The sequence below is a fragment of the Armatimonadota bacterium genome (genome assembly GCA_029907255.1).
Taxonomy (GTDB): domain Bacteria; phylum Armatimonadota; class UBA5829; order DTJY01; family DTJY01; genus JAIMAU01.
Map to the genome: position 1 here is coordinate 1 of JARYMF010000017.1, position 50270 is coordinate 50270.

Annotated in this window: 44 protein-coding genes and 2 rRNA genes; 31 read left to right on the top strand and 15 right to left on the bottom strand. The window is 47.5% G+C overall.

Translation table 11 applies throughout. From position 1 onward, the window contains the following. The 7 genes from QHH26_12515 to QHH26_12545 form a co-directional block, all read left to right on the top strand. Positions 1–1344: ribosomal RNA gene (locus QHH26_12515) — 16S ribosomal RNA — on the top strand; the annotation flags it as partial. 71 nt (positions 1345–1415) lie between these two features. Next, positions 1416–4520 (top strand): 23S ribosomal RNA (locus QHH26_12520). A 212-nt stretch (positions 4521–4732) separates the two neighbouring features. Beyond that, complete coding sequence (locus QHH26_12525) at positions 4733–5497, top strand: peptidase MA family metallohydrolase (GenBank protein ID MDH7482781.1); 765 nt, start codon at positions 4733–4735, stop codon at positions 5495–5497. 544 nt (positions 5498–6041) lie between these two features. Continuing rightward, positions 6042–7271: a hypothetical protein gene (locus tag QHH26_12530; protein ID MDH7482782.1), complete on the top strand. Its 1230-nt coding sequence runs from the start codon at positions 6042–6044 to the stop codon at positions 7269–7271. 14 nt (positions 7272–7285) lie between these two features. Next, positions 7286–8188, top strand: coding sequence for a metal ABC transporter substrate-binding protein (locus QHH26_12535; GenBank protein MDH7482783.1), 903 nt, complete (start codon positions 7286–7288; stop codon positions 8186–8188). An 8-nt stretch (positions 8189–8196) separates the two neighbouring features. Further along, entirely contained in the window at positions 8197–8931 is a 735-nt protein-coding gene (locus QHH26_12540) for a metal ABC transporter ATP-binding protein (protein ID MDH7482784.1), read from the top strand. Between the two features lie 53 nt (positions 8932–8984). Then, positions 8985–9809, top strand: a complete 825-nt coding sequence (locus QHH26_12545; protein ID MDH7482785.1) for a metal ABC transporter permease — start codon at positions 8985–8987, stop codon at positions 9807–9809. Positions 9810–10027: 218 nt separating this feature from the next. On the opposite strand, the gene QHH26_12550 is transcribed toward QHH26_12545, so the two are convergent. Beyond that, a complete protein-coding gene (locus QHH26_12550) occupies positions 10028–10816 on the bottom strand; it encodes an amidohydrolase family protein (GenBank protein MDH7482786.1) in 789 nt (262 codons plus the stop codon). Positions 10817–11213: 397 nt separating this feature from the next. Here QHH26_12550 and QHH26_12555 point away from each other — a divergent pair, with 397 nt between their 5' ends. The 6 genes from QHH26_12555 (at position 11214) to QHH26_12580 (ending at position 17021) form a co-directional block, all read left to right on the top strand. Continuing rightward, entirely contained in the window at positions 11214–12104 is an 891-nt protein-coding gene (locus tag QHH26_12555) for a metallophosphoesterase (GenBank protein MDH7482787.1), read from the top strand. A gap of 292 nt (positions 12105–12396) precedes the next feature. Further along, complete coding sequence (locus tag QHH26_12560; protein MDH7482788.1) at positions 12397–14250, top strand: N-acetylmuramoyl-L-alanine amidase; 1854 nt, start codon at positions 12397–12399, stop codon at positions 14248–14250. Next, the gene (locus QHH26_12565) at positions 14251–14820 is read left to right on the top strand and encodes a GerMN domain-containing protein (GenBank protein ID MDH7482789.1); all 570 of its coding nucleotides are present in this window, start codon (positions 14251–14253) and stop codon (positions 14818–14820) included. It begins immediately after the preceding gene. Beyond that, positions 14810–15679: a glutamate racemase gene (gene murI, locus QHH26_12570; GenBank protein MDH7482790.1), complete on the top strand. Its 870-nt coding sequence runs from the start codon at positions 14810–14812 to the stop codon at positions 15677–15679. The genes QHH26_12565 and murI overlap by 11 nt, the downstream gene beginning before the upstream one ends. Then, positions 15634–16359, top strand: a complete 726-nt coding sequence (rph, locus tag QHH26_12575; protein MDH7482791.1) for a ribonuclease PH — start codon at positions 15634–15636, stop codon at positions 16357–16359. Before murI ends, rph begins: the two co-directional genes overlap by 46 nt. Before the next feature lie 56 nt (positions 16360–16415). Beyond that, on the top strand, positions 16416–17021 hold the full coding sequence (locus QHH26_12580) for an XTP/dITP diphosphatase (GenBank protein ID MDH7482792.1): 606 nt from the start codon (positions 16416–16418) through the stop codon (positions 17019–17021). Positions 17022–17054: 33 nt separating this feature from the next. Here QHH26_12580 and QHH26_12585 read toward each other — a convergent pair whose 3' ends face one another. After that, the gene (locus QHH26_12585) at positions 17055–17468 is read right to left on the bottom strand and encodes an NUDIX hydrolase (GenBank protein MDH7482793.1); all 414 of its coding nucleotides are present in this window, start codon (positions 17466–17468) and stop codon (positions 17055–17057) included. Positions 17469–17653: 185 nt separating this feature from the next. Here QHH26_12585 and trpE point away from each other — a divergent pair, with 185 nt between their 5' ends. The 9 genes from trpE to recO all read left to right on the top strand — a co-directional run bounded on the left by trpE (position 17654) and on the right by recO (position 25903). Then, positions 17654–19135, top strand: coding sequence for an anthranilate synthase component I (trpE, locus tag QHH26_12590; GenBank protein MDH7482794.1), 1482 nt, complete (start codon positions 17654–17656; stop codon positions 19133–19135). An 89-nt stretch (positions 19136–19224) separates the two neighbouring features. Beyond that, a complete protein-coding gene (gene pabA, locus QHH26_12595) occupies positions 19225–19794 on the top strand; it encodes an aminodeoxychorismate/anthranilate synthase component II (protein MDH7482795.1) in 570 nt (189 codons plus the stop codon). A gap of 143 nt (positions 19795–19937) precedes the next feature. Beyond that, entirely contained in the window at positions 19938–20963 is a 1026-nt protein-coding gene (gene trpD, locus QHH26_12600; GenBank protein MDH7482796.1) for an anthranilate phosphoribosyltransferase, read from the top strand. Then, the gene (gene trpC / locus QHH26_12605) at positions 20960–21766 is read left to right on the top strand and encodes an indole-3-glycerol phosphate synthase TrpC (protein MDH7482797.1); all 807 of its coding nucleotides are present in this window, start codon (positions 20960–20962) and stop codon (positions 21764–21766) included. The genes trpD and trpC overlap by 4 nt, the downstream gene beginning before the upstream one ends. Before the next feature lie 19 nt (positions 21767–21785). Then, positions 21786–22400, top strand: coding sequence for a phosphoribosylanthranilate isomerase (locus QHH26_12610; protein MDH7482798.1), 615 nt, complete (start codon positions 21786–21788; stop codon positions 22398–22400). Further along, positions 22381–23610, top strand: a complete 1230-nt coding sequence (gene trpB, locus QHH26_12615) for a tryptophan synthase subunit beta (protein MDH7482799.1) — start codon at positions 22381–22383, stop codon at positions 23608–23610. The genes QHH26_12610 and trpB overlap by 20 nt, the downstream gene beginning before the upstream one ends. Continuing rightward, entirely contained in the window at positions 23607–24407 is an 801-nt protein-coding gene (trpA, locus tag QHH26_12620) for a tryptophan synthase subunit alpha (protein MDH7482800.1), read from the top strand. Before trpB ends, trpA begins: the two co-directional genes overlap by 4 nt. Before the next feature lie 18 nt (positions 24408–24425). Continuing rightward, complete coding sequence (gene deoC / locus QHH26_12625; protein MDH7482801.1) at positions 24426–25139, top strand: deoxyribose-phosphate aldolase; 714 nt, start codon at positions 24426–24428, stop codon at positions 25137–25139. Between the two features lie 5 nt (positions 25140–25144). Next, positions 25145–25903: a DNA repair protein RecO gene (gene recO, locus QHH26_12630; protein ID MDH7482802.1), complete on the top strand. Its 759-nt coding sequence runs from the start codon at positions 25145–25147 to the stop codon at positions 25901–25903. Here the strand turns inward: recO and QHH26_12635 are convergent, their stop codons facing one another. The 10 genes from QHH26_12635 to QHH26_12680 are packed head-to-tail and all read right to left on the bottom strand — an operon-like array spanning position 25904 to position 33252. Further along, positions 25904–26599 (bottom strand): cytochrome c biogenesis protein CcdA, encoded by a 696-nt coding sequence (locus QHH26_12635; protein ID MDH7482803.1) that lies wholly within the window; start codon positions 26597–26599, stop codon positions 25904–25906. Positions 26600–26601: 2 nt separating this feature from the next. Beyond that, a complete protein-coding gene (locus tag QHH26_12640; GenBank protein MDH7482804.1) occupies positions 26602–27528 on the bottom strand; it encodes a thioredoxin family protein in 927 nt (308 codons plus the stop codon). Positions 27529–27541: 13 nt separating this feature from the next. After that, positions 27542–28192: a thioredoxin family protein gene (locus QHH26_12645; protein MDH7482805.1), complete on the bottom strand. Its 651-nt coding sequence runs from the start codon at positions 28190–28192 to the stop codon at positions 27542–27544. 33 nt (positions 28193–28225) lie between these two features. After that, the gene (locus QHH26_12650) at positions 28226–28459 is read right to left on the bottom strand and encodes a thioredoxin family protein (protein ID MDH7482806.1); all 234 of its coding nucleotides are present in this window, start codon (positions 28457–28459) and stop codon (positions 28226–28228) included. 27 nt (positions 28460–28486) lie between these two features. Further along, positions 28487–29659 (bottom strand): permease, encoded by a 1173-nt coding sequence (locus tag QHH26_12655; GenBank protein MDH7482807.1) that lies wholly within the window; start codon positions 29657–29659, stop codon positions 28487–28489. Then, on the bottom strand, positions 29656–30513 hold the full coding sequence (locus QHH26_12660; GenBank protein MDH7482808.1) for an arsenite methyltransferase: 858 nt from the start codon (positions 30511–30513) through the stop codon (positions 29656–29658). The genes QHH26_12655 and QHH26_12660 overlap by 4 nt, the downstream gene beginning before the upstream one ends. 14 nt (positions 30514–30527) lie before the next feature. Then, the gene (locus QHH26_12665; protein MDH7482809.1) at positions 30528–31130 is read right to left on the bottom strand and encodes a TlpA disulfide reductase family protein; all 603 of its coding nucleotides are present in this window, start codon (positions 31128–31130) and stop codon (positions 30528–30530) included. After that, on the bottom strand, positions 31127–32209 hold the full coding sequence (gene arsB, locus QHH26_12670; GenBank protein ID MDH7482810.1) for an ACR3 family arsenite efflux transporter: 1083 nt from the start codon (positions 32207–32209) through the stop codon (positions 31127–31129). The genes QHH26_12665 and arsB overlap by 4 nt, the downstream gene beginning before the upstream one ends. Next, positions 32196–32927, bottom strand: a complete 732-nt coding sequence (locus tag QHH26_12675) for a tetrahydromethanopterin S-methyltransferase subunit A (GenBank protein ID MDH7482811.1) — start codon at positions 32925–32927, stop codon at positions 32196–32198. The genes arsB and QHH26_12675 overlap by 14 nt, the downstream gene beginning before the upstream one ends. Next, the gene (locus QHH26_12680; GenBank protein MDH7482812.1) at positions 32911–33252 is read right to left on the bottom strand and encodes a metalloregulator ArsR/SmtB family transcription factor; all 342 of its coding nucleotides are present in this window, start codon (positions 33250–33252) and stop codon (positions 32911–32913) included. The genes QHH26_12675 and QHH26_12680 overlap by 17 nt, the downstream gene beginning before the upstream one ends. Before the next feature lie 140 nt (positions 33253–33392). Here QHH26_12680 and QHH26_12685 point away from each other — a divergent pair, with 140 nt between their 5' ends. Beyond that, positions 33393–35258 carry a glycoside hydrolase family 127 protein gene (locus QHH26_12685; GenBank protein ID MDH7482813.1) on the top strand — a complete coding sequence of 622 codons (1866 nt, stop codon included), beginning with the start codon at positions 33393–33395 and terminating at the stop codon, positions 35256–35258. 399 nt (positions 35259–35657) lie between these two features. Here QHH26_12685 and murA read toward each other — a convergent pair whose 3' ends face one another. Further along, complete coding sequence (gene murA / locus QHH26_12690) at positions 35658–36938, bottom strand: UDP-N-acetylglucosamine 1-carboxyvinyltransferase (protein ID MDH7482814.1); 1281 nt, start codon at positions 36936–36938, stop codon at positions 35658–35660. Positions 36939–37291: 353 nt separating this feature from the next. Continuing rightward, positions 37292–38380, bottom strand: coding sequence for a dipeptide epimerase (locus tag QHH26_12695; GenBank protein MDH7482815.1), 1089 nt, complete (start codon positions 38378–38380; stop codon positions 37292–37294). An 85-nt stretch (positions 38381–38465) separates the two neighbouring features. Between QHH26_12695 and dacB the strand changes: the two genes are divergently transcribed. The 4 genes from dacB (at position 38466) to QHH26_12715 (ending at position 45211) form a co-directional block, all read left to right on the top strand. Beyond that, complete coding sequence (gene dacB, locus QHH26_12700; protein MDH7482816.1) at positions 38466–39926, top strand: D-alanyl-D-alanine carboxypeptidase/D-alanyl-D-alanine-endopeptidase; 1461 nt, start codon at positions 38466–38468, stop codon at positions 39924–39926. Continuing rightward, positions 39923–42025, top strand: coding sequence for a hypothetical protein (locus tag QHH26_12705; protein ID MDH7482817.1), 2103 nt, complete (start codon positions 39923–39925; stop codon positions 42023–42025). The genes dacB and QHH26_12705 overlap by 4 nt, the downstream gene beginning before the upstream one ends. Positions 42026–42235: 210 nt before the next feature. Continuing rightward, positions 42236–44974 (top strand): UPF0182 family protein, encoded by a 2739-nt coding sequence (locus QHH26_12710; GenBank protein MDH7482818.1) that lies wholly within the window; start codon positions 42236–42238, stop codon positions 44972–44974. 51 nt (positions 44975–45025) lie between these two features. Further along, positions 45026–45211: a hypothetical protein gene (locus tag QHH26_12715; GenBank protein MDH7482819.1), complete on the top strand. Its 186-nt coding sequence runs from the start codon at positions 45026–45028 to the stop codon at positions 45209–45211. Positions 45212–45227: 16 nt separating this feature from the next. Here QHH26_12715 and murJ read toward each other — a convergent pair whose 3' ends face one another. After that, complete coding sequence (murJ, locus tag QHH26_12720) at positions 45228–46796, bottom strand: murein biosynthesis integral membrane protein MurJ (protein ID MDH7482820.1); 1569 nt, start codon at positions 46794–46796, stop codon at positions 45228–45230. Between the two features lie 371 nt (positions 46797–47167). Between murJ and QHH26_12725 the strand changes: the two genes are divergently transcribed. The 4 genes from QHH26_12725 to QHH26_12740 form a co-directional block, all read left to right on the top strand. After that, the gene (locus tag QHH26_12725) at positions 47168–47923 is read left to right on the top strand and encodes a glycosyltransferase family 2 protein (GenBank protein ID MDH7482821.1); all 756 of its coding nucleotides are present in this window, start codon (positions 47168–47170) and stop codon (positions 47921–47923) included. Continuing rightward, entirely contained in the window at positions 47913–48656 is a 744-nt protein-coding gene (locus QHH26_12730; GenBank protein MDH7482822.1) for a methyltransferase domain-containing protein, read from the top strand. Before QHH26_12725 ends, QHH26_12730 begins: the two co-directional genes overlap by 11 nt. After that, positions 48657–49523: a metallophosphoesterase gene (locus QHH26_12735; protein ID MDH7482823.1), complete on the top strand. Its 867-nt coding sequence runs from the start codon at positions 48657–48659 to the stop codon at positions 49521–49523. A gap of 561 nt (positions 49524–50084) precedes the next feature. Then, a partial coding sequence (locus QHH26_12740) for a hypothetical protein (protein ID MDH7482824.1) occupies positions 50085–50270 on the top strand: 186 nt, incomplete at its 3' end.

A 50270-nucleotide genomic window follows, 5' to 3' on the forward strand; every position in this document is an offset into this window, starting at 1 on the left:
ATTCAATTTCTGCGGTTGTAAACCTCTGTCGGGCAGGCACGTAGCCTGCCAGAGGAAGCACCGACCAACTACGTGCCAGCAGTCGCGGTTCAGACGTAGGGTGCGAGCGTTGGCCAGTATCACTGGGCGTAAAGGGCGCCTAGGCGGCCAGGCAAGTCGGGCGTGAAATCCCCCAGCCCAACTGGGGAAGTGCGCTCGATACTGCTTGGCTTGAGGGCAGTAGAGGAGAGTGGAATTCCCGGTGTAGCGGTGAAATGCGTTGATATCGGGAGGAACACCAATGGCGAAGGCAGCTCTCTAGGCTGTTCCTGACGTTGAAGGCGCGAAAGCCAGGGGAGCGAACCGGTCTGGCCCCCGGGTAGTCCTGGCCCTAAACGATGGACACTTGTCCTGGGGGAGCTAGTTGGCAATTTAGTTCACTGGCTCAGAGCTATCTGAGTGATGAGCTAGTAAACTAAATAGCTTCGAACTCTCCCGGGGCGGAGCTTACGCGTTAAGTGTCCCGCCTGTGGAGTACGGCCGCAAGGCTGAAAATCATGGGAATTGGGGACGCCTGCACAAGCGGCTGAGCATGTGGCTTAATTGGACCCTGACCCAAGAACCTTACCAGGGCTGTCCGCATGCCTGAGGTTTCGGCCCAGCCGTTGGAAACAACGGCCGGTCGCCGACCTCCAGCCGTAGCAATGAATATTGTTTCGGTTTGCAAGCGGCGTGCGGACAAGGTGCTGAGTGGCTGTTGTCAGTCCGCGTCGTGAGATGTCCGGTTCACTCCGGGAGCGGACGAAACCCCACACCCCCTGTTGCTCCATTACCCGGGCAGAAAGCAATTTAAGGTTGTGAAAATCTAGTTTTCTCGGCCTCAAAATCGCAACTGCCCGGGGAGTTGAGCACTCTGGGGGAACCGCCGCCCTGCCCTTGGGGCGGGGTTGGAGGAAGGAGGGGACGACAGCGAGTCCGTGCGGCCCGCAAGCCCTGGGCCGCACACATGCTACAGTGGCCCGTACAATCGGCGACCCCGCGAGGGGGAGGCAATCCAAAAAGCGGGCCGTGGTTCGGATTGCAGTCTGCAACTCGACTGCATGAAGGTGGCCCATTGTGGGCGTCGCTAGTAACTGCCGGTCAGCGATACGGCGGTGAATACGTTCCCAGGCGTCCTTCATACCGCTAACCGCGTTCCGGCCGCGCGGGCCCGACCGAAGCCCTGTGTAGATGTGCTAGAAGGAAAGGCGGGGAAACTCTTCTCTTTCATCTTTTGCATGCTGACGGGGTTAGGCGGGCCCAACCGGCTGGACGTTGGAGTAGCAAGGCAACCGTACCGGAAGGTGCGGTTGGACTTTCTTAAAAGAAAAATAGGCCGGCTTGCCGGACCAAAGTAATTGCCTGCACCTTGACAATTGATTTTTGAGCGAGTGCCTGCAGAATGCAGACGAGGGCATACGGTGGATTCCTTGGTGGCCAGAGCCGATGAAGGACGTGGCAGACTGCGAAAAGCCTCGGGGAGCCGTCTGCAGGCTGTGATCCGGGGATTTCCGAATGGGGAAACCTGGCGCGGGTAATGCCGCGTCATCCCGGGCAAACCGGGAGGGGAACCGGGCGAACTGAAACATCTCAGTAACCCGAGGAAAAGAAAGCAAACGCGATTCCCTGAGTAGTGGCGAGCGAAACGGGAACAGCCTAAACCAAGCTATATCAAATGGAGGAATAATTTGCAGTTTGGAAAACCTTCCAACCTGCAAACCAAAGTTCCTAAATTTGAAATAGCTTGGGGTTGTGGGGCGGCGCAAGGAAGAGGGAAGCAAAGATTTCATTGTTTCCCTCCCTCTTCATCTTATAAAGGAGTTACAAATCCGGCTCTTAGCAGAAGAGACTTGGAACGGTCCGCCATAGAGGGTGATAGCCCCGTACGCGAAAAGAGTCGGACTCCTGCGCGCCGCCCCAAGTAACGCGGGACACGAGGAACCCTGCGTGAATCTGGGAGGACCACCTCCTAAGGCTAAATACTCCTGGCGACCGATAGTGAACCAGTACCGTGAGGGAAAGGTGAAAAGAACCCCGGAAGGGGAGTGAAATAGAACCTGAAACCGTATGCCCACAGCCGGTGGGAGCGGAAAAGTTGTCTGGGCATACCCAATGTTCGATAACTTTTCCGTGACCGCGTGCATTTTGGATAATGAGCCGGCGAGTTGCTGTCGGTGGCGAGGTTAATCCCGTTAATCACGGGAGGAGCCGTAGCGAAAGCGAGTCTGAATAGGGCGTATAGTCGCCGGCAGCAGACCCGAGGCCGGGCGATCTACCCATGGACAGGGCGAGGCCCCCCTTTTGGGGGCTCAGGCCCGAACCCGTTGGTGCTGCAATACCATGGGATGAGCTGTGGGTAGGGGTGAAATGCCAATCGAGCCCGGATCTAGCTGGTTCTCCGCGAAATGCATTTAGGTGCAGCCTCGGATGGTCGACTACGCAGGTAGAGCACTGGAGGGGGTAAGTTCGACGCCTCGAACCCAACCCAACCAAACTCCGAATGGCGTAGCCAAAAGTCCGGGAGTGGGGTTGCGGGATTTGCGACTCCGCAACCGAGAGGGGAACAACCCAGATCGCCAGCTAAGGTCCCAAAGTGCGAGCTAAGTGTTTGCAAAGGTGTGGGAAGGCATTGACGACCGGGATGTAGGCTTAGAAGCAGCCATCATCTAAGGAGTGCGTAATAGCTCACCGGTGGAGCCAACCTGCGCCGAAAATTAACGGGGCTAAGCTCGCCACCGAAGCTGTGGGGTTAGCTTCAGCTGAATAAATCTTGTATTGCAAAAGCTGATAGCTAACCGGTAGCGGAGCGTTCCCTGTGGGTTGAAGTTCGAGCGTAAGCTCGGGTGGACTGCAGGGAAGTGAGAATGCCGGCACGAGTAGCGCTAAGAAGGGTGAGAATCCCTTCCGCCGAAAGCCTAAGGTTTCCGAAGCAACGTTCGTCAGCTTCGGGTTAGCCGACCCTAAACCGAGGCCGAAAGGCGTAGGCGATGGATGGTCCGGTTAATATTCCGGCGCCACCGGGAAAACCTTGAGTGAATATTGTTCTCAACTTGTTTTGTTGTCGGAGGGACGCGGGTAGGCCAACTCGGGGCACGCTTGGAAGTGCACCCGGGAAGGCCGAACCGCCAAGAAAAGCTCCGACAGCCTTACCCGGTGACCGTACCGCAAACCGACACTGGTAGGTGAGGAGAGAATCCTCAGGCGTTCGGGAGAACTCTCGTCAAGGAATTCGGCAAACTGGCCCCGTAACTTCGGGAGAAGGGGTGCCCGGTTTGCCCTCACCCTTTCCTACGATGGCGTTCTTTAAGGGAATGACCGTTGGATGATTGGGTGAGGGCATTCACGGGCCGCAGTGGCCAGGTCTGGGCGACTGTTTACTAAAAACACAGGTGCCTGCCAAGGAGTAATCCGATGTATAGGTGCCGATGCCTGCCCAGTACCGGAGTACTAAGGAATCCTGTCCCGAAAGGGGCGGGAGACCGAACAACCGGCAAACGGCGGTCCGCGCCACATTAAATGGTGCGGACCCGAAGGTAGCGAAACTCCTCAGCGGATAATTTCCGCCATGCCGAACGGCGCAACGACCCAGACGCTGTCTCGACGAGGGACCCGGTGAAACTGAAGTGTCTGTTAGTATGCAGGCAACCCGCGGCGGGACGGGGAGTCCCCGGGAGCTTTACTGCAGCCTACTATTGGGTGTGCGCATCTATGAAAAGTAGGAGGAAAAGTTGATGTGGCCAATTCATTAAAATTGGTCATATTAACTTTTCCCTAAGGTTTGATACTGCCTTCAAGGTGCGCACACCCTAACCTCGCACCGGGCCTGAAGCCCGAGGGACAGTGGTAGGTGGGCAGTTTCGCTTGGTCGGCACCCTCCTAAAAGGTAACGGAGGGATCCAAAGGTCTCCTCAGCACGCTTGGAAACCGTGCGTTGAGCGCAAGGGTATAGAGGGGGCCTGACTGTGCGAGCCGCAACTCAAGCAGGGACGAAAGTCGGGCCTAGTGACGTGGTACTACCGTGTGGAAGGGGTACCGCGGCAACGGATAATGAGTTCCCCGGGAAAACAGGGCCGATCTCCCCCGATAGGCCACATTGACGGGGAGGCTTGGTGCCTCGTTTCCGGCTCATCGCATCCTGGGGCTGAAGGAGGTCCCAAGGGTTGGGTTAACAGCCCATTAAAGCGGTTTGTGAGCTAGAATTAGATCATCGCAAGATAGTTCAAGTCCTATCCGCCGTGGGCGCTGGAGACTTGAGGGGAGCTGCCCCTAGTACGAAAGGAACGGGGCGGGCCAACCTCTGGCGTACCGGTTGTCTCGCCAGGGGCATCGCCGGGTAGCTAAAGTTGGCTCGCGATAAGCGCTGAAAGCATCTAAGCGCGAAGCGCACCCCAAGACGAGGTCTCCTCAATAGGCCCCGGGTAGACTACCCGGTGATAGGCCGGAGGTGTAAGGACGGCAACGTCCTCAGCTTACCGGTACTAATAGGCCGAATGCATTCGCAGGCACTCGTTCTTAAGTCTTTTGTCACAACCTGCCAATTGACACCCTTAATTCCCAATGCTAGACTGCCTATAGAATGGCACGAATTTTCTTTGTCAGTCTTGCGATTTTTATTTTCGCCTGTTCGCTGTCTGCCCAGGAACAATGGCAGACTTTGAGGACCAGACACTTCCTCATTTACTACTCGCCCGGCGCAAGGTCCAAAGGGATAAGAGTGGCGAAAATTGGGGAACAATGGCATTCGGTGCTGTCCAAAAAGCTTGATTTTGACCCAGGTGGCGTAATACCTGTGTATCTTTATCCAAACCGCCGTGCATTCGCAGATGCAATTGGCGCAAAGCCAGATGAGAGCGTTGTCGGAATGGCTCACACCCGGACTTTGAAGGTTCGAATTGATGCCTCCAATACTTTAGCACGAATCGAGAGCATTGTACCTCATGAATTAGTACATGTTTTCCTTTCTCGGCGACTTAAGGCATTCACGCCGAGAATGCCTCTATGGATGCATGAAGGTCTGGCAAAATACTTAACCGGTGATTGGTCACCCGGCGATGCTGAACTTCTTAGAGAAATTGGCACCTCAGGTAGGATTATTCCTCTAAATAGGATCTCCCATGTATTCCCGCAGGATGAAAAACAGCGTGCAATTGCATACGTCGAAAGCTACTCAATAGTTAGTTTTATGGCAAAGAAATACGGTCCGGAATGCATTCCTGATTTCCTTGCCGAGCTTTCGGCGGGTAATCCTTTTCCTACAGCTCTCGAGTACAGCATCGGTGTCCGACCGGAAAAGCTGGAAGAAGAATGGCGGCAGTATCTTTGGGATGAGTATGGCCTTGACCGGTGGATTCGATTTGGGAGCGCAACCGTCTCGTTCTTGATGGCATTCTTTGCTATCCTTGCGTTCCGTGCTCGGCGGCTAATGAAGCGCCGAAAAGTAGCCGAATTGGAGGAGGAATTTCACGAGGAATATAAGTAAGTTTGAGGTTGGGAACCTATAGGTTTGTTTGTGCGTATTTCAGAAAGGCAATAATTGTAGTGGACCCACATCAAGAAGGAACGTCAGGGATGAAGACTCCTGAGTTGTGTGTGTGGAAAGCTAAATCTATTAAAAGAACAGTAGCAGTATTATTAGTATCGGCATTTCTTTCGACTTGGTCGTGGGCGCTATTTTCCCACATCCAATTAGATTGCTGTTCTCATAATGATCAATCATTCTGCGCAAGAGTAGATTCCAAACAATCGGTAATCTTACCCCAAGACAAGACGGCTCACGGACATGACCCGAGTTCCTGCCCGGCATGCTTGTTTCTGATGGCGGCAGGTTCTTATTGCTTATTTGCGGTCGGTTCGGTTGAATTTCCTGAATATGTCTCGCAAGCTTTCACTCATGGTTGGCAAGTATCGTTAGCGTTCAATATTTCCCCAACTAACCCCAGGGCTCCTCCTGCGTAGTCTTCCGATTTCAACTCGTATAAGTTGGCAAGCTAATTGGGAAGACTATTTTTAAGGAGGGACATTAATTGAATAGTTGCAAGCTCCTACTGTGCCTTTTCTTTCAATTCGTAGTTTTCCTGCCCGCTTTGGCTGCTAATTCTGACGTTAGCCAAGCATATGAGCAACGAATTCAGAGCCTTGAACAAAGAATTGAGGAGCTGGAGAATCAAATCAAGGGTGTTGGAGAGGACAAATCTGAGGTTACTGAACTAGCTCCAGAGGAAATCAGTCCTCAGCCAATCCAACCCACCGGCAACGAAAAGCTTTTGCCTGATATAAGTATCATTGTTGATACTCTGGGAATTACTAGCACAACGAACTTAGAGCCCAACCGCGACCAAATCCAAATTCGCGGAATTGAGCTCGGAATTCAGGGCTATCTTTACCCCCAAATTAGAGGTGACGTATTCATTACCGCTGAGGGAGAAGAACTCTCGGTTGGTGTGGAAGAAGCTTATGCGTCGTTCCTGCAAATTGGAAATACCGACCTCTCCTTGAATATCGGCAAAAAGTTCATTAATTTTGGAAAAAATAATCCTGTCCACCGTGAGAAATGGCCTTTCGTGACTCAGCCTTTTGCCATTAGAAATCTCCTAAATCCAGAGGAAGGACTCACGGGGCAGGGAGCGCAAGTAAACTACCTGCTTCCTCTTAAAGGTAATCTCTTTTGCCAGGCTGAGGTTGGCATTTGGAAGCCATCGGTGCATCATCATGAGCACGCTGAAGGCGTTGAGCACCATGAGTTAGGCATTAGAGTGCACAATCGGCTCTACACAGGCAGGCTGTGGCTTTCAAAGCCAGTGCGCGATTTTGCTGAGTTGGAAGTCGGCATGAGCATAGCAGGTGGGAAGGGTGAGGAATCCTTGGGCAACCCCAAGACCAGGCTTTATGGTATAGACCTCACTTACCGTGCATGGCCGGCTGCGCACAAACAAATACTATTACAAGCTGAGGTAGTGCGCCAGAAGAGATGGTTGCCAGAAAGGGATGGAGCACGCAATGGCTATTATTTACTTTATTCGTATAAGCTTAATAAATACAATGAAGCTGGCATTCGGTATGACTGGGCTTCACTTCCTGCTCCTGAAATAGGACACGATTCGGGTCTTTCTGCAATTTACACCAGGCGGCTTACGGAGACTAGCTACATGCGTCTTCAAGTTACGAGAGGAAGCTCAAGTAATTCAGACGACTATATATCCACATTTCTTCAATTTGTTTGGGGCCTTGGCCCACATTCTCACGATCTGCAATAGAGGAGGGATTCGATATGAAAATAAGGGTAATTTCTTTGCTCCTTTTAACAATCATGCTTGTGGTACCTTCATATGCGAAGATAAAAGTTGTTACATCTGCGTCAAACCTGGCTGATATAACTCGCAATATCGGTGGTGACTTGGTGAGCGTTACCAGCCTTGCGAGGCCTACCGAGGATATTCATTTTGTAGAACCTAGACCCAGTTTCGTTGCTAAACTAAAAGATGCCGATGTTGTCGTGGTCTACGGAATGGGTTTCGACCAGTGGATGCGGCCGTTGATTGACAACGCACGCAATAAGAAAATTGTTCAGGGAGGTCCTGGTTATGTAGATGCTTCTGTCGGCATAAAGAAGCGTGAGGTGCCAGCTGGGAAAATAGATATGTCCATGGGGGAAATTCATCCGCTAGGGAATCCTCATTATCTTCTTGACCCAGAGAATGCGAAAATTGTGGCAAGGAACATTTTAGGTGGCCTTATTCGAGTATCGCCAAAAGATGAGAACAAATTTCGAAGTAACTATAGCCGTTTTCTTAGCGAACTTGACTCGGCGATAAATAAATGGGAAGGCATTCTTCAGCCATTTAAAGGCCAACCTGTTGTAACCTATCACAAGAGTTGGATTTATTTTACCGGCCGTTTTGGCCTCGAAGATGCTGGCACAATTGAACCAAAGCCAGGAATCCCTCCTTCGCCTTCGCACGTTAGCAAGCTTATCCAGGCAATGAAACGCGAGAAAGTAAAGGTCATCATGATGGAGACATTCTATCCTCAGAAGTTTCCAAAGTTAATCGCAAAGGAGACTGGTGCTGAGATATGTGTGCTACCCTACGAGGTAGGCGCGGTCAAGGGCGCAGATTCCTATATCAAAATGATTGATTATATCGTGCACAAAATCGCCGCTGCACTAAAGTAGAGGTTCTTATGAAAGAGATAATCCGATTCAAAGATGTTGACCTTGGTTATGATGGGATACCAATACTTATCGGGCTAGACTTCGCCATAAAGGAAGGCGATTTTGTGGGCATAATAGGCCCAAACGGGGTTGGGAAAACCACACTTCTAAAGGGAATGCTAGGGATGCTTTCTCCCATTAAAGGCCAGATTATTTACAGCAAGAACATCAAGTTCGGATACGTACCCCAGCGCCAGTCTCCCGATGATGCCTTTCCACTTTCTGTCCTGGATGTTGTGCTCATGGGAAGATGGCGTCTGATTGGGTTCGGGCGTCGTGCAAAGCCCAGAGATTGGCAAGCAGCTTTGACTGCACTAGAGCAGGCTGGAGTGGGCTCCCTAGCAGATTCCCTCTTTCGAGATCTTTCAGGTGGACAAAAGCAAAGAGTTCTCATCGCTAGAGCATTGGCGAGCGAACCAAATGTTCTGATTTTGGATGAGCCAACCACTGACTTGGACGTGGCTGGACAGAGAAGCATAATGGATCTCCTAAAACGGCTACATGATGAACGAAATTTGACAGTGGTCGTAGCAAGCCATCTGCTTCATCATGTGGTTAACTATGTGGAAACTATCGGTTTTGTTGAGGAAAGCACATTTAAGCTCGAACCCATCGAAGCGGCTGTTACAGCTGAGAACCTAAGCCGTCTTTATGGTATTAAGGTGCAGGTAGGTGAAATTAACGGACACAGGTTTGTGTTTTAGCATTTTCAGTTTTCTTAAGCGGCGAGCTCGGTTTGATGTAGGAGGAAAAGCAGGTGGAAATTTTCACAGACAATATTCTTAGAATGCCGTTAATTGCTCTGGTATTGACAGGCCTTATGTGCGGCTACCTTGGAATATTTGTTATTCTGAAAAGGGTGGTGTTCCTAGGGGCCGCATTAGCAGAAGTAAGTTCTGCGGGAATTGCTGCTGCTTTGCTTTTAGGACTAAATCCGGTTATTGGCTCATTGGCTTTTGTGCTTGGCGGAGTAGGAATATTTAGCATAAGGGCGAGGCGTGGTGTTCCCCAGGAGGCGGGTGTTGGTATAGGTTATGCACTAGCCGGCGCACTTGGGGTTTTGCTTATTCATTTAGGTTCGGGCGAGGCGCACATGCTAGATATTTTGACTGGATGCATTATTGGTGTTGATGTTGCGGATGTGTGGTTAATGCTTGGAGTATTCCTTGCCATTGGAGTAATCCATTGGCTATGTTTTAAGGAGTTCATTTTCACCTCGTTTGACCCAGAAACAGCTGCGTCGCAGGGTATCAAGGTGAGATTATTTGATGTGATTATATTCTTAACCCTTGGCGTGGCTGTGGCAGTTAGCCTAAGGTCAGTAGGCACGTTGGTAACTTTTGCTTTTCTGGTAATCCCAGGGGCGGCCGCGCTTGCTTTGGCTAGGAGAATGAAAACGGCCATCCTTATAGCGCCAATCCACGCTTTTATTCCAGCTGTACTTGGATATTACTTGTCTTACCGGTTTGATTTGCCTACCGGTGCAACCGTAACCGCAGTCATGATTGTTTTGCTGCTAATACCTGCTTTATTGGTGAAGTCAAAGCAATATTTGCCCCTTCTTGGAGCAAGTTCAAGTTAATGTTTTGAAGTCGTTTTTGGAGGAGAACCTAGCTTTTTAGAAAAGGAGGCATAGAAAAACAAGACTTAAAGTTAAAACGCAATTAATTACAATATGTCGCAATTGAAAGCGTCAAACTTGCTATTTCCCAATCTGTGCCGAGTTCCATTGTCTGTTTGTCGGCGGTTTCCGCGCCAGCTTTAAGCGCTTAAGTGAACCTTTTGAGGTTATTAAAGTATTTAAGAAAGCAACTGTACTGCATTCTTCCAAGCAATAAGCTCTTTTTCTTCATCAGTGATAGGGAGCGACAGAAGTCTATCCATTTGGGGCTTCGGGTGGCCGCAAGGAGAGTCACTGCCGAAGAGTATCTTCTCTGCGCCATGCATGCGGATATATTTAACCATCTGGTCGTCCGGCATATCCTTGGGGAAGCAATATGACACATCGAAGTAGACATCGGTTCCAAGAAGGTGTTTCTCAACTTCATTCCACATTTTGTATCCGCCCATGTGAGCGCAAACCATCCTGAGTCTGGGAAACATCCGCCGAACATGACCAAGTGCTTCAGGGGTGGCAAGCACCTCCAAGCTATCCACGATTTCGCCACCGGCATGGAAATACATTATGAAATTCTCCTGAGCGGCCTGGTAGATTGGAATCATGCGTTTGTCATCCGGTCGAAACCCCTGCCAGTTTCCATGCAGTTTGATTCCTTTAATTCCAAGCTTGCGCATCCGGCAGAGTTCGGCTTCGGGATTTGGGAAGTCAGGGTGTATTGCGCCGAATGGAACCAGCCGTTCGCTTTTAACCTCTGCCAGCCAGTTATTGATTGATGGCACCTGTGACGGCTTTGTTGCGACGCATTGGATGAACGAGGCTTGTATTCCCATTTCATCCATTTGGCGGATTAAGCCGGCTATTGTGCCATTGAAGGACGGTTGGAGTTTATAGGCTTCTGCAAGGTTTGCAACGGCCTTTTCAGCAAGAGAATCTGGAAAACAGTGAACGTGACAGTCTATAAATTTCATTCCGTAATCCTTCTTTCCGAAACGGCAAGCTGTTGGCGCGAGTGCATTTCGATTTTAAGGATATTCGAAGTTCGTTTTACAATCCGATGGTTACATTCCTTAGCTGGAGACCAAAGCCAATTAGCGGCTAAGTAAGACTTGTGAAATGGCTCGGCCATTGTTTTTCATCTGAAAGAAGCCGTTTTACCCCAGGAGGTTGCAATAATCATAATGATTACTTCGGTATTTTTCGAACTTTTCCCTTTATACCTCCGAACCGCATATTTAGTAGAAGAAAACTGTTAAAACTTTTGCTAAAAGAGAAATCTAACATCAACATGAGTTACTGCATCTGCTATAATTGGATAAAAATGCTCGACAGTTGATTCAACTGCCGAAGTAGAAAGGAACGCTTAGAATGCAGCGCAGAGTTCTCTTTACCCCAATCATCATCTTTTTATTGATTGTTCTTCCAATTTCATCTTATGCTTGGAAGTTCGTCTCCATGGCGGATAGTCGGGGTGGCGATAATGGTGTAAACATGAAAGTGTTTTCGGCAATAATTGACCGGGTTAATGCTGAAAACCCTGATTTAGTCATTTTCCAAGGCGATGCGGTTAGCGGTTCAAAAAATCCAAAGGTGCTAAGTTCCCAGATGGATACATGGCTTTCTGTTATGAAAAAGCTAAAATGCCGCTGGTACTACGTCCCCGGCAACCATGAAATCCGCTCAGCCGCCTGTGAAGATGTTCTGCGAAAGAAAATTGACCAGCCGCTCAATGGCCCGCCAGGGCACAAGGAATTGGTTTTTTCATTTGACCACAAGAATGCCCATTTCGTTGGACTGAACAGCTATCATCCTGGGGAAACCCACCGCGTTCAGATTGAATGGCTTGCGCAGGACCTAAAGTCGACAAATAAACCTCATATTTTTGTAATGGCGCACGACCCAGCATACCCAGTAGGTCCGCATGTCAAAAGCTCACTAGATGCACATCCTGATGAGCGCGATGCATTCTGGAAGCTGATGGAAAAGGCGGGCGTTAGGATATATTTCTGTGGCCATGAGCACCTGTATAAGCGATCGCGCCATGGAAACATCTTTCAAGTGATAAATGGCACGTGCGGAGCGCCAATTTATAAAGGTAGGGATGCCATTAGCAAGTATCATTATGTGGTAGTTGAGGTTGATGGCGCAAAGGTTCGATGTGAGGCGAAGGATATGGGAGGTAAAACATTTGATTCGTGGGAGTATTCCGTGGCAATTGCAAGCGGCTCGGAAGCTAGCGGATCTTCGTGCCAGCCCTAAGTAATTTTTCTGAAGTAAGGCTAGCGAAATATACAAGCCCCACTGGACGAGCGTCTAAGTGTATGATATAGTGTTTGCACAAACATTCAGCCGCAGGTAAAAATATACTTAACTCTATTGGCTGGTTTATTCTAAGCCAAAATTTATAATGCGGGGAGCCCACAGCCCCGTCACCATTGGCGAGGTTCATGCTGCTATCGGAAACGGAGCATGAGCAGTTGAACGGAAAAAAATGGGAAAAAGGGAAAATAACCATTTTTCTTTTTCCACTTTATCCCATGGGGTGAAGGCATTGCAATACAAAGTGCAGAGCGCACTGCTTCTGTTAATAATTCTCATTTTGGCAGCCCAAGGGTTTCTCCTCGCAGAGCCAATAAAACTTGTAATCGCTGGGCGTAATACTCACTTTGCAATCCAACCAATCCGCGAAGAGAGTAGTGTTTATGTCCCCCTTGCCGCTCTAATCGCCATCGGTGCAAGGGGTTCTTTGGTCGGCGAACCGCAGGATGGGCGTCAGGAAATCGAGATAACCTCTGCAAGCGGCCGGAATTTCACGTGCAAGGCGAAGATTTTCAATGGCAGCCCTATGATTCAAATACAAGATATCGCTGAGGAGCTAGGTGCAATAACCTTCTGGGACGAAAAATCGAAAAGCCTAAGCATACGCGCACGCATTGAATGCGTCGAATTTGATGGCTCACGCTTGGTTGTGAATACAAGCTATCCGGTAACTTACAAGGCACTACGATGGGCCTCCGAGAAAAAGTTGATTCTCGATATATCCGGGGTTCATATGCCATCAAATATAGAGCATCTGACTAGAAACTCGACTTCTGTCAGCATCCGAACGGGTACTCGCGAGGATGGCGAAACCGGCCGGATAGTACTCGACCTTCCGCACGCATTCCAGCACAAGACGTTGAGTGCGCCAAAGTCAATGAAAATTGTGATTTCTGTAACGCCTCCCGTTGCCACTTTAAAAACAGAAGGGGATTCTAATGTCATTCCTGCAGGTAGGGTTGCAACGTTAGGTGGAGAACAGGAAAATAATAATTTCAAGCAAAATCAAGCTGATGGCAAGGTCGAAGTGGAGATTACTCCTTCTCCGCCAGTTATGAAGTCCGATGCATCTGTGGGCACAACCAAGGTTGCAGTAAAACCTCTACCTCCTCCAGCTGAGATAATCTCGATTATTTGTCATAATCGAAGCCCAAAGAGCATTGAGTTGGAGGTTCGTGCTAGCAAGCAAATTCAATACGAGACTTCATTGCTTAGGCATCCAGACCGAGTGTACCTAGATATAAAGAACGCGGTTCTTGCGTGCAATTTTGATGGATGGGCGGAAGAACACCAGTTGGTTAGGAGTGTTCAAGCTGGACAGCAGAATGGTAATTTAGTAAGAATATCGCTTGAGTTAACCCGAGTTGCCGCTCCTGAAGTTAGATTGGATAAGGCTTCAAACAGGCTACTCATGAAACTTGAGCCCCCCAAATCATCGGGCGGAACGCTTGCATCAAAGGTGATAGTAGTAGATCCTGGTCACGGCGGGCCAGGTCAGGCTGGAAGGGGGGCACTAGGATGCAACGGAAGCCTAGAAAAAACCATTAACCTTGAAATTGCCAAACGTGTCCACCACTTGCTGAAAAGTGAAGGCGCCTGCTCGTTGCTTACGCGGGATGATAATGATACCTTTTTGGAAGTTTCCGCAAGACCTGAGTTTGCCAGGCGACATTCTGCCGACATTTTTATTAGCATTCACAATAACTCATGTGGTAAGATGAATTCAGTCTCCGGGACGGAAACCTACTTTCATAAATGGGATCCGGATTCTCGGGCGCTTGCAACATGCATTCACACAGAGGTTGTAGCGGTTACGGGTCTACCAGATAGAAAAGTGAAAAGCGACCTTTGGCTCTATCAGAATGGACTTGGAGTATTACGCGGAGCAACTGCTTATGGAATTCCTGCGGCTCTAATAGAGGTCGCCTATATGAACCATGCGGGCGACGAAAAACTACTAAACGACCCGGACTTCCAACAAAGAGTGGCAGAGGCGATTGTCCGTGGGTTGAAAGTATACGTCGAAGGAAGTACCCAAGGATCACAAACGGCGAAAAGAACCGGTACTGGTAACCGAGGAGGCTAGGTGAAAAGTAAATCCTTTGCAATTCTAGCAATTTTAACTTTTTTGGTTGCGGTGGCTTTCGGAGTCTATATGGCAAGCCAGCAGAAAGAATCCTCTACTCCTACTGCCCCTCCTACAGCTAATACACAGCCAGAGCAGCCTAAGACGGTTAAAATTTTCCATGTAAAAATAGAAGACAGCCGACCAAAACTCAGGCCTGTAAGTAAGCAAATATCTGCCAAAGAAGACCCAATTGAAGCCGCACTAAGACTTCTTGTCGAGCAGGGAAACGGTAAAGATCCGTCGAACCCAATTCCGGAAGGAACAAAGCTGTTGGGAGTTGAAGTGAAAGATGGGCTGGCGATTGTCAACTTCAGCCATGAATTTCGCGATAACTTCCAAGGTGGTTCTACGGGAGAGGCTCTTCTTATTGGTGCAATCTTGCGCACGTTGGGCCAATTCTCGGAGATACGCCAGGTCAGTATTCTAGTCGAAGGAAAGCCTATAAGTAGCCTAGGTCACCTAGACCTATCTGGCCGGCTTGACGTAAACTCTTCAGGAATGGGGTTCAACAACGAGATTGAAAAGTAAAGGCTCGATTGGGGTTTTCGATTCGGGAGTTGGTGGGCTAACAGTCGTTAAACAGATTTCACAAAAGCTTCCTCGTGAAAGCGTTATATATTTTGCCGATGAAGCACATGTTCCTTATGGCGAACGTCATCCCTATGAGATAATCAGCTTTGCACTTGGAATTACTAGATTTCTCATAGAACGCGGCGCCAAGTTAATCGTAATGGGCTGTAATATGTCTTCTGCGCTCGCACTTGCTCCTGCGCGTCAACTATTTCCCGATACGCCGGTTATTGGAGTAATTGAAGCGGGAGTTCGTGCTGCACTCCGAGTGTCCCGTGATGGCAAAATCGGAGTTTTAGCGACGACAGGCACAGTGAATACGCATGCATATAGGAATGCCATTCTACGCCTTAACCCGTCTGCTATGGTTGTTGAGCAGGCGTGCCCAAAATTTGTGCCCCTTGTCGAAGCAGGCATGGCAGATTCCGAAGAAGCGGAGTCGGCGGCGCATGAATATATGAAACCGTTGCTATCCGCGGATTGTAGCACTATAATACTTGGATGTACACATTATCCGTTTTTAGCCGGTGCCATCAGCCGAGTTGCTGGCGAGCATATAACGCTTATCGACCCAGCCGAAGAAACCGCAGCAGAGGCGGCAAACCTGCTAAGTGGCAATAAGTTGCTGGACTTTTCAGGGGACGAACCTTCCTATACTTTTTTTACTACGGCAAGAACGGAAAAGTTTGCCGACTTGGGAAGTAAATTTCTCAATAGGGAAATTCAAAACTTGGTCGAGGTAAGCTGGGGAAAAGAATTGGGAGCAGTCGAATGGCGAGAGAAGACGGTCGAGCAAACGACGAAATCCGCCCTGTGAAAATTACCAGGGGATATATACAATATGCTGAAGGGTCGTGCCTCATTGAGATTGGCAACACACGCGTCATTTGCACGGCTTCTGTGGAGGAAAAGGTCCCGCCATTCCTGAAGGGTTCAGGAACTGGGTGGGTTACCGCCGAGTATGGCATGCTGCCGCGTTCGTGCCGAACTCGGAATGTTCGCGATATATCGCGGGGCCAACTTGCAGGTCGAACAATGGAGATACAGCGCCTTGTTGGCCGCGCCCTGCGCTCTGTGGTTGATTTAAAAGGGCTAGGTGAGCGTACCGTTTGGATGGATTGTGACGTCATTCAGGCGGATGGCGGTACTCGAACAGCTTCGGTTACAGGAGCATATGTGGCTCTCGTGGAAGCAGTTGACTGGCTAAAAAGGGAACAATTGATTAAAACATCAATTATAACAGACCAGCTTGCGGCAATAAGCGTTGGAATCGTTGGCGGTGAAGAGCTCCTCGATTTGAACTATTCCGAAGATTCGATTGCAGCGGTAGATTTAAACCTCGCAATGACAGCAAGCGGCAAGATTGTCGAAGTACAAGGTACTGCAGAAGGTATGCCTTTCTCGCGCCAAAAGCTTGGTAAACTGCTCGATTTGGCAGAGAAGGGCATAAAGGAACTCTTTGAGATTCAAAAATCGGTGCTTGGTAATCTCATTTAAGGCGAAAAGGATACAGTTTTTCTATAAATTTTAATTTTTACTAGCAAAAAGTTCTCATGCGCGAAATCGTTCTCGCAACAAGAAATCCGAAAAAGGTCGAGGAAATCTGTGCTATGCTTGCCGACCTTCCGATTCGGATACTCTCCCTTGCTGATTTTCCTGGAATACCAGAACCCCAAGAAACAGGCGCAACTTTCGCTGAAAATGCCACAATTAAGGCGCTTGCAGCAGCAAAAGCCACTGGAAAAGTTGCTCTCGCGGATGACTCAGGCCTAGAGGTTGACGCACTCGGTGGTCGACCGGGCGTGCTTTCGAACAGGTTTGCTGGGCAGGGAGCGAGCGACCGTGATAAATATATGCTTGTCCTTCGGTTAATGGATGGCGTGCCGGAGGACAAGAGGACTGCAAGGTTCCGCGCGGCAATAGCGATTGCCAAGCCAGACGGACACACAGTTGTCGTTGAGGGCACTTGCGAGGGGCGTATTGCACACGAGCCCAGGGGTGAGTATGGCTTTGGGTATGATCCTATCTTCTACCTTCCAGATATTGGCAAAACCATGGCCGAGCTTCCTCCCGAGGAGAAAAACAAAATAAGCCATCGGGCGAAAGCAATCCAGGCAGCCAAGCAATTGTTAATCGAGATGATGAAGAAAAATGGTTAGGTTGCGTTGATATCTCAGCACACCAATATAATTTTAAATGACTTTCATTTGCTTCAGCCGAGACATTAAGAACGTCGAAAGCTCATACTCGCCAACTTGCTCAATTGGCACCCATCGTACCTGCACAGCGTCATCTCCGGGGATTAGCTTCCCACCTACAGGCTTTGCAAAAAAGTCAATAATGACATAGTGATATGCTACGTTGCCTGCCTCGTCACGAACAATGAGGTCGAAAACTCCTGCAATTTTACCTACCTCTACATCCAAACCGGTTTCCTCTCGTACTTCTCGCTTAACGGCTTCTTTGAGTGGTTCACCCCATTGAACACTGCCGCCAGGAATCGACCATTTGTCTTTGTTTGGTTCGGCTCCGCGTCTTATAAGTAGCAACTTTCCTTCTTCCAGGATGATGGCAGCTACTGCAGGTATGGGCTGTTTGCCTTCCATTTTTGCACTCAGATTAGCGTCCTCCATGTCCTATTTTGGCAATTATACCACACTTGTGCTTGGATTTTTAGAAGCAATGCCCTATGGACATTGACCAGCATACATTATTTCTGCTACAATACGGAAACAACATGATGGTTGAAAAGCTTAAGCTAAACCAACCTCATGAAATTGGAGAGCCGGGCATGTATTACCCTACTAAAGAGGAATTTATTCGCCGGTCTGAGTTCGGGAATCTAGTTCCCGTTTACCGCGATATAATCGCCGATATGGAAACGCCAGTTTCTGCCTATCGGAAGATCGCTCGTGGAAAGTATTCATTCCTTCTTGAAAGCGTGGAAGGCGGCGAGCGTCTTGCAAGGTACTCTTTTCTCGGCACAGACCCTTTCCTAGTTTTTAAAAGCAAAGGCCGTGATGTGCAAATTATCCAGCGCATGAGGGCAGATAAAGTTGCGCTGGAGCAAGGCCAAGACCCACTCCATGTTCTTAAGAACTTGCTTTCAAAGTACAAGTGGGTGGATGATCCAACACTTCCTAGGTTTTGCGGTGGTGCTGTTGGATATATCGGCTATGATATGGTCCGGTTCTTCGAGGAACTGCCAGACGATACTGTTGATGATTTAAACATCCCAGATTGCTTCTTTATATTCACCGACATATTTGTCGTTTTTGACCACCTAAAGCATAGGTTGAAAGTTATCTGCAATCCTGAGGTTGGTTCGGACCCGGCAACAAATTATGACTTAGCTGTGGAGAAAATTGAGGAAATAGTCCAGCGGTTGCGCCAGCCTCTATCATTGTCAGAAAAGCCAGCAGGGGTTTCCTATGATTTGAAGCCGTCGGCGAACATGACGCAGGAGGAATATGAGAAAGCAGTTGAAATAGCAAAGGAGTACATCAGAGCTGGCGACGTCATTCAAGTTGTGCTTTCACAGAGACTATCAACACCGCTCAGCGCGGATCCTTTCGATGTATATCGTGCGCTACGTTCAGTAAACCCGTCTCCTTATATGTACTATCTCTCCTATGATGACATAAAGCTGATTGGTTCGTCACCCGAAATTCTAGTGACCGAAGACAGGGGAGTGGTTACTACACGCCCAATTGCGGGAACGCGGCCCAGGGGCAAGAACGATGAAGAAGATAAGGCATTGGAGAAAGAACTTCTTGCCGATGAAAAAGAACGAGCTGAGCATATCATGTTAGTGGACTTAGGTCGCAATGACATTGGCCGCGTCTGCAAATACGGAACGGTGACCGTTGACGAGCTAATGGTTATTGAACGCTACTCACATGTTATGCATATAGTCTCGAACGTCCGGGGCCAACTTGCCGATGGCTTAGACCAGTTTGATGTGCTCAGAGCGACGTTCCCGGCGGGCACTGTCTCCGGAGCGCCGAAAATTCGGGCAATGGAAATAATCGAAGAGCTTGAACCAACTAAGCGCGGAACATATGCTGGCGCAATCGGCTACTTTAGTTTCTCTGGAAATATGGATACGTGCATCACCATCCGCACAATTCTTGTTAAAGATGGAATCGCCTACATGCAGGCTGGGGCTGGAATTGTTGCCGATTCTGTCCCGGAGCTAGAATACCGCGAGTGCATGAATAAAGCTGGGGCGTTAATGAAAGCCATTGAACTTGCTGAAAAAGGGTTAGATTAGACTGGCTAAGAGGTTTGAAACAAGGAAAGTGGTATTATTTCAAAAGCTAGGTAATTGGTTGTTGGGTATTTTTATTTGGAGTTTTGCCGATGATTCTAATGATTGATAACTACGATAGCTTTACTTACAATTTAGTGCAATATCTAGGCGAGATGGGCGAAGAGCTCAAAGTTTTCCGAAACGATAAAATAACAATTGAGGAGATTGAACACCTTAAGCCAGATAAAATCGTGATTTCGCCCGGGCCATGTAGCCCTAAAGAAGCAGGTATTTCCGTGGAGACAATCAAGCACTTTGCTGGAAAGGTTCCCATCTTGGGCGTATGCCTTGGCCATCAAAGCATCGGGTATGCATTTGGCGGTGATATAGTTAGGGCTGAGCGACTAATGCATGGAAAAACTTCGATGATTTACCATGATGGCAAGGGCATCTTCAAAGACGTGCCAAGTCCATTTCGAGCAACTAGATACCATTCCCTCATTATCAAACGCGAAACTCTTCCATCTTGCTTGGAAATCAGCGCAGAGACCGACATCGGCGAGATTATGGGCGTTCGGCATCGGGAGTTTATAATCGAAGGGGTACAATTCCATCCTGAATCAATCCTCACTGAGCACGGAAAAGAATTGCTCAGAAACTTCATAGCAATGAAAGTGTAGCTCTAAAGACATTTGATGAGGAAAGGGCAAAAGAAGCTTCAGTGCAAATTGTATGACCACCCTAAAGGAAAAATACACGCAGTATTTAATCAAGCAATAAAAGTAACATCGTGAAAATTTCTATCCCGGGTGAGGGGGATTGCATGATTAAGGAAGCTATAAAGAAGGTCGTTGAAGGGATTGATTTAACAGAGGAAGAAGCCGCTGCTGTCATGGAAGAGATTATGGACGGCGTTGCAACACCGTCCCAAATCGCAAGCCTAATCACCGCACTGCGAATGAAGGGAGAAACGGTTGATGAAGTAACTGGCTTTGCGAGGGTAATGCGGGAGAAAAGTGTTAAGATACCCACGAAGTGTGAGCCAGACAGCTTGGTTGATACGTGTGGAACAGGGGGCGACCATCTGAACACTTTCAACATCTCCACGACCGCCGCCTTCGTAGTTGCAGGCGCTGGAGTTGCAGTTGCCAAACATGGAAACCGCGCCATGTCAAGCAAATGTGGAAGCGCAGACGTCCTGGAAGCACTTGGGGTAAATATTAACCTCTCTCCCGATAAAGTGGCAATGTGCATAGATAAAGTCGGCATTGGCTTTATGTTCGCACCAGCGCACCATCCTTCGATGAAGCATGCGGTCGTCCCGCGTAGAGAGATTGGCATACGCACAGTGTTTAATATTTTAGGGCCTTTAACGAATCCAGCCGGCGCGAAGAGGCAGCTCATCGGGGTCTCGGAGCCACGTCTTACCGAGCTGATGGCAGCAGCACTCCAGAGGCTAGGTAGTGAACGTGCAATAGTAGTGCATGGCTTGGATGGTATTGACGAACTATCAACGCTGGGGAAAACCAAGGTCACTGAGCTTAGAGATGGTGTAGTAGAAACGTTTGAAATATCCCCAAATGACTTCGGCTTAAGCAGCACGACCGTTGAAAATCTAACTCAAGGTGAGGAAGCCTCTCAGAGTGCGAAGATTGTTGAAGATGTCTTAAGAGGAGTGCCAGGGCCCAGGTTAGACATTGTTGCTCTAAACGCCGGCGCTGCTCTAATGGTCTCGAACAAAGTATCAACAATACAGGACGGAATAGCACTTGCTCTAGAATCCATTCACTCAGGCAGGGCATTTGCGGCGTTGGAAGGACTTAGGAGGCTAAGTCAGGAGCTGGCATAGGGTTGATCCTCGATAAAATCCTCGCAGACAAACGTATTGAAGTTGATTCCCGGAAGTCCCAATGGCGGATAGATGAACTTAAAACAAAGGAAATTTCTCCACCAAGGGATTTTCGTGCCGCTCTTGCTATACGAAAATCATCCGCCGGCCGTGGGGCTTCTTCGATTATTAGGTTAATCGCAGAGGTAAAGAAGGCATCGCCTTCGAAAGGCTTGATTAGGCCGGATTTCGATCCAGTAGCAATTGCACGAGCATATGAGGAAGCTGGCGCATCTGCAATATCGGTTTTAACCGACGAGAAGTATTTTCAAGGGCGGCTTGAATATCTCACAGCAGTGCGCAATGCTGTAAATCTTCCGGTGCTAAGGAAGGACTTCATTATTGATGCTTTTCAAGTATATGAAGCGCGAATGGCACAAGCAGACGCAATATTGCTTATAGTGGCCGCACTCTCGAAAAGCCAGCTTGCAGAACTTATGGCGTTGGCGTCTGACCTTGGAATGGCTTGTCTTGTCGAAGTTCATACTGCAGAGGAATTGGAAGTGGCACTGGACTCTGGAGCTGAAATTATTGGCGTTAACAATCGAAACCTTCAAACCTTTGAGACGAAGTTGGAAACTACGGTTGAGCTTGCAAAGATGGTTCCGGGAGACCGAATATTAGTGAGCGAGAGCGGCATATTTACTCGCTCCGATGTTGAGCGGTTAATGGAAGCTGGTGTGGACGCCATCCTGGTTGGAGAGTCTCTTATGCGCGAGCCGGACCCAAGGGTAAAGGTAAGGGAGTTGCTGGCTTCGGCGTGAGTAGTGGGCAAGTTAGCGGATGAAAGTAAAAATTTGCGGAATAACAAATATTGAAGATGCAGTAGTGGCTGTGGAGTCCGGAGCGGATGCTATTGGTTTTGTCTTCGCTGAGAGTCCAAGAAAGGTTGGCATAGAAGAAGTTTGCCAAATTAAGGAAGCAATCCCATCATCAATAATCACCGTGGGCGTTTTTGCAAATCAAACTGCGGATGAAATATTGCAAATAATGAAAGAGACTAGACTTTCTAGCGCTCAAATTCATGGCAGTTTGAATTTATTAGAGCCTAGGTTTGGAATTATTCGTGCGCTGAGAATCAAATCTGCTGATGATATAAACCAAGCCGCTGAGGACCCCATCCTAAGCATTTGCTGGGCTATTCTACTTGACACACATGTAGAAGGTAAAATGGGAGGGACGGGCAAGACATTCGATTGGAATCTTGCCAAAGAAGCTAGAAAACTTGGTAAAGATATAATTCTTGCTGGCGGGCTCAACCCTGGCAATGTCTCAGATGCTATTAGAATAGCTTGCCCCGACTGGGTTGATGTCTCCACAGGGGTGGAAGCATACCCCGGCAAGAAGAGTCATGAGAAAGTCAAGGAGTTTATTAGAAATGCAAAGAAATGCGTTTAACGTTCCCGATAGTCTGGGGCACTTCGGTGAGTTTGGCGGAAGATTTGTCCCTGAAACCTTGATTCCGGCTTTAGATGAGCTGACAAAAGTATATGAGGAGGCAAGATGCGACCCCTCCTTCCAAGAAGAGCTTGATTACTATTTAAGGAATTATATTGGAAGACCGACGCCGCTCTACTTCGCCGAGAGGATGACTCGTGAGTTGGGTGGTGCGAAAATATACATAAAGCGAGAGGACCTCTGCCACACCGGCGCCCACAAAATGAATAACACGATGGGCCAAATACTTCTCGCCAAACGAATGGGAAAGCCAAGAATTATCGCCGAAACCGGCGCTGGTCAGCATGGAGTAGCCACAGCTACAGCTTGCGCTTTGTTCGGCTTTAAGTGCGAAATATATATGGGCGAGGAAGATGTACATAGACAGGCTTTGAATGTGTTTAGAATGCAACTGCTTGGGGCTAAAGTAATTCCAGTAAAGTCGGGAACTCGCACTTTGAAAGACGCAATGAGCGAAGCGCTTCGAGATTGGGTAACAAATGTTAGGAACACACACTATATAATTGGGAGCGTTGCAGGCCCACATCCTTATCCAATGCTAGTGCGCAACTTTCAGTCGGTTATTGGAAGGGAAGCCAGGCAACAGATTCTTGAATGCGAGGGTCGGCTTCCAGATTATATTATTGCCTGCGTGGGTGGGGGTAGCAATGCGATGGGTATATTCCACCCATTTGTTGCCGATTTGGAAGTTAAGTTTATTGGTGTCGAGGCGGCTGGACGCGGACTGGATACTGGCCAGCATGCCGCTACTCTAGTGGCCGGGTCAAAAGGAGTCCTCCACGGGGCTAGAAGTTACTTGCTTCAAGATGAGGATGGTCAGGTTTGCACGACCCACTCTATTTCCGCTGGCTTAGACTATCCTGGGGTGGGTCCTGAACATAGCTATTTTAAAGAAATCGGCCGTGCCGAGTATGTCGCCGTTCCTGACCATGAGGCATTGGAGGCTTTTGAGTGGCTGGCGAAGACTGAGGGCATTATCCCGGCGCTTGAGCCAGCGCATGCTTTTGCCTATGCACGCAAGTTTGTTCCGACTCTGGGCAAAGACAAAATCGTGATAATAAATTTATCTGGGCGAGGTGACAAGGACGTCGAGACAGCCTCGCAGTACCTGACGCACATCAAGCCTCCAATAGAGGAGGTGGCAAGATGACGCGTCTTGTGAAACGACTTGCTGAGTTGCGAACCGCTGGCGAAGGAGCACTGGTGTGCTTTGTAACGGCGGGCGACCCAGATTTGCAGACTTCGACCAAGATAGTCCTAGCACTTGCTCAAGCAGGAGCAGATGTTATCGAATTGGGTATACCTTTTAGTGATCCAATTGCGGATGGCCCAAGTATTCAGGCGTCTTCAATGCGCGCGCTTTTAGCTGGAACCACAGTGCGTGGCGTGCTTGGTCTCGTGCGTGAGGTGCGCAAGACTTCAGACGTCCCGCTTGTTCTAATGACATATTACAATCCTGTGCAACGATATGGTTTGGAGCAGTTTGCCTGCGATGCAGCTAATACAGGTGCAGATGGCGTGATATTGACCGATCTTACTGTTGAGGAATCCGGAGAATGGAAGAAGGTTGCTGAGCGCCATGGCTTAAATACTATATTCTTGTTAGCGCCGACAAGTACCGATATAAGAATTAGGAAAGTTGCCAAAGTCGCCTCCGGTTTTGTATACTGTGTGTCTAGAACTGGCGTTACGGGGGAGCGAACTGAGCTAGCATCTGGCGTTAGCGAACTTGTTGCCCGAATAAAAGCCAGCACGGACCTTCCGGTTCTTGTGGGATTTGGTGTATCAAAGCCGGAACACGTTCGCGAGGTGTGTAGCTATGCCGATGGTGCTGTCGTTGGCAGCGCACTGGTTAACCTAATTGCGGAGTACGGAAGTTCCGCTGAACTTTTTAGTCGTTTATCTAAAATGGTAGCGGAGCTGAAGGCTGCGACAAAAGTAAAGTAATTTTTTGGAGGTTTACGGTTGTATACAAAAGAGCAGTTTTCAAAGCTCATCGACAACACCTTTCTAAAACCCGCAGCAACCCGGGAAGAGATTATTAAGTTTTGCGAAGAAGCAAAGCGTTATCACTTTGCAGCTGTCGTTGTTTTTCCTTTCTGGGTTCCTTTAGCTGTACGGCAGTTGGAAGGTTCGGATGTTAAGGTTTGCACCCCAATTGGTTTTCCATTTGGTGCTAACACAAGGTCTACGAAGGTCTACGAGGCTAGGAATGCTGTCACAAATGGTGCAGAAGAACTCGATGTTGTGATGAATATTGGAGCCTTCAAGTCAGGCGATTATGATTTTGTTCAAAGAGAACTTGCGGATATAGTCGGAGCTGCAAGGCTTTCTGGTATAACTGAAGATGCCAAGCGAACGTTGGTAAAAGTTATCATCGAAACCGCATACCTTACCCGCGAGGAGAAAATTAAGGCTTGTGAAATAATCCGCGATGTAGGAGCTGATTTCGTTAAGACCTCGACTGGCATGGCTCCAGGTGGGGCTACCGTAGAGGATATCCAACTTATCCGAGAAATTGTTGGCCCTTCGATAGGTGTGAAGGCTTCGGGCGGAATTAGGACTGTAGAGTTTGCGATGGATTTACTAGATGCAGGTGCCAGCCGACTTGGCACGAGCACTGGAGTTGCGCTTGTGGAAGCCTACGATCCGGAGGAGCTACTGAAGGCGAGCAAATAGCAAAGGTGCCTTTATATACCGCTAATGCAATTGTTCTGCGACGGATTGATTTTGGGGAGACCGACCGTATAACCACGCTCTATACCCGAGAGCTTGGGAAGATATCCGCCATTGCTAAGGGCGCTCGCAAGCCCATCAGCCGCCTTGCAGGTGCCACCGAAACGCTTACCTATGGAAAGTTTCAGCTTGCAACCGGTAAAACGCTCGACGTAATTACTCAGGTGGAGGTTCGTCATTCTTTTCCTCGGATACGAAGCAACCTGAGGCAATTGGCTTATGCTACTTATCTGGCCGAGCTTGTTGAGCGATTTGTCGAAGAGCGAGAGCCAAATGTTGACATGTTCGACCTGCTTCTTTCTAGCCTTTACTTGCTGGAAAGACTAAACGATCCTGAGAAGATCGCCCACATGTTCGAGCTTCAATTTATGAAACTCCTGGGTTACGAACCAACGCTCGATAAGTGTGTTCGCTGTCGCAAGCCGCTGTCCGAAGGAGAGGTGTTTTTCAGTCCATCGCTAGGTGGCATTGTATGTCGAATGTGCGGTCCTTTACCAGAGGATGCCATCCAAATCTCTTATCATGCGGTTGAAATTATGCGAAAACTTCTCCAGGCAGAGGCGCCAGAGGTAGAAAAAATGGAAATTTCACCGAACATCATGGAGCAAATTGGCCGCGTGATGCAATGGTATATACGATATCGCTCGCCTGCTGAAATAAAAAGCTTAAGATTCTTTCAGATGTTAAAATCTAACTCGAGCGAATAATCAAACTGTTTTGTAAATCATGTAAACACCTGCCAAAAGTATTAGTGCGCCGCAAATTCGCTTTAGTATCTGCGTGCCCTTCGATTCCTCGCTCCAATTAAGATATCCTTCAACTAGTTCAGTCGAAGTGCCAATCAGCACGATAACCGAACAGTGGCCGATGCCATATGCTAGTAGAAGTAGTATTCCATATGCCAAATTAGCAGTGGCTACCTTGAAGGTTACGCCAAGCATTGGCGCAATATAGGCGAACGTGCATGGGCCGACTGCAATCCCAAATACCAAACCCAATAAAAACGCTGCAAAGAAACCTTTACTCTTTACGGAGATTGTGGGTCCCGACCAAGGAATCGAGATTACGTCAAGCAAATAGAGGCCTACGATAAAAAAGATGGCTGCTACTATATAGTTCCCAATTGGTCCGACGTCGCCCATTAGGCGACCAGCGGATGCAGTTATGACGCCTATGAGTGCAATCGTTAATAATATTCCAACAGCAAAAAACAGAGCTATCACAAATGCTTTACTTGGCGTTGTTTTTCCTTGCTTGCTGATAAATCCCACAATAAGAGGGATGCTTGACAGATGGCAGGGGCTCAGCACGATGCTGAGCACACCCCAGATGAATGCAGCTGTTAGTGCAACAGCCGGGGTTCCTTCAACAGCTTGCGTGAGTGTTGTAAATAATTCTCTCATATTCAAATGAACCCTAGTTCTTTGAATTTCTTAATAATTGAACCTTTGTCAAAATAGCCTACGTGCCTAAAACGTTCCTTACCAGTTTTATCATAGAACACCTGGACAGGAATTGCAGAAATTCCATAAACCGCACCAAGTACTTGCTCTTTTCCTACGTGGACGAATACTATGTTTACCTTGCCTTGATATTCTTTCTGAAGCCCAGCTATGATTGGCTTCATCATTTCGCAAGGGCGGCAATTTTCTGAACCAAAGTTTACCATGGACGGTTTGCCAGAACGCCGAACTTTCTCGACGGGATTTCTAATCCAGTTTTGATACTGTTGGCCGGCCCACAGGATAGAAATCTGAATTTTATGGCGCTCGCTGATTGAATTGATAAAGTCGTCTACAGCTTTAGCTCGCTTTTCATTTTCGAGATAGCTTTTTATGCTTGTTTTAGCTTGTTCAAAGGTGGAATCGCCAAAGAAACTGCGGTTTTCGTTAAAAAAGTTTATCGCTTCATCGTCGGATACTTTTATATCACCCAAATAGCTATTTATGTATTTCTCAATTAGGTCGCTATCTGAGTTGGAAGTTATTCCTTTACTGGAAGCCCACTTTTTTGCTTCATTTGTTATCAACTTGCGGATAGCGATTTGTTCGAGCATGAAGAAGGGGTACTTTGAAAGCTGGCTTTGTGTTTCCTTGGGAGCTTTGGCAATTTCATTCGAAATGTCCTTTGCAGTTATACTTATGCCATCAGCAACAAGTATAGCGCCTCCTTTTAAAGAGGCGACGGTGGCTTTGCTTAAAGGACCGCTTGACAAACCTGGAAACCTAGATTCGATAGTTGTCGTGTTTTTGTTGCTCTGCCCAAATGCTGTGCCCAATATCAATGCAACTGCAACAAGCATGAGGCTTAGAGCCTTTAGACGTAAAATCATCAGTTGGACTCCTTTACAGTTTGGTACCATGCTCTTTAAATCTAGCGATAATCTCTTCTTTTGGATAGAAACCTGTGTGTCGGAAGAATTCCTTGCCTTTTTCGTCATAAAACACTTGGGTTGGGATAAGCTTCACGCCGAACTTCTCCGCCGCCTCGGGATTCTTTTGCAAGTCTATAAAAACAATCTCAAGTTTGCCTTTGTATTCCTTGCTAAGCTCATCTAGGACAGAAATCATCATCTTGCATGGAACGCATTGTTCAGAACCAATGTCCACGAGCTTAGGAAGACGCTTTGCGGGTGGTTGGTTAGGCTTTGATTGCGTTGAGGATTTTGTTTGAGCAATTGTTTGTGCTTGCTTTGTCTGTTCTGACTTCTCACTTGTTTTTGCTTGAATGTTTGCCTTTGAAGACTCAGCAAGCTTTGCATTGTTTTTCTCAGCAGATACATCAACCCTAGGCTTGGTTTGACTTGGTTGATTCGCGGCTTCTAGTTTGGGCTTAGGTAGTTGTGGCTCTGGGGAACTGTCAGAGTTTATTTTTACGGCAGTGGTTTCTTTGTTTGGTGCGCCAACTTTTTCACTGTGGCGCGACTTGATTGCAACTGCTCCTACAACAAGAGCAATAAGGACGATGACGATGAAGATACGCCATTTGTTGCTCATCGTTTGCTGACCTCTTTTCTTAGAATGCGGGGTTTAGGCTTTTAGAAGTTTTACAATTTCGTCCGGGCTCAATACTTTGCCAGCTGAAACAACTTTGCCGTCAATAGCAAGTCCTGGGGTCATCATTATACCGAATTTGGCGATTTCTGTAATTTGGGTAACTTTTTCGATTTCTGCGTCAATTCCGGCTTGTTTGACGGCTTTTTCTACATTTTCGGTAAGTGCTTTGCATTTCGGGCACCCAACGCCTAGAATTTGAATTTTCATTTTATCCTCCTCCTTTAAATAAATTGGTTATGCTATGCTGCTAAAAATCAGCCCAGCCACCGTAGCCATTACTACAACTATTGATACGTAGGCAATCGTCTTTTTCGTTCCAAGAATGCTGTTAATTACGAGCATGCTTGGAAGACTGAGCGCAGGCCCTGCCAGTAAGAGCGCCAATGCTGGCCCCTTGCCCATGCCCGCACCAAGGAGTCCTTGCAAAATGGGTACTTCAGTAAGAGTTGCAAAATACATAAACGCTCCCGAGACAGCAGCGAAGAAGTTGGCAAAAAGGGAATTTCCCCCTACAAGTGATGCTACCCACGCCGAAGGTATCAAGCCTTCATGGCCTGGTCTTCCAAGCAAAAAACCGGCAGCCAATACGCCGGCAAATAATAACGGTAGGATTTGTAAGGCAAAGCCCCATGTAACAGATGTCCACTCTTTAAGTTCTTCCTTCTTAAACCATTTCTTTAAGATAACGGCAAGCAGTATGAGCAACACACCTGAAATTTCCCACTTCAACTGATATATTGTTGCCCATGCGCCCCTTTTAACAGTAGGACGTCCCCAGTTTGCAAATACCAGAATTCCAATCATTGTCGCAAAATAGATAGCAGTCTTCCATAGTGGTCGTGCCTCTTTAACTTTGCCTATCAGGAATTCCTCAGCTTCAGCCGCTCTTGTTTGCTCCTCTTTTATAAAGAGAAGATGCATTAAAATTCCAACTATGAAAGCGAATCCGACGGCGCCAATTGCACGCGCAGCACCCATTTCAAATCCAAGAACCCGCGCCGTCAGTATAATGGCAAGTACGTTGATTGCCGGTCCACTGTAGAGGAATGCGGTTGCCGGACCGAGACCTGCACCACGCATGTATATCCCTGCAAACAGAGGCAGAACTGTGCATGAGCACACGGCTAGAATTGTGCCTGATACAGACGCAACAGAATAAGAAAGTAGTTTGTTAGCCTTGGGACCAAAGTATTTCATTACTGAAGCTTGACTTACAAATACTGCAATCGCTCCAGCAATAAAGAAGGCAGGGATTAAACAAAACAATACGTGCTCCCGGGCATAATCGTGAAGTAACGCAAATGCTTCGATGAATGCTCCCCTTACACGTGGTGAGTCAATCGGCAGGAAATATGCAGCCAGGAAAACTCCGGCTAGCCATATAAATTTCTTAAGATTTGAGCTCATAGTTTTGTTTCCTTTTCGGGTTTAATCGCTCGAATGAAAGCGCTAACAAACGCACTTGCAAGCTCCATAACGCCTTTTTCGCCAAGTTCGTTTATAACCTCTGGAGGGATAATTCCCTCGGCATCGTGCTCCTGGTATGTCCTCACAATCTCAATTTCTGGATTTGCGAAACCAGCTGCTTTTAGCTTTTCCTTATATTCGTTCATCTCAAGTGCTCCAGCTATGCACCCAGCCCAAAGCGCAAGGTTCTTTCGTACGACATCATCGACTGGTCGAGTTAGAACTATGTCGGCTACTGCAAGGCGGCCCCCAGGCTTCAGAACTCTGAATGCTTCAGCAAATACACGATCTTTGTCGGTTGATAGGTTGATCACACAGTTGCTGATTATCACATCTACAGTGTTGTCTGGAAGCGGAATATTCTCGATATCCCCTTTTAGGAACTCGACGTTATCAATTCCTGCTGCTTGCTGGTTTTGTCGAGCAAGTTCAAGCATTTCATCTGTCATGTCGAGTCCGTAGGCTTTTCCTGTAGGGCCGACTCTCCTAGCTGATAGAAGAACATCAATTCCGCCTCCACTGCCTAGGTCAAGTACAACTTCTCCTGGTTTAAGCTGGGCAAGCGCAACCGGATTCCCACAGCCCAGCGAGGCAAGCAGTGCCTCTGTGGGAATGTCTTTTGTCTCTGCTTCGTCATAGAGACCTTGTGTTATTGCGTCTGCGCAGGTATTGCCGCCGCAGCATGAGGCTCTCTCGTTGCACTTGGCATTCGCTGCAATCTGACCATACTTCATTTTAACGAACGCTTTGATTGAATCTCTCTCGTTGATATCGCTATTACAGCAGTTGGACATTGGAATACTTCACCTCATGATTTTGTTTTGCTATCTTGTGACGTTTTTTGGTCGTCAGATTTCTTGTTTTTCTGTACTTGAGGTAGAAATTTTTCTACTTGTTCTGTTACCTTCTTTACGTAATCTTCAGGATGGCCTGCTAATGTGAAACGAAGAATTCCCTTTGCGTCCACTAGACACAAGAAGGGCATGGACTCCGATGGATACAAAGAGGAAACACTGAGTCCTTTATCAATTAAAAGCGGAAATGTGATTTTGTTCTCTTTGGCGAAAGTGGATAGGTATGAAGGGTCAGCCTCACACATCCACGGTTCGGTGTTTACATGTACGATGCAAAGCCCACGCGATGCATACTTTTCTTGTAAGCCTTGAAGTTCCTTTAAAGCCGCCCGACTGCATATGCAACTAATGAATCCGAAGCTAATTATTACCGTTTTCTTTTTCTGGTCCGACAGCTTCCAAGATTTGCCGTTTTGGTCGTTTAGCGTGAAGTCTGGTGCTGGCGCGCCGATTTTGAGAGCTGGAGGTTTCTTTTCAGAATTTTGCGATTCAGCATGAGCCATCGCCAGCGTTGCAATTATGAAAGCGACAGCGATTAGCGAGTCAAACCTTTTCATGGTGTTGTACTCCTGCCCGTCTCGCAGGCGGCAAAGTATTTTCTTCGAAAGTGCAGGGCAACGTTTACTAAACTAATGAGTACAGGAACCTCAACCAGCGGGCCAATGACGGTGGCAAATGCTTGCTTTGATCCAATTCCAAACACCGCGACTGCTACTGCAATAGCAAGTTCGAAGTCATTGCTTGCTGCAGTGAACGATACCGCAGTCACTTCGCCATATGAAGCTCCTGTCTTTCGAGCAATAAAGAATGTAACAAACCACATTGCAAAGAAGTAGAGAGTTAGAGGAATGGCCACTCGCACAACATCAAGCGGGAGCTGAATTATATACTCACCTTTGAGCGAGAACATTACTATAATTGTGAAGAGTAGCGCAATTAGCGTGATTGGGCTTATCCTCGGCATGAATACGTTCTCAAACCAATCACGCCCTTTCCAAGCTTGCACAGAAAAGTGAGTTGCTATTCCAGCTATAAATGGTATTCCTAGATAAATGAAAACGGTCTTTGCTGCTTCTGCGATGGATATGCTTACGTCCAGTCCTTTCACCAACCCTAGTGCGCTCAGCAAAAAGGTGATGAAGAACCACATATAAATCGCATAAAAAAGTACTTGAAATACGGCATTGAAAGCTACCAATCCAACTGCGAGTTCGCGGTCGCCCTCGGCTAGTTCGTTCCATACAATCACCATGGCAATGCACCTCGCCAAGCCTACTAATATGACGCCAACCATATATTGAGGGTGATTCCGCAGGAGCAAAATGGCAAGCGTGAACATAACAAATGGACCAATAATCCAGTTCATGAGGAGTGCCAGCGCAAGGAGTTTGGGTTTTCGAAAGACCCGCCCCATTTCTTCATAGCGTACTTTCGTAAGTGGCGGGTACATCATTAGAATTAGGCCTATTGCGATGGGTATGCTCGTTGTCCCTACTTGGAACCTGTTGATAAGCCCGGCCACACCTGGTGCAAAATACCCTAGCAACACCCCAAATGCCATTGCAAGGAAGATCCAAAGGGTCAAATACCTGTCTAGAAAAGACAACTTCTTACTTGCCGAACTAGGTGTACTCACGCTTTTTTGCCTCCTGTTTTGCTTTGATTTCTGCAATCAATCGTTCCAATTGCTCTACAGCAGCCCATTCATTTTCATTTCGTGGTGCATACCACGGTTGTTTTACTCTCCATGTAATTGAAGATGAGATAGCCTCTTTGGGAAATGCCCCAGGGTCAAAGAGTACATACTCGCCAAATTGTGTAGGTTCTTCTTGAAAACATGACCAGATGGCTTTTGCGATTACGTTTTCGTTTCCTTCATTGACGAGATCAACAATTTTTACCTGTTTTCGGAATCGTTCAATAGCTTCGAGCGGAATATTGTACAAAAAGGGTGTCGGGGATTTTGAGCCAATGATTCGACGATCTTCTCCTATGCCATTGAGACTAAGCGCTACTAAGCTTTGCCCTACTAGGTGGCCAGGCGATTCCGGGCCGCATACTATGAGATAGCGTATGTTTGGATTGGCGACTATGTTGCAAATCATTTTTTCAATGCCTATATTCTCAGTTTGAAGAGTGCCAGCAAGGGCCGCACCTGATTCCACGCCTATGCGTACCAAGTGCTCAATAGGTTTAGGAATATCCTCTTGTGGCCATTTAAGTATGACACACAAAGCTGCAGGCGATAGATCGTTGCCTCGCAAATATCGGCCTTCCTCTGGTGGGTAGTTTGAGGGCGGCTTGACCTTATAGCCTGGATTTGGTATCCAGTAATTTTCATCGGCGCTCGTCATGGTTTTTCTCCATTCCTGTGCAGCACATTGCGCTTGTTTTTGATTTGGTGTCTATTTTTGCAAGGCAATCCTCGAGGAATCTTAGTGCAATGTCTCCCAAAGTAGAGGGACAAAGGGAATAGTGAATCCATTGGCCTTGCCTTCTAGCACGCACAATTCCGGCATTTTTGAGGCAGGCTAGATGGTGTGATACTGCCGGCTGCGTCATGGAGAGTTCTTCCATGATTTTGCAAACGCACATTTCGCCGTTTTGGGCTAGCATTTGAACTATTCGTATACGGGTTGTATCCCCGAGGGCTTTGAAAATACTTTCGAGTGTTGCCATAGTAAAAGATTCATAAACGTATGTTGATATGTTTATTTTAATGCTTTGAGGAAACTGTGTCAAGCAGGAAATAAGACATTTTTCTCCAACTTATAAATAATGAGACAAGAGTAATATACGGGCGCTGGGGGGACTTGCTTATGAGCAGTTTGTATTTTGGCAATCGTGAGCCGCTCGTGCAAAGCGCTTTCATATTTTTGCCGCTTGGGAGCGTGAAGCCTAAAGGCTGGCTGAGAAGACAGCTTCAGATACAAGCAAATGGCCAAAGTGGGCACTTGCCGGAGTTCTGGGATTCGCTCGGGCCCAATAGCGGATGGCTTGGAGGAACCGGCGAGAGTTGGGAGCGAGGGCCATATTATCTTGATGGTCTGGTTCCGCTTGCTTATCTCCTCGACGATGAGAGGCTGATTAACATTGCTCAAAAATGGCTAGACTGGATGATTAGTAGCCAAAATGAGAGCGGCCATTTTGGTCCGAAGTCGCTTGAAGACTGGTGGCCTTTCGGGATCGCTTGCAAAGTGCTGACTCAATATCAGGAAGTGACTGGCGATCCGCGGGTTGTTCCCATGCTTGAAAAGTTTTTCAAATATATGAAACGCGAGCTTCCTCGTCGACATTTGCATTCATGGGCCATCATGCGGTGGGCGGATACTGTCTTGAGTATTATCTGGCTTTATAACCGCAATGGCGATTCTGAGCTCCTTGAACTTGCCGAGGAAATCATGAAGCAGGGATATGATTGGAGCTATCACTTCCGCGACTTTGCTCATCCAGTGAAGCAGACTGTTCGTTTTCAGATGCGAACACATGTTGTAAATAACGGCATGGGCGTGAAGACACCCGGCGTTCAGTATTTGCTTACTGGGTGGGAAGAACATAAAGAAGGCGCATATAAGGCACTTGAAATGTTGGAAACATATCACGGAACAGCCGCGGGCATTTTTACAGGCGATGAACACTACGCAGGGAAAAATCCAACGCAAGGAACGGAACTTTGTGCGGTTGTTGAGTTCATGTTTTCCTTAGAGAATCTGATGCAGATACTAGGCGATCCAGCGTTCGGAGATTTGCTTGAGAAAGTGGCATATAATGCTCTGCCGGCAACGTTTACGGCTGACATGTGGCAGCACCAATATGACCAGCAGGCTAATCAAGTGCTATGCACAATCGCCAAACGTCCTTGGACAAATAATCGTGAGGATTCGAATATATTTGGCTTGGAACCGAACTATGGATGTTGTACAGCCAATTTCCACCAAGGTTGGCCAAAGTTTGTTGCGAACCTTTGGATGGCTACTTACGACGAGGGGTTGGCTGCTGTGGCTTATGGGCCATGTGAGGTAAAAGCAAAGGTTCGAGGGGGACAAGAAGTAACTATTAGCGTGGATACCAATTATCCGTTTGGCGACACAGTGAGAATGGAAATTCACACTCGAAAATCCGCGCGTTTCCCATTGAGTTTTCGCATTCCTGGATGGGCGGATTTGCCAGTAATGAAGGTGAATAGCGGCTTGGTTTCAGCCGAACCAGGCACATTTAAAACCGTCGAACGCGAGTGGAGAGATGGGGATGTAATTGAATTCCTTTTCCCGATGAAAGTCGAATCCGAGAGGAGGTTTCGCAATTCAATCACTCTAAAGCGTGGGCCAATCGTCTTTTCTTTGAAGATAGGCGAGCGGTGGGAGCGTATCCGTGGGGAAGACCCATGCCCTGATTATGCTGTTTACCCAACGACGCCTTGGAATTATGGACTCATAGTTGACCCTGAGCATCCTGAGGTTGAAGTTGTTGAGAAAGGCATTGGAGATATCATATTCGGCGCTGATTATGCCCCAGTTGAGCTTCGGGTGAAGGGAAAACAGATACCGGAATGGGGGATTGAAGATAACCAGGCGGGCTTGATTCCCGAAAGTCCTGTGAGTTCCAGCGAACCCGTGGAAGATCTCACGCTCATCCCGTATGGTTGTGCAAAGCTTAGAATTACGGAATTTCCTCTCATCGGCTGAGGAAAAGGATTAAACAAAAAATGCAGGCGCAAAGTGTATAGGCGCTTTAGTAGGGCTGATTTGCTAAAAAAATTTCCCCCAAGGGCGTTTAGGCTTTGTGCATTGTGGGTAGAAAAATGTTGCAGTGCGCTTCTTGTGCATAGGGCAAAAGGTTTTGCCCTTGCCTTCCTCATGCATATGGCGGCACGATGGGTTATCCATCAGGCCGCCTCTTTTCTTGAGTTTCGGATATTCTTAATGAAGGGTCTCAAAATAACTTGTGGCAACTTGTAAAGAATCTGCTTTTTGGAATCTGAAGGTGGGCGTATCACCCTGGATTATGTTATTGATGCTAGGTATTCTGATGAACGCCAGGCTTATTTTCGCAAATAAGATTTGAAGACAATTCCTTAGGGGCGATTAGGCTAGCTTCACTGTGGGCATAGCTTCGGATTCTACCCGGACAATTTCCGCGCCGAGCGAAGACATTTTGTCTTCTATTCGTTCGTAGCCGCGGTCAATGTGCTCGACTCCCGAGATGTCAGTTCTTCCTTCTGCTGCTAGACCTGCGATGACAAGGGCAGCACCCGCCCGTAGGTCGGTGGCAGTAACCTCGGCTCCGGTGAGCTTAGGGACGCCTTTGATGATTGCTGTTCTGCCTTCCTGGACTATGTCTGCGCCCATTCGTTGGAGCTCAGCAACGTATTTAAACCGCCGCTCGTAGACATTCTCGCTAATAACCGATGTCCCATCGGCAATCACAAGTAGGGCCGCAAACGGTTGTTGCATATCGGTTGGAAATCCAGGATGCGGCATTGTCTTGATGTCAACAGCAATTGGTCTGCGATTTGCCTTGACGCGAATATAGTCAGTGCCTTCCTCCACCGATATACCTGCTTCTTGAAGTTTTTGGATCACGGCAAGCGAGTGTTCGGGAATGGCTTTTCTGAGGACTACATCGCCGAGCGTTACTGCCGCTGCAATCGCATATGTCCCGGCTTCCATCCTATCGGAGATTACCCGATGGTTGACGGCACGAAGCTCTTTGACGCCTTCGATTTGGATTGTTTTTGTTCCTGCGCCGTAAATTTTCGCGCCCATAGCTATGAGCATATTTGCTAAATTGACGACCTCTGGCTCAAGGGCGGCGTTTTCGATATATGTCGTGCCCTCGGCTAGGCACGCTGCCGTCATTAGGTGCTGGGTGGCGCCTGCGCTTGGGAAGTCTAAATATATCTTAGCCCCTTTTAACCTCGACGCTTCAGCTTCAACATAGCCATGTTCCATAGAGATTCGCGCGCCAAGTGCTTGCAGCCCTTTAACGTGAAAATCTACCGGTCTTGCTCCAATGTCGCAACCACCGGGCATAGGTACCTTTGCATATCCAAGTCTTGCGAGCAAGGGACCTAAAACGCAAAACGAAGCGCGCATCTTTTTGACTAATTCGTAGGGCGCTTCGTTGGATTTTATTTCAGTGGCATCAATCTCTAGCTGATTTCCGGTAAGACGGGTAGGTACACCTAGTTCTTGGAGCATTTGTGACATAGTATATATGTCGCCTATGTGAGGCACGTTTTCGAGAATAGTAGTTCCTTTTGCGAGCAGTGCTCCCGCCATTAAAGCTAAGGTGGCATTTTTGCTTCCTGCAATGTCTACTTCACCTTCTAGTCTGTTGCCGCCAATAACGTATAATTTTTCCAAGAACTAGCCCCTCCCATGTTGAGGATTTTCGCTTTAGTGGAGTTCGACAGCACCAATACTGAGCGGAGCCGCCTTGCATTTCAATTATACCCACACACTCAGAATTCTACATCTTGCCCTCGACTTCCTGTCAAAAGCAACGTCCCTTAACCAAACAAAGTATACAGAAGAGCACTCCCCTATGTCAAGCGAGCGATTGTGGGTTAATGATTTAAATTAAGTCAGAAATTTTTAACTTTAGGTAGACTTTAAATAATTGGTTGTAAATAAGTGCTTACTTTTTCGGTTTCTCGCAAATTCTTCGCTGTTAACGCTTTCTGAAACATTGACCTCCGCTAGCCTCGAAGCTATAATTAACCTGAATTTTGAGCGCTTGCTGGTAGGCTTCCATGGCCCAAAGCTGTTGTGTGTGCTCTTAGGACGTCGGCTTCGGCTGTGAATCCGCCGATAAACGGCTGGTCTGCCACAAGCATGTACGCATCGAGGTCCAGAGCGTGGAAAGCACCTGTCCCGCAGGCAAAATGAATGGAGGTAGCGAGGCCAATCCCTGGTTCAAGCATGCTTCCAAGCATGATTTCTTTTCGAGCAGCTTGACACAAGGCTATTATCGCCAGCGCACCTGAGATGCCGGACTTCATTACTTTGATGTTTATGCCATCAATTGCCTCTTGTTCTAGGAGCCTAAGGGCATCGAATGGGGTAACCACGGCTTCGTCGGCGAATACCGGTATTGAAGTATGCTGAGTGACATATCTGAGGCCAGCTATGTCGCTTTTGTCAACCGGTTGCTCCAGCAAGCTAATTGGTACGCCTGCACCTTGAAGTTTAGTAACGAATGACACGGCTATCGTTGGAACGAATCCCTGGTTTGCATCTATTCTGATGTCACATTGGGGAGCGCCTTGATGAATGGCAATTACGCGTTCAAAGTCTTCCTCAGGATCTTCAACGCCAACTTTTATTTTTAAGCAGCGAAATCCTTGGGAAGCGGCACGTTCGGCGGCGAACCGCGCCTCGTCTGGAGGACAGATTGGGATAGTCACGTCTGTTTGTACCTCCTCCAACACGCCGCCGAAAAAGTGAAACATCGAGAGGTTAAACACCTTGCAGAAGGCGTCTAAGATGGCAATCTCGAGCCCCGCGCGGGCTGTATGTTCGTCTGGTAAAACTTCTGCAAGGATTTTGAAGATGTTTAGATATTGGCGAACATCGGCGCCTTCAAGGTCGGGCTTGCTTATTTTGATAGCTGAAAGAACGGTGGTAGTGTCTTCGCCGGTCACATATTTGAGCGGTGTGGCAGAGCCATAGCCGATTACCCCGTTCTCGAGTCGAAGTTCGATTATAACAGTGGGTGATGCCGTCTTTCTGCCTTTGGCAGTCTCAAAGGCCTCTTTAAGTTGGAGCTCAAGAGGGTATGCGACTACTTCGCTTATCCTTGGCATTTTCACATGCCTCCCTTAGGCAAAATATCTAATTGCTAAGTTGTTATTTAAGCGATTCATAAAGTATGAGAGGTAAAGACTAACAATGCTAGCTTACAAATTTCGTTGGCGTTATGTTATCTTAATTGCTCTGATTCTGCAAGTCTGTTTTGCTTTAAAGTGTATTTCGGCTCCAAATTTGGATGCTGAGATTGCAAGCATCGTTGACCAAGCGCTTTCAGATTCGGTTCTAAGCCATGGTCTTCAAGGAGTGTTGATTGAGTCATTAAAAGATGGCCGTGTGGTTTACGAGAAAAACGCCGACCTTGTGTTTATTCCAGCATCAAACTTTAAGATTTTGGTTTCTGCCGTAGCATTGGATACACTTGGGCCAGACTATCGTTTTAAGACGTTCATTTTTGTCAACGGCCAAAAAATCACTAATGGAGTGCTTAAGGGCGACTTAATCATAGAGGGCAGAGGCGACCCAGTTTTGAAATACGAACACCTTGAAAAGATTGCGGCGAAGTTAAAAGAAATCGGCATTAAGATAATCGAGGGAAATATCGTTGGCGACGACACGTGGTTCGACAGCATTCGGCTTGGCTGGGGGTGGTCATGGGATGACGAGCCTTACTACTATGCTACTCAAATCAGCGCACTAAACCTCAATGAAAATATCATAGATGTGTGGGTCCGGCCAGGTGATAAGGTAGGCGAGCCTGCAGTGGTCGAGGTGCTGCCGCAAACTTCCTATGTGTTGGTGGTTAACGAATGTCGAACTTCAGTTGCAAAATCCGAGAAAACCATTTTCATTGACCGTCTTAGAGGAAAAAATGTGATTCGTGTGACGGGAATGGTTCCACTTGACTACAAACCTGAGCGTCCTGAGGAAGCAATCACGATTGAGGAGCCAACGCTATTCACTTGTCATAGGTTGATTGAGACTCTGCGTGCTCATGGAATTGAGGTAAAAGGTCAGGCTGTTCGCGGCAAGAAACCCGTGAGCGCACAATTTGTGATGTCATTAACATCGCCTCCGCTTTCTGAGATACTCCGGTTGCTTAATAAGCCGAGTGACAACCTAATCGCCGAGGTTTTGCTCAAGACGCTTGGCGCGGAGAGAAAGGGAAAAGGAAGTTCTAGTGCAGGAGAGCAAGTTGAACTCGAGTTTCTAAAGAAAATTGGCGCCGACATGACTGCTGTTAGTATTACAGATGGGTCAGGACTCTCGCGACATAATTTAATTTCGCCCCGAAATCTTGTTATAATCCTTAAGCATATGTATAACCACAAGCATTCAAAGGTCTACCTGGATTCACTGCCGATAGCAGGGGTAGATGGAACACTTCGAAAACGGATGAAAGGAACGCCGGCTGAGGGCAACGTACGTGCAAAGACGGGTTACGTTGGGATGGTTTGTACACTTTCTGGGTTTGTTACCACAAGAAGTGGTGAGCCTCTTGTTTTCTCAATTATGTTTAACCATCATCTATGCCGTCACTCTGAGGCGATTGCGGTGATGGATAAAATAATGGCGGGGATTGCCGGCGTTGGTGATAAATGAATAGGTGGATTAGATATTTTCTTGCCTTTATTCTTCTCCTGTCTGTTTCTGGGCATGCTGGCGCTGTATATACAATCAAGCCATCGCTGACGGAGACAGAGCTTCTCAGGCTTTACGTGGATATGTTGCGTAAGTATGTCAATTATGCCGAGAAGCAGTGGCATGCCGCATCGTTTCCAAACGCAGGATACTGGGGCAATGGCATAAGCGATGGTAATGAAGGCATCAGGGCGGTAGCAAATACAGCCCTGACCTATGCTGTTCTTGCAAAGCATGCCGACAAATTAGCAAACGATGAACGTCTAGCATATATCTCGAGGGCTGCTTCTGGCATACGTTATGCTGTCGAGACTCACCTCACCGGAAAGCAGAAGTGCGTTGACGGCAGACAGTGGGGCAACTCATGGCAGTCTGCAATGTGGGCGGGAAACATCGGGTTTGCTGCTTGGATAATATGGGATGACCTCGACGATGACCTCCGAACCTCGGTTGAACGTGTAGTCTCTTTTGAAGCAGACCGTTTCTTACACCTAAAGCCGCCCAGCAATCGCTGGGGTGATACCAAGGCAGAAGAAATCGGATGGAACCAAATTTGCATTTCTCTTGCTGCCAACATGTTTCCCAGTCACCCTAATGCATTAAAATGGAAAGAGAAATCTATCGAATATATGATGAATGTACTTTCTATACCTCAAGATGCACGAGATGAGCGGATTGTGGATGGCAAGCGGGTGAGGGACTGGGTATGCACAGTGAACGTTCATCCGGATTTCACGCTCGAGAACCACGGCTTTTTTCATCCCACCTACACGATGGTAAGTCCCGCTGAGGTTGGCCAAGGTGGGCTTCTCTACGCATACGCACACCAGCCTATTCCTGAGGCTGCAGGCCATCATCTCTTGGATAACTGGCGTTTGCTCCAAAATTTCATGCTTCCCTGTGGTTACTGGATTTATCCGCAAGGCATGGATTGGGCGCTCAATAGTGATGGGCACATTCACTATCTTGCCTGGCTTGCCACTTATGCCAAGGATCCTCTTGCCGCTGGGATGGAAAAAAGGGTGGCACAATATATCGCTGGCCATCAAACAATTCACAAGGATGGACGCTTCGCGGGTCCGGCGTCAAGATTGGGCTTTGCAAGGGAAGCCGTTACAGCAGAGCGCCTGTCCTACTCATACCTTTACCACAAGATTGTTGGTTCTGGACCTGAGAATGAAGGCACAATTGACCAGATGAATCTCAAAGGGGTGCGCAGATACCCTTTAATAGACGTCATAACCCACCACACGTCTAATAAATTTGCCTCATTCTCTTGGAAAAACAAAATTATGGGTTTGGTGATGCCTATTGGGTTTAATCATGGCGCAAATCCCTATTTCTGTACGCCGTTTATAAATGGTCTTGTCGGAAACTTCATTATTAAGAATGTTGAAAGCCGCAAAGCTCAGGTGGTTGAGCGCACATGGCGGCGGCTCGAGGATGGTTTTGAAACAAGCGGCACTCTTCTTCTCGGCAATGGCCTGTTAAAACAAGAAATCAAGCTCATCTCAATTGGTGATAAAACTGTAGTATACATGGACAAGGTTACCGCTCAATCGCCGGTGGCAGTTCTGAAAGAGTTTGGCGTCCCTGTGGGCATCGAGAATGACGAGTTCACAGGCAACCAGCGAACTTTGTACTATGAGGGCGGGGAGAAAACAATTCTTGGTCCAAAAACAGCAGAGCTTATCCGCATTCCAGGCAGGTGGGCAAATGTTGATGGGCGGCTTGGCATGGTCGTGGTTCTCGGTTCTGGCATAGCGTATGATGACGTGGCAGCATACAACCGAGACGGTGCGCGAGAGGATATCCTTTACGGTTCATATTCAGACATAGAGCGTGAATTTAAGACAGGCGAGGAAGTTGCCCGTCGGATTGTTATATTCTTTACAGAAGTCAAGCCCGATGAGACGGCTAGACTTGCTAAGGCTGTCAAATTAGAAAAGGATGCGGAAGGCAATCAAGTGCTTGTCCTCAAGCTTCCAGAAAAAGTATGCATTAAGGTTGAGAGAATTTGGAGCAAAGGCTCAAGTATCTCATATCAACAGACGAGATAAATGTTTTGATGGTCTATCGCAAGCCATTCAAAACGGCTCGTTATAAAAGCCGCCTAATATTTAGCCGCAATATATTGCTTTCAGAAACTTCAAGCACAAATTGCATCGCTAGTTGAGTTTTCACATATTGTTTGACAGTCCCCATTCTGTATGCTAGTATTGTGCAGCTTCCTGGGTAAGTATCCCTTAAACCAGAAGCAGGAGGTTTACATGCGCCGTGGAATTTGGGCATTAATCGTCGTTGTTGTAATACTTTTCATTATTTTTGGTAGTTCCATTGCGAGATTTTACACCGACTGGCTGTGGTTTGGCGAGGTCGGCTACACGAGCGTATTTCTGACGCGACTTCTCACCCAATTAGTTCTGGGCATTGTTGTTGGGGCATTTTCATTTTTCTTTGTCTATTTCAATCTTTGGTTGGCACGGCGTCTAGCGCCTCCAATCCCCGAGCGTTACGTTACTAGTCAGTTCCGCCGCCAGTTCGGTAGAATCGCCAAGATAGGTTTCACTGTACTTCTTCTTGGTTTAACCTTAGCTGTGAGCTTAATCATAGGTGGTACAGCTTCGCGCTCATGGCTTAGCTATCAGATGTTTACTCATCCGATTTCATTTGGCACCTTAGATCCGATATTCAATCGGGATATCGGATTCTATGTGTTCAAACTCGGCTTCCTGGAGCAAATTTATGGATGGCTTTTGGCGGTGTTTATACTTGCTTTTATTGGCACTACTTTGGTTAGTTATGCTGATAAGGCAATTGAGTTTCTTGCAGGAACACCCAGATTTATGCCGCATGTAAAAGCCCATCTTTCATTTCTGTTTTCGCTCATATTGTTTGCAAAAGCATGGGGTTATCGCCTTGATGCGTATAATCTTCTTTATTCGCCATATGGGGTAGTCTTCGGTGCGGGTTTTACAGATGTCCATGCGAGATTGCTGGCGTACAATGTTCTTTCTGTAGTAGCTGTGATTGCAGGTCTAATAGCGCTGGTTAATATATACCGCCGAGGGATTGTTTTACCGCTGGCGGCATTAGGGGTATTGGTGGCTGCTTCGTTTTTACTGGGGGTTTTGTATCCGGCGTTCGTTCAACAGGTTTATGTTAAACCTAACGAAATAAAAAATGAGTCGAGGTATATTCGTTATAACATTGGATCTACACGGAAAGCTTTCAACTTGGACAAGATTATTGTGCGCAACTTTCCAGCTTCTGAGATTCTCACTCCCCAAGATATAGAACAAAATCGCGCCACCATAAATAGCATTCGCCTTTGGGACTACCGGCCGCTTCGCCAGACTTACAGTCAGCTTCAGGAGCTAGGTCCATATTACAAAATTGAGAATGTGGATGTCGACCGCTATGTGATAGATGGCTATTTGCGACAAGTGATGCTTGCGGCTCGAGAGCTTGTGCCCCCGCCGCCAACTACAGCAGCCGGGTCTTGGGTAAATCAACATTTCCAATATACCCATGGCTATGGAGCAGTAATGAGCCCTGTGAACACAATTACCGAAGAGGGTCAGCCTGAATTTTTCATCGAGGGTATTCCTCCTACTTCGAAAGTTGGCATAGAGATTACTCGACCGCAGATATATTTTGGGGAATTGACCATTGATTATGTTATTGGCAACTCAGCAACAAAGGAATTTGATCATCCAGCTGAGCGCGAACAAGTCTACACCAGATACAGTGGCAAAGGCGGTATACCTGTAGGCAGTTATTTGCGGCGAATGGCTTTCTGGCTTCGATTTGGTGATGTTAATTTAATCTTGAGAAACCCAATTACATCTCAAAGCCGCTTGATGTTTCGGAGAGATATTCAAACACGGGTTAACACTATATTCCCATTTCTAGTTTACGACCCAGACCCATACCTTGTGATTTCGAATGGCAAGCTCTACTGGATGTTAGACGCCTATACTGCTACTTCGAGGTATCCATACTCGACCCCAACGCGCGTTGGCAACCTCTATGGCGCAAACTACGTTAGAAATGCGGTTAAGATTGTAATTGACGCTTACAATGGTACGGTAGACTATTACATTGCTGACGAAAACGATCCCATAATCCGAAGTTACGCCAGTATATTTAAGGGCGTTTTCAAGCCAATTAGCCAAATGCCGCCGGATCTTCATGCGCACATCAGATATCCCGAGCTTCTCTTCCGTGTGCAGTCTGAAATGATGCTTGCGTATCACACACAAGATGTTCAAGTTCTATATACAAAAAGCGATTTGTGGGCAATACCGAATGAGATTGTCGGAACAACTGGTGAGCCTTCGCAAATGGAGCCATACTACGTTGTCATGGCGCTTCCGGGTGAAGCGAAAGAGGAATTTCTTATAATGATTCCTTTTACTTTCGTTGGGAAAGACAACATGGTAGCATGGATGGCGGCACAAAGTAATCCCACCCGAGTCGTGCTATATCAGTTCCCAAGAAAGGAATTGGTCTACGGCCCAGCTCAAATTGAAACAAGAATCAACCAGGATGCGGCAATATCTCAGCTTCTTACGCTGTGGAGTAGAGAAGGCTCGCGAGTAAATCGAGGCAACCAGCTGGTTATCCCCATTGGCCAATCAATTATATATGTGAAACCTTTGTATCTTGAATCGGAGTCAAGCAAGATTCCTGAGCTAAAACGGGTGATTGTTGCCCATGGAAACCGACTTGTAATGGGCGAAACGCTGGATGAAGCTCTTGCAAAACTTCTAGGCATCAAAGCACCTGCTCAATTGGAAGCCAGAGCAGTCACTGGACAAGCAGGGCCTCCTTCAGCACTGGCTGTACCAGCGGATGTTGGCAAGCTGGTGCAGGAGGCCGCGAACTATTTTGAACGGGCAAAGGAATTACAGCGTCAAGGCGATTGGGCGGGTTACGGCGAGCAAATGAACAAGCTGGAACAAACATTGAAGCGTCTCCGAGAGGTCACTGGAGCAAGTAGGTAGGGACTTTGAAATAGTCCACCTGTGTGATATTTTTACCGCAGTGTCAAAGATATGAGAAGCGACAAGATTACCGAGTTTCTTACAGTTTTGATATTTGCGATGCTGGTAGGTGGGGCAGCTATGCTCACGATTCTCTACTTAGAAGGAATCTTCCGTGCGGTGGCGCTTATTGTGATAATTGCTGCAACCATTGGCTCGTGGAGTTATCTTCGCAAACGATTTGGTAGGTATGACTAGCAAGTTAATGTGAGACTTAACGGCGGAAGCGCTGTGAGATAAGCCTCCAGACCTCAGCAGCCTCGTCAACTTTTAACAATGCTATCATCGCAATATAGGCTACAACTGCTAGCGTTGTTGATGCCAAAACACCAATCAATGCTCCGCTCGGCGTGTTTGTATTTATTGCCGAACCTACATTTTTGAAGACAACCCATGCGACTGCACCGGCAACCGCCGAGGAAATGCATACCTTTATAAATGAACGAAGAATGAGTCCTCCGTTGATGCCATTCAATCTTCTTCTCAAAAGTTCAAGCAAAACTACCATGTTTAGAATAGCTGCCACAGACGTAGCCAGCGCCAATCCCCCATGTCCGAAAGGCTTCATAAAAAGCCAGTTCATTGGGATAAAGATTATGGTCATGATGGTGCCCACTACGACTGGTACAACTGTATCTTGGAGGGCGTAAAAGCCGCGGGTTATAATTGCTTGCCCAGACCAAGCTGCAATACCGATAGCATACATCGCCAACGCGTATCCAACATATGGTGCGTCGGCCGAGGTAAATTGCCCATGTTGGAACAGCATGCGCACAATGGGGGTTGCGAGGACTATCATTAAGATTGACGACGGTACTGTGAGCAGCAGTATTCCTCGGAGGCCAAAGTTCACGCTTGAGCGAAGCTGAGCAATTTCTTTCCTTGCAGCTTGTTCTGCAAGGGTGGGGAACAACGCCACTGCTGAAGCTTGCGCAAAAACTCCGAGGGGCATTTGCATAAGCCGGTTAGCGTAACTGAGTGCGGCAACTGCTCCTTCCTCTAAAAATGTGGCGAACCATCGGTTGAAGATAACGTTCACGTATGGTAATGAGAGGCCGAGAAGCACTGGTAGCGCAAGCTTCCCAACTTTTTTTACTCCAGGGTGTCGCAAATTTAGACTTGGCCGAAATTGCACACCAAGTTTGCGTACGACAATTATCTGCAAGACGAAGTTGCCAAGAAAAGCGCCTACTAATGCACCCCATGTAAGACTCGATATGCCTAACTTGGAAGCAAAGAAGACCCCGCCAGATATAATGCATATATTGTAAATTATCGGACCGAGAGCAGGCGCAAGAAAATGCTGACGGGAGTAAAGGGTTCCAATTATGAGGCCGCCTATAAAAAAGAACAGCTGTGCCGGCAAGACGATTCTCGTCAATAGGATAGTAATTTCCAAGAGGTTCCGATGCTCTCGTGCGAATCCAGGAGCTACTAGTGGCACCAGTTGGGGGGTAAATATCTCGAATAAAAGAATCAAACATGCGAGAACAATAAATATTAGCGTTCCAATGACGCTAAATATTTTCCAAGCTTCATCCTTTTCTCCTTTGGTCCAATATTCTGTGAAGACTGGAATGAATGCACTGCTCAGCGCTCCGCTTGAGAGCAGGAAATAGAGCAGGTCAGGAAGGTTGAAAGCCACCCCATATGCGCTTACCAAGCCCCCTGCGCCAAACTGGTTTGCGATAACCATTTCACGCACTAGGCCTAGAAGCCTGCTCACGAATATGGCCGCCATCATGATTCCAGCGGCCTTTGTAACCGTCTTAGTCGTTGACATCAGGGATATTGAGGATTTGGGGCGCTTGCAATAGAGCGACAAGTTTTAATCATCTTGTGCATTGCTTTTTTCCGCCCCAGGCTTTTTCAGTATAAGTTTACATCTAGTGTCATGTCAATGAGCGCTCTAGACAGTTGTATACTACTTTAAAATACGAGTTAGCTTTTAAAATATTTTTATTTTGCTCGTGTCTCTATATCTATCAGCTGAAACTTCTGAGCGCATTTCGAAATTTCCAAGCATGATTTTGTGACCGATAGCGTTGTTTTAAGTTTGACGCTTAGGCTTGCTAAAACTTGACGCAAGTTGCTACTGCGATTATAATCTTGCAGACCGCGAGGCTAAATACGACCAGTTCCAGGAGCGAATTTTTGCAGGTTGTCAAAAATAGTCCATATCTTTCAGTGGTTATCCCGGCTTACAATGAGGAGGCAAGGATAACTGATACCCTCCTGCACGTTGTTGAATACCTTGATGCTCAGCCCTATACTTTTGAGGTCTTGGTAGTTGATGACGGTAGCACTGACAACACGCTTTCCGCTGTGCAAAAGTTTGCAGAAACCAGGCCTTCTGTTAGAGTTATTCACTATAAACCAAATCGTGGAAAGGGCTACGCTGTCCGAGTTGGTGTTCTTGCAGCCGAGGGTGAGTATATTCTATTCGCGGATGCTGATTTAGCGACCCCAATAGAAGAACTAGGCGGTTTCTGGGAGCATATATCTGCAGGCGTTGACGTGGTAATTGCATCTCGGCCGCTGAAAGAATCCAGGTTAGTTCAACGCCAGCCATTCTACCGCGAGTGGGCAGGCCGGGCATTCAACCATGTTGTAAGAATATTTGCAGTTCGAGGCATTCATGATACCCAATGTGGATTCAAGCTTTTTCGCCGCGATGTTGCCAGAGAGGTGTTCTCACGCTGCACGCTTGAAGGCTTCTCATTCGATATAGAAGTTCTCCACTTAGCGCAGCGGCTAGGTTATTTAATTGTAGAAGCTCCTGTTCACTGGTACCACCGAGAGGGGTCAAAGGTTAGGCTCCTTCACGATGGTTTGAAAATGTTGGTTGATATAATCAGATTGCGCTGGAGACATCGTCGGCTGAATCGGTGCTCGTGCAATGAAGACTAATGAGCTTGCCAAGATGCATGCTCTCGATAAAACGCATTGGTGGTTTCTTGGACGTCGCTATTTGCTACGTTCTATGCTCCCCATGCTTGGCAAACCTGATGCTCTTATCCTCGACGCTGGATGCGGCACGGGGCTTGCGGCAAGCGAGCTCAGCTCTCTTGGCAAAGTTGTCGCCATGGATGTTTGCGATGAAGTCTTCAGACTTAAAGAATGGAAGACGATTGGAGTTCCGTGTGTTGGTTCTGTCTTAGAAATCCCTTTTCAAGACTCCAGCTTTGATTTAGTCGTTGCGCTTGATGTATTGGAGCACGTTTCCGACGATAATATGGCGGTTCGCGAGCTCTACCGCGTGTGCAAACCCGGTGGGATTGCCTTAATAACAGTTCCCGCATACCAATGGCTTTGGAGTTCGCATGACGAAGCAATCGGCCATAAAAGGAGATACTCTGCTGCATTGTTGTCTCGTTGTGTTACCAATGCCGGATTTGGTGTCCGAAAGCTTTCTTATGCTGTGTCTAGCGTTCTTGTGATAGCAATGGCATTCAGGTTTGCACGCCGTATCATTGGTAAGCCGTCCGGGGAAAGCGATTTAGCTCCAACGCCACACCTAATAAACAAAGTTTTAGCATTACTAATGCGCGCCGAAGCTTTTCTTCTCCGATATATAAGCCTGCCATTCGGCCTATCGGTTCTCGTGATTGCAGAGAAGCCACAGCATATAGAGGTCGAATAGATGAGTTGGTGGGACGTTTTTCGAGTCGTTGTTGGTTTTCTGGCTCTCGGTATTATCGCCTATGCTTGGGCTGTCGAACCAGTTCTTATTAAAATTACCCGACGTGACATTGAGATTCCTGGCCTCCCATCAGCACTCGCTGGCATTAAGATTTGTCATCTCTCAGATTTGCACGTTGCGGGCTATGGGCGCATAGAGCGTGCGCTGAGAAAGGTGCTCATGCAAATCGAAGCAGATATTTGCGTAATCACCGGTGACATAGTCGCCACTAGGGGTGGAATTCCGGTTCTAGCGGAGGTTTTGGAAGGGTTTTCGCCGAAGCACGGCGTTTTTGGGGTGTTGGGTAACGGCGAGCATGATCCAACGATGCCAGGTGTCGAAACTGCTGAGGAGTTGCGTAAGCTTGGCATACAAGTTCTTGTGAATGAGTCGGCTTCCGTCTCAATTAATGGTTCGGAAGTTCAAATTGTCGGTGTAGATGATCCTTTCCTTGGGTTAGATGACGTCGAAAAAGCTTTTGCAGGTCTTGGGAGGGGCAGTCTGCGGATACTTCTCGCGCATTCGCCAGATGTTCTAATGAGCTTGGGGGAGCATTCCGTAGACATAATTTTTGCGGGGCACACTCACGGCGGGCAAATTCGCGTGCCTGTTTTCGGCGTTGTGTGGACTCATTGCCGCTACAATTTACACATTGCATCCGGGTACTTTGGGCCTGAGGCGATTTCTCTGAAAGTTGGCCGCAATCTCCAGACAAGAATATACGTGAGCCGGGGCATATCAGGCAGTGGAATACGTGCAAGATTTCTATGTCGCCCAGAAGTGGCTATTCTTACACTCAAGCCAGAGCCCTCCACACTGGCAAGTTAGTTTTTAGCCAACAGTGTAAACTGGTAAATGTTCTAGTTTACAAAATGAGAAGAAACCATCAAAATGGTTTTGATAGTATTGCAACTCTAGAGACATATTCGCCGTCAAATAATTGGAGGTCTTAAGTCTGAGCATTCGCAAAGGAGGTGCATGAGTTAACATAAAGCATACGGTCAGAAAGGCAGGTGCGAGCAATGCTTGAAAAGCGTCGCGTGGACCTGATCTTTCCTCGGAGCGGCCAAATTATCCCCATTTACGTTCCCGAAGCGATGGTAGAATGGGTAGCAAGACGCAATATTCAAATTCTTTTTTCATTATATGGTAGAGACGCTCTGAGAGCTTGCAGGGACCACGTGCGTAATGTAATGGTGTTTCCTTCATGAAATCATTGCCGATGGGCCCTCTGTTGGGATAAGATTTGAAGTTCCGTCCTAATGGAGGGCCTTTCGGCTTTTCTATCACTACCTTTGACAAAGCCTCGTGCCTCCCTTATAATCGAATCTGGCAGCTGTATTTCAAGTTTATGTTGGCCACTGGGAAAACGGATAAATGGAGGAATTTATGCAAAAATCACTTGCAGCATGCATGGCAGCAATTTTATTGGTAATCTTGCTTTGTTCCCAAGGTGTTGCTCAATACGAAGAGCAGCCAAGCAAGATTAGTATTAAAGTTGGCATGTTTCGGCCTTCAAGTGAGAACCTGAGGGCGGGTGGCGGCTCACTATGGAAGTCCTTTGGCATTGATTAT

What these genes read in the sequence shown, in the direction of transcription:
- QHH26_12535 (MDH7482783.1), top strand. Translation starts at nt 7,286, where the DNA reads ATGAAAATAAGGGTAATTTCTTTGCTCCTTTTAACAATCATGCTTGTG.
- QHH26_12540 (MDH7482784.1), top strand. Translation starts at nt 8,197, where the DNA reads ATGAAAGAGATAATCCGATTCAAAGATGTTGACCTTGGTTATGATGGG.
- QHH26_12550 (MDH7482786.1), bottom strand. Translation starts at nt 10,816, where the DNA reads ATGAAATTTATAGACTGTCACGTTCACTGTTTTCCAGATTCTCTTGCT.
- QHH26_12555 (MDH7482787.1), top strand. Translation starts at nt 11,214, where the DNA reads ATGCAGCGCAGAGTTCTCTTTACCCCAATCATCATCTTTTTATTGATT.
- rph (MDH7482791.1), top strand. Translation starts at nt 15,634, where the DNA reads ATGGCGAGAGAAGACGGTCGAGCAAACGACGAAATCCGCCCTGTGAAA.
- QHH26_12580 (MDH7482792.1), top strand. Translation starts at nt 16,416, where the DNA reads ATGCGCGAAATCGTTCTCGCAACAAGAAATCCGAAAAAGGTCGAGGAA.
- QHH26_12585 (MDH7482793.1), bottom strand. Translation starts at nt 17,468, where the DNA reads ATGGAAGGCAAACAGCCCATACCTGCAGTAGCTGCCATCATCCTGGAA.
- trpE (MDH7482794.1), top strand. Translation starts at nt 17,654, where the DNA reads ATGTATTACCCTACTAAAGAGGAATTTATTCGCCGGTCTGAGTTCGGG.
- pabA (MDH7482795.1), top strand. Translation starts at nt 19,225, where the DNA reads ATGATTCTAATGATTGATAACTACGATAGCTTTACTTACAATTTAGTG.
- trpD (MDH7482796.1), top strand. Translation starts at nt 19,938, where the DNA reads ATGATTAAGGAAGCTATAAAGAAGGTCGTTGAAGGGATTGATTTAACA.
- QHH26_12610 (MDH7482798.1), top strand. Translation starts at nt 21,786, where the DNA reads ATGAAAGTAAAAATTTGCGGAATAACAAATATTGAAGATGCAGTAGTG.
- trpB (MDH7482799.1), top strand. Translation starts at nt 22,381, where the DNA reads ATGCAAAGAAATGCGTTTAACGTTCCCGATAGTCTGGGGCACTTCGGT.
- trpA (MDH7482800.1), top strand. Translation starts at nt 23,607, where the DNA reads ATGACGCGTCTTGTGAAACGACTTGCTGAGTTGCGAACCGCTGGCGAA.
- QHH26_12635 (MDH7482803.1), bottom strand. Translation starts at nt 26,599, where the DNA reads ATGAGAGAATTATTTACAACACTCACGCAAGCTGTTGAAGGAACCCCG.
- QHH26_12640 (MDH7482804.1), bottom strand. Translation starts at nt 27,528, where the DNA reads ATGATTTTACGTCTAAAGGCTCTAAGCCTCATGCTTGTTGCAGTTGCA.
- QHH26_12645 (MDH7482805.1), bottom strand. Translation starts at nt 28,192, where the DNA reads ATGAGCAACAAATGGCGTATCTTCATCGTCATCGTCCTTATTGCTCTT.
- QHH26_12650 (MDH7482806.1), bottom strand. Translation starts at nt 28,459, where the DNA reads ATGAAAATTCAAATTCTAGGCGTTGGGTGCCCGAAATGCAAAGCACTT.
- QHH26_12655 (MDH7482807.1), bottom strand. Translation starts at nt 29,659, where the DNA reads ATGAGCTCAAATCTTAAGAAATTTATATGGCTAGCCGGAGTTTTCCTG.
- QHH26_12660 (MDH7482808.1), bottom strand. Translation starts at nt 30,513, where the DNA reads ATGTCCAACTGCTGTAATAGCGATATCAACGAGAGAGATTCAATCAAA.
- QHH26_12665 (MDH7482809.1), bottom strand. Translation starts at nt 31,130, where the DNA reads ATGAAAAGGTTTGACTCGCTAATCGCTGTCGCTTTCATAATTGCAACG.
- QHH26_12675 (MDH7482811.1), bottom strand. Translation starts at nt 32,927, where the DNA reads ATGACGAGCGCCGATGAAAATTACTGGATACCAAATCCAGGCTATAAG.
- QHH26_12680 (MDH7482812.1), bottom strand. Translation starts at nt 33,252, where the DNA reads ATGGCAACACTCGAAAGTATTTTCAAAGCCCTCGGGGATACAACCCGT.
- QHH26_12685 (MDH7482813.1), top strand. Translation starts at nt 33,393, where the DNA reads ATGAGCAGTTTGTATTTTGGCAATCGTGAGCCGCTCGTGCAAAGCGCT.
- QHH26_12695 (MDH7482815.1), bottom strand. Translation starts at nt 38,380, where the DNA reads ATGCCAAGGATAAGCGAAGTAGTCGCATACCCTCTTGAGCTCCAACTT.
- dacB (MDH7482816.1), top strand. Translation starts at nt 38,466, where the DNA reads ATGCTAGCTTACAAATTTCGTTGGCGTTATGTTATCTTAATTGCTCTG.
- QHH26_12705 (MDH7482817.1), top strand. Translation starts at nt 39,923, where the DNA reads ATGAATAGGTGGATTAGATATTTTCTTGCCTTTATTCTTCTCCTGTCT.
- QHH26_12710 (MDH7482818.1), top strand. Translation starts at nt 42,236, where the DNA reads ATGCGCCGTGGAATTTGGGCATTAATCGTCGTTGTTGTAATACTTTTC.
- QHH26_12715 (MDH7482819.1), top strand. Translation starts at nt 45,026, where the DNA reads ATGAGAAGCGACAAGATTACCGAGTTTCTTACAGTTTTGATATTTGCG.
- murJ (MDH7482820.1), bottom strand. Translation starts at nt 46,796, where the DNA reads ATGTCAACGACTAAGACGGTTACAAAGGCCGCTGGAATCATGATGGCG.
- QHH26_12730 (MDH7482822.1), top strand. Translation starts at nt 47,913, where the DNA reads ATGAAGACTAATGAGCTTGCCAAGATGCATGCTCTCGATAAAACGCAT.
- QHH26_12735 (MDH7482823.1), top strand. Translation starts at nt 48,657, where the DNA reads ATGAGTTGGTGGGACGTTTTTCGAGTCGTTGTTGGTTTTCTGGCTCTC.